The organism is Empedobacter sp. R132-2 (assembly GCF_030324375.1).
Taxonomy (GTDB): domain Bacteria; phylum Bacteroidota; class Bacteroidia; order Flavobacteriales; family Weeksellaceae; genus Empedobacter; species Empedobacter falsenii_B.
In genome coordinates, this window is the sequence record NZ_JACAGG010000016.1 from 1 (window position 1) to 57,671 (window position 57,671).

The window sequence follows — 57,671 nt, forward strand, 5'->3', positions numbered from 1 at the left end:
ATGTATAACAATGAAAGACCACATAGTTCTTTGCAATATCTTTCTCCTAGAAACTTTTTATTGAAATATGGTAAGGTCAAAAATCCTAATGATTTTCCTACATTTCAAATTAATCAAAATAATAATACAATAATATTAAATAAAAACTCTACTTTTAAGTGTTCTTAACAAGGGGAAGATTACATATATATCATAAGAAGGGAGAAATTAATTTTAGGGGTACTATAGGGGTTATTAAAATATAAAGAGATAAAAAAAGAGCTATTTTAAATTAATAGCTCTTTAAAAATACTTTTCCCGTGATAGGTATTTTTAGATTTGTTTAAATCTTGGTTAGTAATTTCAATATTATATCTTTTGAAAAAGAACTTAACAAAAGTTGAATACTTAGTATCTATATTAAAGGATCTATTTTCTGTAAGGTAATAGCATAATTCACAAATTTTAGATTTTGTATTTATCCATTTGAATTTCTTACCATACTTTAGAAGAAAACCATTTGAAATTAAAGCAGATTCAAGCTTTATTAATTTATCATATTGAACCCTGGATAACAAATATATCGTTTCAACATTTTCATTATACTCAGACAAATCTTTAAATACTGAATCTAATTCATCTCCTGTATATGCTAAAACAGGATTCTTAAATACAATTTGATTTCCAATAAATTTATCCTTTTTTAGAAAAAAATCAATCATATCTTCTATTTGACTAATTGATATTTGTAATTCAAGAATAATTTCATTCTGACTATTAATAAAATCTCTTAATTTAAATTCTCCGTTAATCTCATCTTTAGTAATTATAGCATCTAAATCATTATTAAACTCTCTATAATATATTTCGATATAATCTTTGTTTAAATCTATTTGCGATTGATATTTTATCTTTTCTTTTAATGCACTTTCATAAAAGTTTAAACAAGTGTTAGAAATAAATCTAAAATCATCGACTAAAGAATAATGTTTACTTACTTTATTTTTGAATAAATCAAACTTCTCTTCAAATAAATAATGAGAATCAAAGCCATTATCTATAACATTTAGAAGGTCTTCAAATAATACAGTAACACTATTTGTAAATGAATACTCTTCATATACTTTTAATAAAGGAAAATATAAATTTATAATTTCTTGTTTAAAAGAATTCAAATTATCTAAGTATAATCTATTTAATTTTCCTCTTCTATCATTTAATCCTTTTCGAGGAACTTCATTTATTATAAGGTCAATTTTATCTAATATGTTGATTTTTATAAATACCGTCAATATATCTTTATCTTTTTTATCTATATTTTTACATTCGTCTCTTAAATAGTTTTTTACATCATTTAAAACATTATCATAATTGTTAGAATTTAACTCTTCAATTAATGTCACAATTTTCTTAAATAACTCCATTACTTCTCTATTTTATTCCAAGCTTCTGCAAACTCATCTGCGTAATCAAATGCAGTCTTTCCTATGTATTTTAAAAACATTGTTTCTGTTGCATGACCTGTTATAGCTATTAATAAGTTAGTAGATATTTTCCCATAATAATTAGATGCAAAAGAACGTCTTAATGAATGAGAAGAAATAAGCTTATATTTTGGATAAACATCTTTTGTATTTCTATTATTAACCTTTTTAACACCTTTTGTTTCTTCATTTATTTCCGCTAATTCACAAACATCATGAATTGCTTTATTAAATTTAGGTAAGGAAACTTTATAAGGAAAACCCGTTTCAAGTATTTTACTAATTTCATCATGAATGGGTATTTTGATAGCTTTAGAAGTTTTCTCTTGTATAAATTCAAAATATTTCTTTCCGTTATATTCTGTAATATTAGATTCATTCAATCTCAATAAATCTTTTCCCCTTTGTCCTAGCTGACAACCAAGTAGAATCCACTTTTTTGCATTATTCAATCGTTGATTGTCAAATTCTTTGTTTTGTATTTTCTTTAAATCTGTTTCGTTTAAGTAAATAACATACTCATTTTTGGGAGTAACTGTAGAAATTCTTGATAATGATAGTGAAATTTCAATTCCATTTATTTGAGCTTCTTTACAAGCGGCTTTAATAACATTTAAGTTACGCCTTGCATAACCTAAGGTTAAACCTTTTTCTTCTACAAACCATTTCTCGAATTCTCTTGCAAATGCTTCTGAAACATCTTTGATTTTATATTTCTTTCTTGTACTCTTTGAAAATTCCTCTAACAACCCTTTACACGTTTTGTAATCAGCTATCCTACTCTTTGATACTCCTATTCCTCCTTTATTGTTTTTTCTGTATGAAGCATTATCTATTAAATACTGAATATTGTCTACCAAATAATCAGAATGAGTATTACTTCTCACTTTTCTTTTAAAGAAAATATCTATTTTATCTTTTAACCATTCTTTGTCAATCATAATACCAGAGTTATAATCTTCATTAAAATGTTCAAGTATATCTTTTTCTAATTCTACTAACTTTAACTTATCTGATTTTGCTTGAGCATCTTTTCCACTAGGATAGTTTCGTTTTTTACTTTTGGAATCAATCCAGTATGCACGTTTAGATTTATATCCAGTGTTTGCAAATAAATCAATCTCTTTTAAATGAGACAATCTAATAGTTACATCTCCGTAATCTTTTGTACCTCTATATAAGAATTTTATAGTCGCCATATTATTGTGTTTTATATTGTGCAATATTAATACATTTGCACAACTATTGCACAGTAAAACTTAATTTTATTTAATTTTTATTAATTTTAACAAATCAACTATAAATACAACTATATGATTATCAGCATTAATAACATTAAATAAAATTAAATATAATTAATAGGTTCGAGTCTCCCCGCCCGTACAACAGCAAAGACTTTGAAAAATATTTCAAAGTCTTTTTTTATGATTTATTGTTTTCTAATGATTTATAATATTTTTCATAAATTTAGATCATTATTTGGTTATAAGTTGGTTTGGTATGTATTCGAAAAGAAATTTGAAATCTGGTGGAAGAACTATTTCCATTTTTGAATTTATAGTGGTTGTGATTATCATCATTATTTTGATTTACTTCGCAGTTTTCTAAGGAAATTATTCTTCATTTTTTTAAACATTAATTTATAATTATTTAGAAGAAAAATAGAATCAAATCAAAGAATCTGTTAAGCAAAAATTTGGAGATTAGTTTGATGATGATGCTGAAGATAATGCGAAAAATTATCAGCCACAACCTTAATTGATATAGAAAATGGTTAGAATTTAGATTCTAACCATTTTTTTATGCTTCTATATCTTTATAAAATGTTTTTCTACGTTTATGGATAACCGGATCAAAGTTTTTCCATAATTGTTGCACTTTTGTATTCTCCTCTAGCAAAGGATTGGTCTCTAAAGTTTTAATTCCTCTCGCTATAAATCGATCATAAAGCTCTTTAAAAATCAAGGCGTTAACACCTTTATTTTGATAATGAGGATGAATTCCAATCAAATAAAATTCGACATGATCGTTCTTTTTTTGCGCTTGCATCAAATGCCACCAACCAAATGGGAACAATTTTCCTTTCGTTTTCTGAAAAGCTTTTGAAAATGAAGGCATCGTAATCGCAAAAGCAATCATTTTGTTGTTTTTATCTTTTACACATGAAATAAAATCGGGATGAAGAAATTTTAGATATTTCTTTTTGTAATGCTCAACCTGAAATTTTTCTATCGGAACAAAACTTTGCAATTCTGCATACGTCACATTCAACAAATCAAACATTTCGTCTACATAAGGTAACATTTCGTTAATTGTATCAAATTTATACGTATCTATTTCGTAACGTTTTTTGAGCATTTCACACAATTTATCCATTTGCTTTACCTTGCCCAAATTCGCAATATCAATAGAATATTCTAACCACTCGGCTTTTGGTTGATAACCTAATTCTTGCAAATATATTGGATAATATTCGTAATTATATAAACCGATCAAAGTGGCAACTTTATCAAATCCTTCTGTTAATAATCCAGCTTTATCCATATTCGAAAATCCCATCGGACCTTCTATATAACTCAGTTTATTATTTTTAGCAATGTTTTCAACAGTTGTTAATAAAGCTTTTAAAATGTTGATATCATCTTTAAAAACTAACCAACCAAAACGAATTTTAGTCTTTCCAATTTCTTTTACTTCGGTCCAATTAATAATCGAAACAATTCGTCCAACTACTTCTTTTCCTTTGTAAGCTAAAAAATAGTTAGCTTCAACCGTCTCAAAAATTGCATTATTTTTATCAAAACTTGCGAGTTCATCTTTCTTTAAAGAAGGCACCCAATACGGATTATCTTTATACACTTCAAAAGGTAAATCGACAAATTTCTTCATTTCACTTGGCGTATTCACCTCTCTTACTTCGATCATATGCTATTAAATTGCGTCTTACAGATTCTAATTTAGGGAGATTTTTTTAGAGAACAATTTTCTCTTCTACAGATTTTCCGTTTTTATCTTTTCCGTAAAATAAAATATAATCAAGCTTTACGGAGATTCCAGCCGTTCCTTTCTTCTGTTTTAAGAAAACACGATTCAGTGTTATCAACTTGTTATTAACAGTTGTTTGAACAATTGGATTTTTTTGAGAATCAAGCTTAAGCGTTAATTTTTGAGTTGGATAAGAAACCAATGTCAACTGAAAAACATTCTTTTCAATTTTCTTAATATCTAAACCATATGCCAATTTCTTTTGTATAGAAGTCAAGGGCTTTTTTGAACCATCTTCAGCATAAAGAATGCGATAAATATCAACTGGATTGTTAGCATCTAAAATTCCTTTGCTCGAAAAAAGTGCATCGTAAACAAACGTATTTTTATTGTCGTTGTGTTGAATGTAAAATAATCTATTTTCTGATTTTGGAGGAACAGGATAACCTTGTTGTGCATTTACAACAAAAGAAAAAAGGATAGAACAAATAATTAATAGGTTTTTCATTGATTGATATTTTTAAAAATAGAAGATAGGAATTATTTGAATGATTATCTAAATCCAAATAAAAAGTTTCGAAACTTTAACTTGCTCAATATTATTTTGATCAAGAAAATCTTGCGGAAATTTGATTAAATCTGAAATTGGAATAATTTCATCATTCTGAATAAAATTATATTTACCATGACCAGTTTGATATTTAGAACTTTTATTAGAAACTTCGTGATTGATTTCAATCATTTCATCTTCTAAATCAATAGTAATTTCTGATTCTTTTTCTACAACGAACAAAACCTTTTTATTCCTGAAAAAATAAATTTCTCGCTTAGATTCATGTAAGAGATGATTGTAAGTATTGGCAACTGGAATGGTAAAAACAAAGAATAGTATCAAAAAAATCATTCCAATAATTATGTTAGTTAAAATGAAATCTGTCACAAACAATAATTGATAAGCTATAAATAAAAAAGTAAGACAAAGAATTGCAAAAAGAATCATATTAAAAACTGAAATATAGCTTAAAAAACCAATTTTGACGCGAATAACTTCATCATTTTCGTGTTTATATTCTTTTTGAGACTCAATGATAAATAAAATAATTGGTAAAAAGATTATCAACAAAAGTAAGATGATGAAAATCGAATTTTCTGTACTCATTTTTTATTTTTTTATTTTCTCTTTGACGAATTCTACAATAATTGGAACCAAAGAAAACACAATAATTGCCATTACGACAATTTCGAAATTGTTTTTGATAAATGGAATTGTTCCAAGGAAATATCCAGCCAATGTAATCCCGAAAACCCAAATTGTTCCACCGATGAAATTATATTTGATAAATGTGCCATAATGCATTTTAGAAATTCCTGCAACGAAAGGCGCAAGCGTTCTTACAATCGGAACAAAACGTGCAATTACAATGGTTTTAGAACCATATTTTATAAAGAAATCTTCGGTCTTTTGAATGGCAGAATCTTTAATAATTCGTTTACCGAAAATTTTGGCTGTAACTAATTTCGTTCCCAAAGTTTTTCCTATCGTATAATTGACCGTATCGCCTGCAATCGCCGCAACCCAAAGTAAACCTAATACGATATAAATATTAAGTTGATCTGGAAAAGCCGCAGCCAACATTCCTGCCGCAAATAAAAGCGAATCGCCAGGTAAAAAAGGCATGACAACCAAACCTGTTTCGATAAAGATTAAGAGAAACAAAATCAAGTAAAACCAGTTTTGATAATCATTCAAAATGGCTTCTAAATATTTATCGATATGTAGTATGTAATCTAAAATTTCCATGATTTAAAGGTATAAAAAAACTCGACCGAAGTCGAGTTAATTTTTTATAGTTATTCTTGTTCAGCTACCTTTTTTTTGCCGAACTTTTCTTTGATAATTTCCACTAAAATTGGAAGTACAGAAGCGATTGTTATTCCTAAAATTACTTTAGAAAAATTATTTTGAACCCATTCGATATTTCCTAAAAAGTATCCAATAAGTGTTAAACCAACAACCCATAACACAGCTCCAATTACGTTATATGTAATGAAAATAGAATATCCCATTCGTCCGATTCCTGCAACGAAAGGCGCTAAAGTTCTTACAATTGGTACAAAACGTGCAATTACAATAGTTTTAGAACCATATTTTTCGTAGAATTCGTGCGTTTTATTGATATGTTCTTCTTGAATGAAATTTTTACCAAAAATCTTAACCTTAGTTGCTTTGTAACCAACTTTTTTCCCGATGGTATAATTCAACGTATCACCGAGAATGGCGGCCACCAAAAGAATTGCAATCATAATCCACACATTCATATCATTTGTTTCTTGCGCAGCTAACATACCTGCTGCAAACAACAGTGAATCTCCAGGTAAAAATGGCATCACAACCACACCTGTTTCCACGAAAATGATTAAAAATAAAATTGCATAAAGCCACAAACCATACTCATTTGCAAACTCTGCTAAATGCTGGTCGATATGCATAATAAAGTCAAAAAGACTCATAAATACTTCCATAAAAGTTGATTAAATTTCTGAAGCATTAAACGCATTTTTGATATGATTTACGCTCCAAGATTGTTGTTTTTTTAAAAGTGCTAAAATATCAAATCTTACCTCAGAAATAAAATTATTTTTCTGAATAAAATCATCTGCGGCAAGAATTAACAATTTCTTCTTCTTTGTGTTAACAGAACTTTCTGGCTCCACAACATAATTTGAAGTACGACTCTTAACCTCTATAATAACAATCTCATTTTCAAATTGAGCAATAATATCAATTTCGGCTTTTCTGAAAAAATAATTTCGAGCCAATATTTTGTACCCATTTTGGATTAAATAATTAACTGCAAAATCTTCTGCTTCTTTTCCGAAATCGTAACTAATACTCATTCAAAAAAATTATTTTGTCCCGTACAAACGATCTCCAGCATCACCTAAACCTGGAACGATGTATCCATTTTCATTCAATTTTTCATCCAAAGCAGCCAAGAAAATTGGAACTTCTGGATAAACATTTTGTACCGCTTCCACTCCTTCCGGACAACCAACTAAACAAGCCAAACGAACAGATTTTGCTCCTTTTTCTTTTAAAATTTCAATTGCTTTGATTGCAGAACCTCCAGTTGCTAACATTGGATCAACCAAAATCACATCGCGAGAATCTAAATCTGTTGGAAGTTTACACAAATACTCAACAGGTTGTAATGTGTCATGATCGCGGTAAAGCCCAATATGACCAACTTTCGCTGTTGGAATTAACTGATGAATCCCTTTTACCATTCCCAATCCAGCACGTAAAATTGGAACGATAGCCATATCATTTCCTTTTAATTTGTAACCGATTGTTTTGGTAATTGGCGTTTCAACTTCTACTTCTTCAAGCTCGATGTTACGTGTAATTTCGTAACACATTAAACCTGAAATTTCGTCTACTAATTCGCCAAATTCTTTCGTTGTTGTGTTTTTATCACGCATTTGCGTAATTTTTGCTTTTACCAACGGGTGAGTAATGACTGTTAAATTATCTTGTTCCATATTTGTTTGTATAATGATGCAAAGTTACATTATTTGAGGTAACATTTAACTGAACTTTTGCACCCATTTTAAGCGCAACATTGTGACCTGTATGCCCTGCAGGAAATCCGAAAGCTACTGGAATATTTAAGTTTTTTGTAAAACTATGAATGACTTCAAAAGTTTTTGGATCGAATGGATGGTTGTAGTTTTCAGCATTTTCTTCCTCCGTATCCATGTGTGTAAAGTTTCCTAAAATAATTCCTTTTACATGAGTAAGAATTCCGTTGCGTTTAAGATTCATCAACATTCGATCAACAGCATACCAATTCTCGAACCAATCTTCTAAAAATAAAATCTTATCCGAAGGATTTGTAATCGCAGATTCGCTCCCCAAAAGTGAATACACAATCGAAAGATTTCCGCCAATTAATTCTCCTTTTGCTTCGCCTAAATTATTGTAAGTATGTGATTGAATTTCGTAATTAATTTCATGTCCAAACAATGCTTCATAGACACTTTGATAAGATGTTGGATGATATTCGGTATTTGCTAATTTCTTTGCTGTAACACCATGTATTGTTTGAAAACCTAATCGATTAAAATGATTGTGAAAAACAGTGATATCAGAATAACCAATTATCCATTTTGGAGATTTTTTGAAATTGGTTAAATCTAATTCATCAATAATTTTTACTGAACCATATCCACCACGTGCGCACCAAATTGCTTTGATTTCAGAATCATCTAGTACCCATTGAAAATCTTCGGTTCTGATTTTATCTGTTCCAGCATATTTGTAGCCAAAATCATATTCAGCATAAATATTTTTTCCTAATACAGGAATCAATTTCCACGATTTTATTAAGTCTATTGCTTCATCCAATTCGCCTTGTAACATACGTTTAGCTGGCGCAACAATTGCTATTTTATCACCTTCTTTTAGAAAATCGGGTTGAATCATTTTTCTATAAAATTTTAGTAAAGGTAAATACAAAAAAAAGACGAACTACAAGCGTTCGTCTTTTTGTTATGATAATGAAATATTTCTTAGAAATTATAAGTTACACCTGCATTCCAAGTTCTTCCATTCCCCCAGAAGTAACCGTAGTTATCTTTACGAGAAATGTATTGATCATTGAATAAGTTTTTGATGTTACCTCTAAATTTAAGTGATTGACTATTTGTAATTTTAAAGTTGTAAGACATTCCTAAATCTACTGTAGCAAATGGGCTAATACTTGCATTTTTGTAAGCATCTCCTTTAATATTTGCTTTTGCTACATCAGCTACATTTACATTTTCATATAAACGAGCGTAGTAGTTGAAGTCTGTATCAAAAGATAAAGCTTTTGTTACTTTAACTTTAGTACCCATACCAAATGTAAATTGTGCTGCATTACCAACTCTTACACCGTCTAAGTTACCTTTTCCATTTTCTGATCCAGCAACAATTTCTTGCGTATCTGTATCTTGAATTTGATACGTGAAAGCTCCTTGGTATCTCCAATCTCCTGCAGAAGCATAACCTCTAATTGTCCAATCACGCGTTACTTTAGCATCAAAATCAACCTCTAAACCTTTGTGTACTTGAGATAAATTATTTAATAAATAACGAACATTAGAGTGTACTAAACCATTAGCATCTGTAAAATCTCTATCGTTGTAAGTATCTGCTCTATTATCCCATTCAGTATAATATGCATTCACATTAACTCTTAATGTACGAGTTTTGTAACGGTAACCTGCTTCAACACTTTGAATCTCTTCATTTTTAACTGTTGGATCTACAAAAGTAACTGTATTACGTACAAACATATTATTTAAATATGGTTGACGAGAATATTTACCTCCATTAACAAAAACACTATTTTCTTTATTTAAATTGATAGAGAAACCAGCTTTTAAATTATAACCAATTTCTGTGCGCTCACCTGAATAAGCTTTACCGTTTTTGAATTTGATACCTTGTTTTTCTGCAGATTCTGCAGTATAGTTCCAGTTATCATATTTTTCATACTCTTGCCAAGATAAAGCACCTTGAAAGAATGCTGAGAATAATTCGTTTGAGTATTCGGCTTGTCCAAAGAAACCTTGGTAGTTAATTCTCTCTGAATTATCAAATCCAATTCTCTCACTATGTTTAGCTCTATTGAATAAAGAATTCCAAGGGCTTGAGCTGAAAGTTTTATTAACAACATAATCTGAAGAACGTTGTACATTAGATGCAGCACGACCAGAAGCTCCTAATAAATTATTTAATTGTTGATAGTGTTCCCCTTGGTAGAAACGTAAATCTGTACCTACATTAAATACAAAACCTTTTTTTGTATCAAAAGTTAAGTTAGAAACTCCTCCGTACCAAAAGTGATTATTTACTGAAGAAGCTAAAACAGTTCCGTTATTTCCCTTAGAAATTCCATCTTTTAATTCTTGATTCTTCGCTGCTATTACATTCCAATCAATTTCTCCATTAGATTTATAACCTCCATCAGTATATCCAGGACCATTACCTAAAGTACTTGTTCCTCCTCCTGTACCAGTAGATGCATAAATCACTGTAGACAAAGACAAGTTTTCGTTAATTGTAAAATCCCAGTTTAAGTTAGCTACTGGTTTATGATAATAGTTTGTTTTAGCAGATAAAGATTCTCCATTATAGAAACCATAGTTAGAGTTTCCTAAGCGACCCGTAATATCATAACCTGGAGTTGCAATAATACTTTTATTTACACCATTAACTTTAATATTACGATATTGAGTATCCATTGGTTTAGAATAGTTCTGACCATGTTCTTGTGGAGCACCAAAAATCATAAAGTTGAATGTATGACGTGCATTTGGTTTGAAACCTACAGAAACAAAGTAAGATTGACCTTTACCTTCTGTTCCACGTGCAAAACTTCTGTGAGCAGACCAGTTATCAAACATAAATGAAGCACCCCATTTACCTTTCATACCTGTATTATAACCAATAGTTTGTTTTTGGTATGAATCGTTACCTGTTAAGTAACGTACAAAACCTCCTTCTTTTTTCTCAGTAGCTTTTGTTACGATATTTACAGTTCCTCCAACAGAAGAAATAGCTAATTTTGAAGATCCTAAACCACGTTGAGAATCAATAACATTTGCAATATCAGAAACAGACTGCCAGTTTGACCAATATAAACTACCGTTATCCATTCCGTTGATTGGTTGCCCATTCAATAAGAAAGCAGTATTTGATTGATCAAAACCACGCATATACATTTTTGCATCACCAAAACCTGAAGCTTGGTCCGCAACATAAATAGATGGCGAATTTTTTAATAATTCTGGAAATTCTACATTTCCAACTCCTTTATCAAGGATTTCCTCTCTTGTAATAACTGTAGATGCAACTGGTGTTTTACGATTTTCTGTAACATCGATTACTCCTTTACCAATAATTAATGTTTCACTTAAAGATACATTTTCGTCTTGTTCAACCTTTGTAGAATCTGTTGGTTCAACAACTTGAGCGAAAGATAATGATGCCGTTAAGGCAAAAGCTCCTACTAATAAAAGCTTTATTGAGTTTAACCTCATCTTATGAAATAGTTTAAATGTTTACCGCTGCAAAGTTGAGGTGTATATATGTTAAAACAACTACAAACGTTATGTTAATTAAGAATAATTATTACTTAAAAAATCAATTTTAAATAATTATAATATTATTCTTAATATTTTATGAATATGAAAATATAATTAAAATAAAATTACCAAATAATAAAATTTTTAAATCCTTATCAAAAACAGACTAAACAAACAACAATACTTAAAAAAAACAATGTGTATAATAATTCATTAATAAATGAATATTTATTCTTAAAATAAAATTATTTAGATTTATTATAAATTAAATATTAAGGTTTTATTAATTTAAGACAAATAATTCAGTCACAATACTTCATAAAAAAAAGTGGACTTATTACTAAGCCCACTTTAATATGTTAAGAAATTTTAATTCTTATTAGAAGCTATAAGTAACACCTGCATTCCAAGTTCTACCTACTGCATATCCGTATCCATTTCTATCAATTCTACTTACGTATTGATCGTTGAATAAGTTACGAACATTCCCTCTAAATTTGATTTTTTGTTTACCAAATTTGAATTCATATGCAACACCTGTATTAACTTTTGCAAAAGGTGCAATTTTTTCAGCTTGATAAACCTCTCCTTTTAATGCACTTTTAACTACATCTACTGGATTAACTTGTCCATAAGTACGAGCATTGTACATAAAGTCTACATCCCAATATAAGTTTCTTGTAAAGTTAACTTTAGTTCCCAAACCGAAAGTAAATTGAGCAGCTTCTCCGATATAAGTTCCTGTCAAATCAACATTTCCTTTTTCGAAAATTGTATCGTCATCAGTATACATCGATTCAAATGGAGTTTTTCCATCATACTTCCAATCACCGTAAGATGCGAATCCATATAAGCTAAACATTTGAGAAACTTTAGCGTCAAAATCAACTTCAACACCTTTGTGTAATTGTGTGATATCTGTATAAGATGTATAAATAGGACGAGTTGTGTTATCTGGTTGAGTTACAGAACCTGAAATTCCTAAGAAACGATTACCCCATTTTGTAGAGTAAGCATTAATATTAACTCTTAAACCTCTTGTTTCGTATTTGTAACCAACTTCGAAACCTGTAATTTCTTCGTTATCTACATTTGGCTCACGTAAATCAACTTTGTTGTATTCGAATACATTATCTAAGAACGGTTGACGAGAATAACGTCCTGCGTTAGCAAAAACTGTATTCTCCTCGTTAATATTAACAGATAAACCTCCTTTTACATTCCATCCTGTTTTGTTTACTTTTTTAGAAGCTGTTTCTACACCTCCGTAGTTCCAAGTATCAAATTTTTGGTAGAATTGATTAGAGATTGCTCCTTGTCCAAATACTGTGAAAATATCATTAGAGTATTCAACTTGCCCAAACGCTCCTTGATAGTTAATATCTTCAGAATAATCTCTTGCTGTTCTTTGATCTTTTTTAGCCGATTTGAATAATGCAGACCAAGGATTTGTTCCAAAAGTTTCTGTTACAACAACTGTTTGATTGTTTGATTTATTTACTTCAGACCAACCTTTTAATCCAAACAAATTATTCATTTGTTGGAAGTGATTACCATGATAGAAACGGATATCAGCACCTATGTTAAAGTTCCATCCTGTTTTAGTATCAAAGTTTAAGTTTGTTACACCTCCATACCAGAAGTGATTATTAACAGATGTACGGATAGCACCATTCGATACTGTTTTTCCGTTTGCATCTTTACCTCCATTATTTCCAATACCGTCTGGATCTAATAAGTTATTGCTTTGAATTAAATCAAAATCAACTAATCCATTTTTCAATGTACTTGTTGCTTTACCAACTCCAGAAGTACCTCCTCCAGTACCTGTAGAAGCATAAAGCACTGTAGACAAATTCATGTTTTCATTAATTGTCCAGTCCCAGTTTAAGTTTGCTACTGGCTTGTGGTAAAAGTTAGTTCTTAAATTTTCTCCTTTACCGTTGAAGTATCCGTAAGTTGTATTGTATTTATTTCCGTATCCATACTTTTCTGCATCAGCCCATTGCTTAGTGTTTTTTGTAGAATAGTTTTGTCCGTGCTCTTGTGGCGCACCAAAAATCATAAAGTTAATGTTATGACGATCGTTTGGTTTATACCCTACAGAAACAAAGTATGCTTGTGAATTTGCATTTGTTCCTTGAGCCCAAGATCTGTGCATAGTTGTTTGGTTAAACAAGAAAGAAGCTCCCCATTTACCTTTCATACCTGTATTGTAAGAAATAGTAGCACTCATGTAACTATCGTTACCTGTGTTTAATCTTACAAAACCTCCTTGCTTTTTATCTGTAGCTTTTGTTACCATATTTACAGTACCACCAACAGAAGAAATAGCTAATTTAGAAGATCCTAAACCACGTTGAATCTGAACTGCATTTGCAACTTCAGTCATTGCAGACCAGTTAGACCAATACAAGTTACCATCTTCCATACCATTAATTGGTTGTCCGTTCAATAAGTAAGCTGTATTTTGACTACTAAATCCACGTAAAAACATTTGAGAATCTCCAAAACCTCCCGCTTGTCCAGAAACATATACAGATGGAGTTGTAGCGAAGATTTCTGGGAAATCTACATTTCCTACCGCTTTATCTTCGATAGCTGCCTTACTAATTGTAGATACAGCAACTGGTGTTTTACGATCCTCTACGATATCGATAACCCCTTTACCAATGATTAATGTTTCTCCTAAAGATACGTTTTCGTCCTGTTCAACCTTTGTAGAATCTGTTGGTTCAACAACTTGGGCGAAAGATAATGATGCCATTAAGGCAAAAGCTCCTACTAGTAAAAGCTTAGTTGAGTTTAACCTCATCTTTTGAAATAGTTTAAAAGTTTACTTCCGCAAATTTCTATACTTTAAATGAGATTATTGTTAAATTATGGTAAAATTTTACAAAATCAATTAACATCTTAAATATTAATTATTATATTTTATTCAAAATAGTCAATATATTATCAATATTGTAAATTAGATCTAGTATTCATGTAAAGTTTTAAAGATTATTTAACATTTTATCAAAAATTAACATAATGTAAATGTTAATTTTTAACATTATTTTTCTTTATTCACTGATTTTTTTTCAGAAAAAAGAGAAAAAATCAATCAAAAATCCATTATTTAGAATCAGTATTAATAAAATACTATCCAATAACATTTTTATTTATAGAATAATACTAATATAATTTTAATAATCTATACTAATACACAATACTAGTAACGTTAAAACGACATGATTAGTATGATACAACTAAGATAATATTTAAAATGTTAAAAAAACTAAGCTTTCACAGCCTTTAAACTCAAGTCAAAGTTGGGGGCTGAATGAATAATCGCGCCAGAAGAAATAAAATCAACACCAGTTTCGGCAATTGCGCGAACAGATTCTTTTGTAATTCCACCCGAAGCTTCTGTTTTTACTCGTCCATTTATATATTGAACCGCTTCTTTCATCGTTTCGAGATCAAAATTATCCAACATAATAAAATCTACATTTGCCTCCAAAGCTTCTTTTACCTCATCCATATTACGCGTTTCCACTTCTATTTTTAAATGTAAATGATGTTTTGCTAAATAATCTTTGGTTTGCGCAACTGCTTTTGTAATATTTCCACAAAAATCAACATGATTATCTTTTAACATCACCATATCGTATAATCCAAAACGATGATTTTCTGCGCCCCCAATTTTAACAGCCCATTTTTCTAACATACGAAAATTAGGTGTTGTTTTGCGTGTATCCAAAATTTTGGCATTTGTTCCGCTTACCAATTCCATCATTTGGTGTGCATAAGTCGCAATACCAGACATTCGTTGCATACAATTCAACGCTAATCGCTCGCAAGTTAAAATTGATTGTGAAGACCCTTTCACTTTGAAAGCAATATCACCAAATTGTACTTTATCGCCATCATTTATATATTGTTCTATTTTTAAAGATGGATCAAACGTATCGAAAATAATTTTTGCTAATTCAATTCCAGCAATTATTCCGTTATCTTTCACTTTCAATTCCGCTTCTTGAATTGCATCATACGGAACCGACGCTAACGTTGAATGATCGCCATCGCCAACGTCTTCTAAAAAAGCTTGACGAATAAAAAGTTGTAATTTTTCTTGTGTGATATATGGAGGAAAATTCATTATCTATATGTTAAGGATGCAAATTTTGATTCATTAAATTCTTTCTTGGTTTTGTATTCGTAATACTCGGCCCAAGTACCATTTTCTTCACGCACAACAGTAATCAACACTTGTACTGAAGGATCATTTTCGAAGAAATTTTTGATTTGAAGTTTATATTCTTTGTCATCAATTTTACCCTTTGTGATATCAATTGCTCCAGATTTGAAAGCCGCATCAAAAGCAGTTGCATAAGGATCTATAGAAGCCATTTCGAAAAGATTAGAAAACTTTCCTAAATAATATTCTCGACTTCCATTATTACCAAAAGTTGTTAAATTAAATTCTTTATCAATTCTTACTTCAATCGTTTCTTCATCAGTTTTTAAAGTAAACAATACACGATTTTCTGAAGGAAAAATTTCAAAATCATTATTTTTTTCTGCCGATTCGTAACGTAAAGGCATTGTATATTTCATCGCAACCGCTTTTCCATCAACTCCTTTTGCAGGCGTTATTTTCAGATTAACTCGTTCCATTTTATTGTTCAACAAAACTAAACTCGACAATGCTACACTATTAAAAATTGGATTTGAACCATCAGTCGAGACATCATCAAAATTACCATCTTCATTGATTTTAAAACCTAATTTAGATTGAGCAGTTTCAATATGAAGATAATCAGCAATATTAGAAAAGAATGAAATTTGAGTTTGAATATCTTGATTCAAATTTTTTTTCATACAAGCCTGTAGTTCGCTATTCTCTTTGAGATTTTCGCAACCAAAATACACAACAGCCTTCTTAGCTTCTTTACCAAAAGTCAAACTTACGTTTTGTTTTTCTTTCGAATTTTGAGCAAAAGAAAAACTCATTGCAAAACATGCAACGAACAGATATAACTTCTTCATTAATTAAAATCTTTGTTGTAAAAAGTTCCTCGATTTTCTTTTTGATTGATACTTTGCTCAATAATTAAATGTGCGACATCAACCAAATTTCGAAGTTCTAAAATTTTAGGTGAAACAATCGTAAAATAATAAATTTCGTTGACCATTTTCTCAATTTCATTGATACGATTCTGTGCAATTTGCAAACGATTATCACTTCGTACAATTCCGACCAATTCGCTCATCATCGCTTGTAATTGTTTGCGTAAATAAGAAATCAATACTAATTCTTCTTGCACTTTCATCCCTTCTTCGTTCCATTCCGGAAACTCAAAATTATAAATCGAAAATTGATTATCATTTAATAAATCGACCGTTTTTAACGCTGCACGATGACCAAAAACCATCGCTTCTAACAACGAATTCGAAGCTAAACGATTTGCACCATGTAAACCTGTATTGGAACATTCGCCAACCGCAAACAAATTCTCGATAGATGTTTTTCCTTCTAAATCGACATCAATTCCACCGCACAAATAATGCGAAGCCGGAACAACTGGAACCAATTCGGTGAACATATCGTAACCTTCGGATTTACATTTTTCGTAAATATTTGGGAAATGCTCCAAGAATTTTTCTTTGTCTAAATGTCGACAATCAATATAAACATAATCATCTCCACGCAATTTCATTTCGTTGTCAATCGCACGCGCCACAATATCACGCGAAGCCAATTCCTCACGTTCATCATATTTATGCATAAACAATTCACCATCTTTCGTACGTAATTTCGCACCAAAACCACGAACAGCTTCCGAAATCAGAAATAACTGTCCATCAAATTCGCTGTAAAAAGCAGTTGGATGAAACTGAATAAATTGCATTCCTGAAACGGTTGCTTTCGCACGTCGAGCCAACCCAATTCCGTCACCAGTTGCAATAATTGGATTCGTTGTATTTTTATAAACATGACCAACTCCACCCGTTGCTAATAAGGTTACTTTGGCTAAATGTTGCTCAACTTTATCAGTATTCAAATCTAAAATATATGCACCAAAACATGTCGTTTTCTGAGCTATATCACGATTCAAATGATGTTCTGTAATCAAATCTACCACAAAATGATGTGTAAAAACCTGAATATTTGGATATTCTTTGATCGCTTCTAACATTGCGCGCTCAATTTCCCAACCTGTCACATCTTTGTGATGAACAATTCGGTTTTCTGTGTGTCCACCTTCACGGCCAAGGTCATAAATTCCTTCGTTATTTTTATCGAAACGAACACCCCAATTTATAATTTCATTGATGCGTTCTGGCGCTTCCTTTACGACAACCTCAACCGCTTCCAACTTACACAAACCATCTCCAGCACGAAGCGTATCTTCGATATGTTTCTCGAAACTATCTTTCTCGAAATCGCTCACAACAGCGACTCCACCTTGTGCATATTTGGTATTGGTTTCGTCTTTATTTGCTTTGGTTACAATGGTAATTTTTGCATCAGGATTTCGAATCGCAATTTTCAGCGCATAAGAAAGTCCAGCAATTCCAGAACCAATGACTAAAACATCTTGAATAGCCATTATTTGATTTTTTCTGATAAATCTAACATTCTATTAATTGCAGCTAAAGCTTTCACTCGTAACTCTTCTTCGATTTGTATTTCTGGCAATTCATATTTCATGCACAGATATAATTTTTCTAATGTTGATAATTTCATGTAAAAACATTCAGAACAATTACACGATTCATCTTGAACTAATGCAGGAATTAATGTTTTATTCGGCGCAAGTTTTTGCATTTCGTGTAAAATTCCTTCTTCCGTTGCCACAATAAATTCTTGTGCATCATTTTCTACCACATAATCTAACAAACGAGAAGTTGAACCAATAAAATGTGCGAATTTCAATAAATCTTCTTGCGCTTCTGGATGCGCAATTAATTTTGCATTTGGATGATCTGCCATTTGTTGTGCAATTCTTTCCAAAGAAAAAGCTTCATGAACAATACAAGCACCGTCCCACAAAATCATTTTGCGATTACAAACTTGATTTAAGTATCGACCTAAATTACGATCTGGAGCAAAAATAATTTCTTGCTCTTCTGGCAACGAATTAATAATCGCTTCCGCATTAGAAGAAGTAACAATAATATCTGATTCCGCTTTAACACCCGCATCACAATTGATATAACTCACTACAATCGCATTTGGATGTTGCTCACGCAAACCACGTAAACCTTCTGCCGAACAAGAATCTGCTAAAGAACAACCCGCTTTTGTATCGGGTAAAACAACTTTTTTAGAAGGGTTCAAAATCTTTGCAGCTTCTGCCATAAAATGAACACCACAAAAAACAATCATATCAGCTTCAGTTTTTGCAGCAGCACGTGCCAATTGTAACGAATCACCTAAATAATCTGCTAAATCCTGAATTTCTCCTGACTGATAATAATGCGCCAAAATCACCGCATTTTTCTCTTTGCGTAATTTATTGATTTCCGCAATCAAATCAGTTCCTTTTGGAATTTCAACATCCAAATAACCTTTATAATCTAACTTTTCTATCGCTTGTTCTAATGTATTCATTTGTGAGTGATTTTATTTAACACCTAATTGCTTTTTCACTTCTTTTGACAACGCATCTTTGTGCAGTGTAAAAGCAATTGATTTCATTCTGAAAAATGGTTTCGACATATAAATATGTCCATTATTTCCTAAATCTGTTGTTCCCCAAGAATTTTTCACATCATAATATTGATTTCCCAATTGATCTTTCAAAATTCCTGTAATATGCATTAAATGGTCATCTTCTGTCGAATAATCTTCAAAAGCAGCTTGACGCTCATCAGCAGAAACCCATTTTTCAGGTAAAATCTGAACAAAATAATCTGATTCTAAACCTTCTGAAGGCCAAATTGCCATTCCATACTTTTTAGAAAATGTTTTTTCAGAAACATCTGTATCAAAAGCCGCTGTATATCCTTTATATAACGCTTCGTCCAAGACTTTCATGTATTCATCTAATGGTAAATTATAATATGAACCATTTGAAAAATTATCTGGCACTTGCAAAATAAATTGTGAATAATAAGGCGCTTGCTGAAAAGATGTCAAGGTTACATAATCATCAGGATTTATTTTCAAGGCTTTTGCAAATTCTTGTGGTGTATATTCTTTTCCTTCGAACTTGAATTTTGTTGGAGGAACACCTAATTTATCATTCAATTTTTGATCAAATTTTGATTTCCAATCTGCTGTTAAATATTTTTTAGGATTTTTTACAATCGAATCTAATCCAACTTTCAAATCTTTTACCAATATTTCGTGGTTATGCTTCACATCTGTTCCATTCGCAAAACCTGCATAAACTTCGTTTGGAACTAATCCATTTTTACGAACCGAATTTAAAACATCATGCGACAAACCTCCTTGACTAAACTGTGCTTTTCCTTGACGGTAAACATAATTGTATGCTTTTTCTGGATAAGTATATCGTACATTGTACATTTCCGACAAATCGACATCTTTTCCTGTCAATCGTTTTACTTCTGATTCTAAAAAAGAAGTTGTAGAAAATGACCAACAAGTTCCCGTTTTTCCTTGCGAAATAATTGGAAGCGCAGTGTTGTTAACTAATTCTGTAAATTTGAAAGGCGTTTCTTGTGCCGAAACCAACATACTTACAAAAGCAATGCTGGCAACTATATATTTTTTCATTTGTGTTTTGTATAGATTTCAAAAGTAAAGTTATTTTATGAAGTTTTATTATAAAATGTAGAACGAAAACTTCTTTTCTGAATTACATAAAAATTATATTTTTACGTAAATATTTAATTCTTATAAATGAAAGAATATATTAGTAGAAAATATAATAGTTTTTATAATGTGCTTATTATAATTGTTTTAAACATATTAATTCTATTTACTTCAGTAATTATTTTCACTTATTTAGACGAAATAATTGCAAAAAATAAATATGATGTCTTGATTTTTTGTATTTCATTTATACTAATTTTATGTGTTTTTATTCGGATTAATTATCAGATTAATGAAATAGTGTTAGATAATAACATTAACCAACTTACAATTAAAAAGGTATTTTCAAAAAAAACATTTAATCTTAATGAAGTTCAAGAAATTAATCAATTTGTACTTCCATATTTAAATTATATCAAAATAAATAACAAAAAGTTCTTTTTTATATCAAGAGCTATTGATCCTTTTGGTGATAATTTTACATTTAATAGCGAAGAAGATTTAGAAAACATAAGATGCACTATTGATTCAATAAAAAATAACATTAATTAAAAATTTTCATTTATTTTAAATACATAATATTTCACTTTTAGAACAAATTATAAATCAAATTAGTATAAATATTCAATTTTTATACATCTAAAAATTAATTTCCCTTAAAATGCCATAAATGACTCAAAAACCTATTAACTTTGCTCAAACATTACACAGATGCAACCAAGAGAAGATTTTTTATTGAAAGCTTACGAGCTGGGAATTATAAAATTTGGAAATTTTACTTTAAAAAGTGGTATAGAATCTCCTTTCTATGTCGATTTAAGACCTTTAGCTTCGAGTCCACAATTACTAAAAACTTTAGCAAATAACTTATTAGATTTAGTTGAAGATGTAGAATACGACTTGATTTGTGGTGTGCCTTATGCAGCTTTGCCAATGGCGACTACAATGAGTTTAACATCGAATATTCCTTTGATTATCAAACGTAAAGAAAACAAAGGTTACGGTACTAAACGTATGGTAGAAGGTGTTTTTACGGAAGGACAATCTTGTCTTTTGGTCGAAGATGTAATTACTTCTGGACAATCTTTATTAGAAACAATTGATCAAGTTGAGCGCGAAGGTTTACGTGTAAAAGATTTGGTGGTTGTTTTAGATCGTGCGCAAGGTGGATCTGAAAAATTGAAAGAACAAGGTTACAATGTGAAAACGTTATTTACAATTCACGAGGTAATCGATATTTTACATAAATATCACCGTTTAAGTGATGATGAAGCGAAAAAAATCAAAGACTTTTTAGCTCTACCTCCAGAAGCGGTTCCTGCAAAACAACGTATTGCATTGGAAAACAAAAAAATTGTACATCCAGTTGGAAAACGTTTGGTTGAATTAGCATTGAAAAAACAATCTAACTTAATTGCTTCTGCAGATTTAATTACTTCTGAAGAAATTACAGATTTCGCTAAAAAGGTTGGTGATCATATTGTTGCGTTAAAATTACATTCAGATATTATTCAAGATTTTTCGGATAACTTAATTGTTGAGTTGAAAAAAATCGCACGTGAAAAAGAATTCTTATTATTCGAAGATCGCAAGTTTGGAGATATTGGAAATACGCAAGAATTACAATTTAAGAAATCGATTTACAAAATTTCTGATTGGGCAGATTTAGTAACTGTTCATCCAATTGGAGGTTTAGAATCATTAAAAGTTTTCGAAAATACCGGAGTTATCACAATTGTTGAAATGTCTTCGAAAGGAACATTGACTGATGATTATTACTTTACAAAAGCAATTAATGTTTCGGAACAATCTGGAAATGTTTTAGGAGCTGTTGCACAACGCCAAATTCCTGATAACTTGTTATTGTTTACGCCTGGTGTTAATATTTCTTCGACTGGAGATAGCAAAGGACAACAGTATAATACGCCAGAATTAGTTTTCAAAAATTACCACACAGACTTTATGATTGTTGGTCGTGGAATTTACAAAGCTGCTGATGTAAAAACTGCGGCAAAAGAATACCAAACGTTAGGTTGGGTTTCTTACCTACAAAGTTTGAATGACTAAGATTTAGATAAATTTCAAAAATATAAAAGCAAGCTATTTCAGCTTGCTTTTTGTTTTTTATTTGGTAAGAAATCTACTTCAATATAAATTTATGCGAAACACTATTTCCATTATCATCTTGAATTGTTGCGACATAAAATCCTGCTGATAAGTTAGAAAGATTTACACTTCCATTAGAATTTTCAGTATTTATCGTTTTAATCATTCGTCCTGTTGCATCAATAATTTTAATCGAAATTTGAGACTCAAAATTTAATTGATAATTCAATGTTTTGTTTGAAATATAAATTTTAGATGAATTTCTATCAACATCATTTGTCCCTAAAGTTGATGTTTTAGCAGCTTCAACCACATATTCGATTCCTAATTTTGTAAACTTCGTAGCATGCGTAGAGGTTTTCCCAAGAGTTGCATATGTATCATTTACAGAATGAATGTATGGATTGCTATCTTGCATTTTAGCCTCGAAAGGTAAAGTTGCCGCAAAACCATTATCCGACCAACTAAAATGATCTGAACATCCGTATCCACATTGTGAAGTATCATACGTGAATTGATGTAAACCAGTTTTGTTGTATTGGTCCATCAATTGCATCAAAAACGAATTGAGATTTGCATCACAATAAGCATCCGTCATCAAAATAACATCTTTCGTAGAACCTTTGTAATTCGTCATATCAAATTGTACATAACCTATTACATTTTTATTCTCCGAAGCGTATTTCTGCGCAATTTCTTTCGATCCTACTAAACCTATTTCTTCTGCTGCGTAAGCCATAATTTCGGTAGTTCGTTGCGGTTTGAAATTATTTTTTAACAACACACGCAAAACTTCTGTAATTATTGCAATTCCAGATGCATTATCATCTGCTCCTGGTGCAAAAGTTTGATTTGCATTCCAACCAACAGTCGAATCGGCATGACCTCCAATAATCACAAATTCATCTTTCTTTTCAATTCCATTAAAAGTCAAAATCAACGACTTCATTGGCGTATTCACATGATCAACGATTCTTACAAATACGTCAGTTCGTCCTGCATCAGCAATCATTTTCACCCAAACTTCCTTCAATTTAAGAACCGCATTATTTGCTTCTTGTCGTGTATGATAACGCGTTTTGAAATCTTCTAACATCAAAATTGTTTTCTCAATTTCTTTGACATCAACATCATTCAATGCCGTAGTTATAAAAGCTTGTTCTGATATTGTATAATTGAAAGGTGCTTTTTTCTGAGATGGCTTTTCTTGAAGTGATTGTAGTGCATCTTCTTTCGAATTTCTAAAAATATAACCATGTCCATGGGCAAATTTCCCATGTAAACTTTCAGCAATTTCTGGATGAAAATAAATAGCAGAAAAATTATTTTTTGAAGAAATTATTTCAATAGAATCCGCATGATTTTTTTGTAAAAAAGCGGCATTCTCAGTCTCCATTGTCGCAAAAATGAAATTTTCTCTGGATTGCGCAAAAGAATAAAGCCCATTCAATAAAAATGTGGTAAGTAGTAAAAGTTTAGTTTTCATAAAAAATCATATTAGTGTAAAACAAATATATGATTAATAAACTTTTATCAAATTTATTTCAAATAAAAAAATCCATCAAAAGATGGATTTTTTTATTAATATTTTAATTGAAATTTTATATAGGTAATCTTTTTACCTTCTTCCAAAAATTTCGATTCATAATATGTTTGTACAGCTGTTACAATTGCTGGAATATCCGAATGATCTGGGTGATAAACATCGTGTGTAGAACGAATCACTTCGTGCCCTTCGATGTGAATAACACCATGTGTATATCCGTGTAAAAATTCAGAATCCGTTTTTAAGTTTACTGTTCCTTCTGGTTTCAAGATAGTATTATAACGTCTCAAAAATTCAGGATCTGTTAAACGATGTTTTGTTCTTCTGTATTTGATTTGTGGATCTGGGAAAGTAATCCAAATTTCACTCACTTCATTTTCAGCAAAAAGATGATCGATAATTTCGATTTGAGTTCGAAGAAATCCAGCATTTTCAATTCCTTCATCCAAACAAGTCTTAGCACCACGCCAAAATCTTGATCCTTTAATATCTACTCCGATAAAATTACGATCCTTGTCACGACGTGCCATTGCAACTGTATATTCTCCTTTTCCGCATCCAAGTTCTAACACAATTGGATTATCGTTCTTGAAAAATTCTTTGTTCCAATTTCCTTTTAATGCAAACTCGTTAATCGCCTCTTCTCGTGTCGGTTGCACAACATTCTGAAAAGTTTTATTTTCGTTAAATCTTCTGATTTTATCTTTTCCCATTTCGGATATATTTTGCGCGAAATTACGAGATTTTGATTAATCTAAAAAACTGTTCTGAAAACACATAAATATCATCAAATAGTATTTATGTAAAAAGGTTTATTATTTTTGTATTGAAAAACTAAAATTAGAAAAATGGATTTTATCAAACAATTTCATAGTGGCTGGGCTTATCTTGTGATTTTGATGGGCGTTATCTTTGTGATTTCAACATTAATTTATGCGATTTCTAAAAAAGATACAAACGCAACAATTAAAAAAATCGGGTTATTTACAACCATTACTTTTCACGTTCAATTATTACTTGGATTAGTCTACTATATTATGATGTTTTCTGCTTTGGAACCATCAGGAATAATGAAAGATTCTGGCTTGAGATTAACTTTTGTTGAACACCCTATGATGATGATTGCAGGTGTTGTTTTTATGACAATTGCGAATGCAAAATTGAAACGATCTACAACTGTACCAATGAGCGTTGCAGTCTTTGCAATTATTGGTTTAGTTTGTATTTTAAGTAGAATTCCTTACCATGTTTGGTTTGCTTAAAAATTTAGAATAAATTCATAGAAAAGAGTATTAAGTTATTAATACTCTTTTTATATTTTTATGTGATTTATAATTTTTTTATTCTAATTTCGTTATTAACAAGTCGCTAAAGCTTTCTTTTAAATTTTAAGAATCTTTGGCACTCGATTTGAAATAGACTTGTACAAACTAAGAAATAAAATGAAATATATAAAATATCTATTCTCTTTGCTTTTGGTTTTAGTAACTTTTAACCTAAACGCTCAAGATTTTCATACAGCAAATATCAAGGTTGATTACGAACAAGAAACCGGAACTTTAAATATCACTGCACGTTCATTTACCAATCAGTTGGAAAAAGCCGTTGGTGCAGATGTTTCGAACAAATCTAACTTCGAAAACAAGTTGAAAGCGTATGTAAATAGTAAAGTTGATGTCAAAGTAAATGGTAAAGCTTTGGGAACTTCTTATTATGGTTATCAGGTAAATGATAAATCGACACGAGTTTTTTTTAAGTTTGATAAAATTTCTAATATCAACTCGATAGAACTAAAAGTAGCTTTGTTGACAGATATTTTTAATGATCAACAAAACATTGTAACCTTTGATGTCAAAAATAAAAAAGACACAAAAGTATTAACAGGAAATAACGACACCATAAAGATGTCTTTCTAATAAAGCAAAAGCCTTCCGATTTTGGAAGGCTTTTTTATTTCAAATATGCTTAATAATTATCTCTAATAATTCGCAATAACTTTTCATTCTCATTTCGAATCCAAGATAAATCTTTGATTGAATTATTATTCATCAAACTAAAAATTAACGTTCTTCCAGATTTCGTTTTCAAATAACCACTCAACGTTACATTATTGTTCAACGTTCCTGTTTTGGCATAAATATAAGGTTGCGCCGAATCTTTGTATCTATTTTTGATTGTTCCCGTTTTACCACCGATTGGGAAAATAGAAAACAAACGTTGCTCAGGAAATTCGTTATACATTTTCCCTAAAACTTGTGCAAAACTTTGTGGTGTAAACAAATTATAACGCGATAATCCCGAACCGTCAAACCATTCTGGTTGTTGTTTCAAATCATTCAACAAATATCTTTTCGAAAAGGTAATCGTTTCAGAAGCGCTCAGTTTTCCTGGTAAAGTACTCGAAGCTAAAATCAATAAATGTTCTGCCAAAAAATTATCGCTATTTTCCATCATTTCGCGGTAAACATCATCTGATTTCTGACTATAAAACACTTTCGGATTATTAACCATTGGCGTTTTGACCATATCAACAGGTTTTCCCAAAATTTGCGACAACGATTTTTCTATCACCATTTCATTCACAATAAAAGGAACTTTTTCTGTTCGTTTTTTATTGCTGATATAAAATTTATTGTCATAGAAATTCCTCGGCTCTGGCATTTCTCTAATTTCTGTTAATTCTTCAAAATATGTCGGAAATGTTTTGATTGAACTTCCATTTTTCGAAATTGAAACTAAATTTTCATGAATCGGAAACTGACTTCTTTCTGGTGCATAATCTTTTCTAAAATCGTCCCAAGTCCAACCTGGTAAAAAAGATTCTTCGTCGAAATTATTCCAATGAAAAACAATTTTAGAACCATTATTTTTCAGGAAATCTAACGCTCGTGTATTTTTATATTTTGGATGCAAAAAAGTTGGATCTCCAGTTCCTTCGATATGCAATTCGTCACCAATCAACTGATATTTGAATGCAGGAATCGAATCATTTAACATTTTCATCGCTGTATACAACGTAAAAATTTTGGTGTTAGAAGCTGGAATAAAAAATTTGTTTCCGTTATAATTATAAATTTCTTCTTTCGTAATTGGATCATACAAATAAAATCCCGTGAATTGAGTGGAATAGAAATCTGAATTGAGATGTTTCTCAATTAATTCGGTCTGCGCAAAAAGATGCACAGACGAAAAAATTGATAATATGGTAAGTAAATACTTCATTAATCTTTGTTCTCGAAAGGAATTGTTGACGAGTTCGATTCGTTTTTAATAATCATTTCTGTATGTGGATAAGGCATCGAGATATTATTGTCGTCTAACGCATATTTCACCGCGCGATACAATTGCCAATAAGCCGTCCAATAATCACTATTTTTCACATAACAACGCACAGCCAAATTCACAGAACTTGCAGCAAATTCTAGAATCTCAACCGTTTTAGATTGTGTATCATCAACCAATTCATTTTTCTCTAAAACATTCAACAAAACTTCGCGCGCTTTGTCAAAATCATCATCATAAGAAATACCAACATTTACATCTAATCGACGATATTCTTTTACAGAATAATTGGTAATTGGATTGTTAAATAAATTTCCGTTTGGCAAAGTTATGATCTGTCCTTTTGCAGTTGCAATTACTGTATTTAGTAAATTTATCGACTCTACACTTCCTTCATTTCCTTGCGATACTATATAATCCCCAACTTTAAAAGGTTTGAAAAGAATAATTAAAATTCCTGCTGCAAAATTTGACAAAGATCCTTGTAAAGCTAAACCAACTGCTAAACCAACACCTCCTAAAGCTGCAACAAAACCAGAAGCATTAAAACCTAATCGCCCTACAACAAAAGTTAATACAATAGCTTTGAATAATATATTAAGAATTGGAATTAAAAACGTGCGAATTGATAAATCGACATTTCGTGCAACCATTCTTTTTTCGATTAACTTGACAAGTTTACCTGTTACCCAAAAACCAATTATTAAGGTTAATAAAGCAGAAACTAAGCTCCATCCAACTTCAGAACCTTTCGTTAATAACCATTGTGTAAAGTTTTCTAAATCCTTAAATGGTGTTGTTATTACATCTTGCAAACTATCTACTTTGTCTTGCTCTTGCATAATTATTCTTTTTATTAGTAATTCAGTTGATAAAATTAGTTCCAATCTAACATCTTTTCAAAAAAATAGAAAAATTATCATTTTTTTTAACTATTTTTAATAAACATGAATATTGGTACAATATTCGTTAATAATAAATTACAACTAAAAAAGGACTATAATTAAAAATTAAAATCTATGAACATTATTGAATTAGTAAAAGGGTATATTACCCCAGATTTGATCTCGAAAACTTCATCAGAATTAGGTGAAAATGAATCGGGAATTTCTAAAGCAATCAATGCATTTATTCCTATTCTTTTAGGAGGTGTTTTAGAAAAAAAGAATTCAACAACTGGTTTATTTCATACCATCAAATCTTTTGGTGCTTCTCGTGGATTAGCAAATATCTCTACAGAACAAGAAACACCAGACACGATCAAAGAATTAATCAATGTTATTTTTGGTTCAAATGCGCAACCAATCGTTTCTAAAATTGCTGAATATGCAGGGATTTCGACAGGTTCATCTTCAAAATTATTAGACTTAACAGCTTTAACAACCTTTGGATCCATTGGAAAAGAAGCCGAATTTAACAATGTAACAGAAGCTGATTTCTTTTCATCTTTAGGAGGAATTAAAGATAAAATTTTAGGATTAATTCCAACTGGTTTAGGACTTGGAGCTTTAGGTTTAGGAACAATGTTTAATGATGCGCCTAAAATCACTGAAACAATAGATGTTGCAAAAGATCATGTAACTGAAACTATTACAGAAACAAGAAAAGTAGTTGATGTAGAACCGGAAGAAAAACCTTATGTAGCGCCAGTTGATGCTTACGCAGAAACTCATAACAACAATGGTGGCGGAGGTTTTTGGAAATGGTTAATTCCATTGATCCTACTTGCTTTAGCAGCCTTTTTCTTATTAAAAAAATGTAATAAAGACGAAGAAAAAACAGTTGTTACAGAAGAAACTGAAATTGTAGTTGATTCATTGAATACTGATTCTCTAAACGCTGCGCCAAAAGAATTATCTGATATCGATTTAGATGGTGTTGCTTTGAAAGGATACGCAAATGGATTAGAAGATCAAATTATCAAATTTATCAAAGCGCCAGATTTTGCAACAATGACAGAAGATCAATTGAAAGAAAAATGGTTCAACTTTGATAATGTCAACTTCGTTTTTGGTAAAACAGATCAATTAGAGCCAGGTTCTGACGTTCAATTAGATAATGTTGCTGCAATTTTGAAAAAATATCCAACTGCAAAAATTAAACTTGGAGCATACACAGATAAAGTTGGTGATGATGCGAAAAACAAAGTAATCTCTCAAAAAAGAGCAGATTACTTAAAAGCTGAATTAACAAAACGTGGTGTTGGTGCGCAAGTTATTGCTGCCGAAGGTTACGGAGAAGAATTTGCAAAAGTAGCTGAAACAGCTTCTGACTCAGAAAGAGCTTCTGATCGCAAAATGTCATTACGTTTCACAAAATAATCATTTCATAAAATTTCCAAATAAGGGTAAAGGCTACTTTATCCTTATTTTTTTGTTATTTTTTTCGAAACCAACTCGCAACAAGCTAAACAATTAATATCTTTGCACACTATGAAATTTTCAATCGATAAAAAAGACGAATTTTCTAAGGCAAGAGCTGGTGTTGTAGAAACCGATCATGGTAGAATCGAAACACCTATTTTTATGCCTGTTGGTACAGTTGGTACAGTAAAATCTGTTCACCAACGTGAGTTAGAAGAAGATATTAAGGCCCAAATCATTCTTGGAAATACTTATCATTTGTATTTGCGTCCAGGAACTGATATTTTGCACAGAGCGGAAGGATTACATAAATTTATGAATTGGCAAAAACCAATCTTAACAGATTCTGGAGGATTCCAAGTGTATTCTTTAGCAACAAGTCGTAAAAAATCTGAAGAAGGTGTGCGTTTCAAATCGCATATCGATGGTTCTTACCATATGTTTACACCAGAGAAATCAATGGAAATCCAACGTTACATCGGAGCAGATATTTTTATGGCTTTTGATGAATTAACAGGAATTCCTGCAAAATATCATGATGCGAAACGTGCCATGCATGTTACACATCGTTGGTTGGAGCGTTGTAGAACTTGGTTAAACAATAATCCTGAATATTACGATCACAAACAAACGCTGTTCCCAATTGTACAAGGAAACGATTTTAAAGATTTACGTCAAGAATCAGCAAAATATATTGCAGATTTCGGTGCAGAAGGAAATGCAATTGGTGGATTATCTGTTGGTGAACCAGAACCTGTGATGTACGAAATGACGGATATCGTAACAGAAATTCTTCCACAAGACAAACCTCGCTATTTAATGGGAGTTGGAACACCTTGGAATATCATCGAATGTATTGCTTTAGGAGTTGATATGTTCGACTGTGTTATGCCAACTCGTAATGCGCGTAACGCCATGTTGTTCACGTGGAATGGTGTTATGAATATGAAAAATGCAAAATGGAAAGATTGTTTTGAACCATTAGACGAAAACGGGACTAGCTATGTGGATAGTTATTACACAAAAGCCTATGTTCGTCATTTGTTCAATGCCAACGAAGCTTTAGGAAAACAAATTGCATCAGTTCATAACCTTGCCTTTTATTTAGATTTGGTAAGAGTGGCAAGAGAACATATCTTAGCAGGAGATTTCGCTCAATGGAAAGAACAAATTGTTCCACAATTAAAACAACGTCTGTAGTTTGAAAATAATTGATAAATACATCATCCGAAACTTTATCGGAACCTTCATCTTTATGGTTTTGATTTTATCTACTATCGCCGTAATTGTCGATCTTAGTCAAAAATTAGGACGTATTAATGATAGTGGTTCTACTGCATATTCTGCATTAACCGAATTTTACCCTTATTGGTCAATTTGGATTATCAACACCTTTTTACCGATTGCTGTTTTCATCTCCGTGATCTATTTTACATCACGACTGACGATGCAAACCGAAATTGTAGGTGTGCTTTCGGGTGGTATTAGTTTTTATCGATTTACACTTCCATATGTTTGGGTGGCTATATTTTTAGCAATTTCCGCTTTATTAGTAGGAAATGTAGTTTTACCTTGGGCAAATATTAAAAAAAATAAATACCAATATACCCATTTATTGAGTAATAACGACAAGGAAGAATATTACAAACGACAACGTATCGGTTCGCAAATTTCTCCTGATGAGTTTGTTTTTGTGGATAGTTATGACAGAACTGAAAAATTAGGAAGTTCTTTTATGTATCAAAAATTTGATTCGACTGAGTTGAAAAAACAAATCATCGCTTCAAGTTTTAATTGGAATGATAAAGATTCTACTTATGCATTAATGAGTGTTTACACACGCGAAATTAACAAGGATAAAACTGAAAAGTTAAATTACGAAGCCAATACAAATTTGAAGTTACCAGCTTCTCCTGACGAAATTTTACCAGAAGAATATGTTGCCGAAACAATGAATACCTTCGAATTAAATGAATTTATTCAGAAACAAAAAGCAAAAGGTTCTGCCAATGTAAATACATACGAAAATGAATTAAATAACCGTTTGAGCGGTCCATTTTCAACTATTATTTTGACACTTTTGGCTCTATCGCTTTCATCTAAAAAACGTCGTGGAGGAATCGGAATCAATCTTGCAGTTGGTATTTCGTTAGCGTTTGTCTACATTTTCTTCTCGCAAACAACGTCTACGTTTTCCGAAAAAGGATATGTTTCGCCACTTGTCGCCTCGTGGATACCAAACATCGTCTTCGGATTACTAACTTTGTTTTTATATTTCAGACGAGCTCGTTCATAAAATATTTCAAAAATCCAGTTTCGAAAAGAACTGGATTTTTTATTTGATATTAAACCAATTATATTTTTAATTAAAAGAATATTTTTTTTATTCAATTGATAATAAGTAACTTTAAAATATTCTAAATTAATTTCTTAGATTTAAAAAAAGTTGAAGTGTAAAACTAAAATCAATTGATATGAAAAAAAATTTACTCCTTTTATTTTTAATCCTTTCGGTTTCTATTTTTTCACAAGAAACATTAAATACAATGTTTTATAATGTGTTCAAATTTCCGAATTCACTTCCTCAAAATCGTCAATTGATCTTAAGAGATATTTTAGACGAATACAAACCAGATTTATTTATGATTTGTGAATTAGTAACAGAAAATGGCGCTGATTTAATCTTAAATACATCTTTGCAAAATCAACCTGATAAATTTGCTCGCGCACTTTTTGTGGCTGATACAACGAAATTAGATGATCCGTTACAAACAATGGTTTTTTATAATACACGTAAATTGACGTTGGTTAATCAACAAAAAATCCCAACAGTTTATCGCGACATCAATCAATATTCTTTTCAATTAAATATTACTTCAAACGATCCCATTCATTTAGAAGTTTTTGTTGCGCATCTAAAATCAAGTACAGGACCTGCAAATCGTCAAATGCGTTTGGAAATGGTGCAAGAAGTCACAAAATCCTTGAAAAAATTAACGCAACCTAATACATATGTTCTTTTTGCTGGAGATTTTAATTTTTATAATTCATCAGAACCAGCTTATCAAGAAATTATCAATCCGGCAAATGCTATTTTGATGATTGATCCATTAAATGCACTTGGAAATTGGCAAGACAATCCAGCTTTTAGTTATTTACATACACAAAGTACACGCGTTTCTAACATAGGTTTTGGAAGCGGAACTAATGCAGGGGCAAGTGGCGGTTTGGACGATCGCTTTGATTTTATTGTGATGAGTGAAAATTTCAAAAACAGCTCACGTTTTTCTTTTATAAACGATAGTTATAAAGCGTATGGAAATAATGGAGATTGTTTGAATAAAGACGTTAAAGATCCTGATTGTACGGGCATTTACTCTCAAACTCTACGAACTAATTTGTACAATATGAGTGATCATTTACCTGTTGTCATGCAATTTAAAATTCATGAGAATTTGAGCACAAAATCAATTGAATCAAAACCTTTTATCTGGTTAAAATCAGCAAATATTACGAATGATAAAATTATAATTGGTATTGATAAAACACAATTAAATACTCAAAATAATATACTTTTCATTTACAATTCAGTTGGACAAAGTGTACAATCGGTTCGTATTAATAATCAATCAAATATAACGATTGATTGTCAAAGCTTAGCTTCTGGAATTTATTATATAAAAACAAAAGAATCGAACGAAATTTTAAAGTTTATAAAAAAATAATATTTTTATAAACAATAAATCCAATATGTATTAAGGGGGATACAGAATGTAAAGAAATAGATATAATATAAAAAAGCCTAAAAAACGCCCTGTTTATCATAGTTTGGCGTTTTTTTTATGCGATTTTGTGAAATAACGGAATGTTAATTAACTACCATTATCTTACATTTAATTACCGCTTAAACCTCCTTTAAATACCAAATAAAGAATCTTTACTACTGTATCTATGTAAATATAGCTTAAAACTACTATATAAGCGATAAAACAAGAAAATAAGCCTTTGAAATAACACTCGTAAAACCATGATCTATACAAAATAACTCCAACACCTTAAAAATAGCTGGGTATGCAGTTGGATATGCAGTTGGATATGCAATGCGATGATATTCGCATGTATGTTAAACGATGATACTCGCAAAAATTAGAGTGTAAAACATTAAATATTTAAAACTCAAAGAGGATAAAAACAATAGTTTTATTTATGAAGTTAAATTATATGATTGTAAATCAAATAATTGAGACGGATTATATTTTATAAATTATTAAAATACGCTCACACATACTACATCATCGTATTAATGCGTATGCTTGCCTTTATTAATGCTAAAGCAGAAATTTTGTTTATTGGAATATCTTTAGGTTGGTGGTGTTGATTTTGGCTTACTAATTTGACATAATCTTCTCCGAATTCTGATCGTTGAACATATTTTACCGTTATATACTCCTCCCATTCGTTAAGTTGTACACTTAATAAATACATTTCACCAAAGAAAATATTTTGTAGATCAGTTTCTCTGTAAAGTATTATATCTCCACTCTTTAATAAAGGATACATACTATCTCCTGTAACAGAAATTGCTCCATCACATTTAGGTAAATTAGGAATTCTTATTGTGTCCAATACTTTTCTTGGAGCATCAGTATCGAATAATTCTTTTAAACCAGCAGATGCTTCAAAATCATATAATGGTATTTCTTGATTAGAATATTTTTTGTCTTTAGTTTTTCTAAATAACGACAAAGGATCCGAAACAACAGATGATTTACTATTATTTTCGTTTTTAATCATGTCACCTTCGCCAGTTAACAACCAGTTTACATTAATATCAGGATAAACTGCGATTATTTTAGCTATAAAAACATCAGAAACTGTTGATTTTAGTTTGTCAGAGTCTAAAAACCCTCGTTTAATATCAGTTTTTATTAAAAAATCTTTAATTGCAATTCCTTTATAATCAATGTATTGAATAATTCTTTCTTTGGTTGTTGCGAAATTCATCGTTTTTTATTTTGTTGTTACGAAAATCTTCGTTTATATTTGTACGAACATTAGAACAAAGATAGATAAAATATTGACAATGTTATGATATACGAACAATTAAAACCGAAAATTATGACTGGAGACTATATAACACTTGCGAGAATGTTAGGTCTGAATAGTCCAGATAGCGCGAGAATGAGATGCAGACGTGGAGATATTGAAGCATTAGAAGCATTAGAAAAAATTATTGAGAATAGAGATCAACTAATAAAAAATTACCAAAATGACGATAGTGAGCAAAATACAACAAACAGCAATCAATGATTATTTGAAATCATTAGCTGAGAAATTTAATCAAGAAGATTAATAGCTTTTCCCTTATAGCTCAGCGGTTAGAGCGGTCATACTTGTTTGATGCGTCATCGGTTCGAATCCGATTAAGGGAACAAAAAAATAAAAATACGCTATGCCTTATTTATGGACGAATAACAAGGTAGCGGTTGAAAAAGAGGAATTAGTACCTCGATTCTGGAATTCAATTAATTCTTTGATGTCAGAGTTAAACCGCTACAAAGATAAGCCTTACGGTATAAAGCGATTGCAACTCGGAGGAAATGGACGGAAAATGCTCGTTGACTTCGATACGCTGAAAGATGAAATACAAGAGGCTTTGGGTGATCCTCGAAAAGTGGATAACCCTTTAGAAATGTTCTTTGAATGGGATGCTGATGCACCCACTTATTATGCAAAGTTTAAACGTGCTGGTTCTGCACTCAGTTCTGAGGAACAGGATCGATATGTTTTGAATGCTTCAGTAATGAAAGCGGTGATCAAATTGGAACAGGCTCGAATTTCTGAACGTGTGAAATTGAAAGGTTCTACACGTGGGATTTACGACACACTGATTAAAGATATGATTGACTTTCAGCATTATTTAAAGCTGAATTATGAAATAACACATACGCTTCCTACATCGATTCGATTCAAGGATTTGTTCAAAGCCTGTAAAGAGGATTTATACTATCCATTGATAAAAGATCCTGAAGGTAAGAGTACACAAAATGCAAGAAAAGTAAGTGCAAGAATTGAAATGGTTTTGAACGCTTTGTTTAAAAACCAAAAACACAAACCTACACCTACTGAAGTTGCAAGAAATTATGAGGCGTTCATTAACGGTTATGCTGAGATATACGATTCGAATACAGGTGAAATCTTTGATCCAAAAGAATTTGAAAAGTTATCAAGCTCGACAATTGTAAGCTATATCAACAAATGGGAGAATGCAATTGCAACACAAAGGAGTCGTGCTGGAGATCGGCAAAAGTACATTTCCAAATTTGCTCCTGCTGCTGAAATGGATTTACCAGTTTTCTCAGGTTCGCTGATGTCAATTGATGACCGTCAGCCACCATTTTGGTATGAAAAGGGAAAACGAATGTGGTTTTATCTTGGTTTGGATGTCGCTTCGCAAGCATTTACGACAGTTGTTTGGGGCAAATCGAAAGAAGGATTGATCGTTGAGTTTTACCGTGAAATGGTAAGAAATTACGTCGCATGGGGTTTACCTCTTCCCTACGAATTAGAGTGTGAGAGTTCATTGAATAGTAGTTATCGTGATACGTTGCTAAAACCTGGTCATATGTTCCAGAATGTAAGAATCGAAGCAAATAATGCACGAGGAAAATACATTGAAAGAATGTTTGGTAAGGTTAGATACGGTGAAGAAAAGAAAGCAATCGGATGGATTGCACGTCCAACTGCAAAAAAAGAATCAAACCAATTGAGTGCTGAAGAGAAAATAATCGTTCCGTATGATCAATTAGTTGAAGATCGTTTGGCAGAGATTGAAAATTGGAACAATAGTCCACATCCACAAGATAATTCTTTATCAAGATGGGATTATTTTGAACAAAATCAATCTAAAGACCTTAAACCGATTAACTGGCATGGAATACTACCATATATCGGTCATTACACTAAAACGTCGTGTAACGTTGCTAAAATCAATTTACAAGGTCGTAAACGTGCAATTGCCGAAAACGGAAAAATACTAACTGGAGAATCACTTATCGAAAAGATGAGAATGATTGAAGGAAAAGATTTAGAAGTGTACTGGTTGGATGATCAAGAAGGTAATGTAATGAAAGCTTACGCCTATTACAATGACAAATTTGTTTGTGAAATCATGGAAATGCCACGATTTAATCGTGCAAAAGCTGAACAAACAGATGCTTGTAAAGAAGCAATGTCGTTACAAAGTGCATACGCAATGACAGTTGAAATGTACACACGTGAAAAACTGAAAGGTATTGAAGATATCAATATTATCGACAGAACACCAACACGTGTAAATAATAATTTCTCTTTTAATCGCAAACGAAAATTTGAAGTGAAAGAGATTGAAGAACCTGAGATTTTTGAAGATGATCTCGAAGAAGTTGAAACTGAATTAATGTTTAATCAAAGCAATCAGTCCAATATAAAAAGTTGGCGAAGTGCTTTTCAATAAAAAGAATTATGGAATCTAAAATCCCACAACAATTTAAAAATAATGTAATCGAAGCTATAAAAGCTGATCGTGCAAACTATGGTGGTTCTACTGCTGCTTATTCAAAAACTATAGGTTTGAATGAAGGTATTTTGAGTAATATTTTTAACAACAAAGATTTAGAAGGTAAAATAAGTGATTCTAATTACTTAAGAATTGGTCGTCAATTAGGCGTTAATCGTTCTCAGCATAATTGGAAAGTTACTCGTACTTCTGTTTATACTGAAATTGAAGACAACCTAAATTTCTGTAAAGAAAACAGTACTTCAATGATTTTAGTTGATGACTGTGGAATTGGTAAAACTTTTTGTGCGACGCATATCGTAAGTAGAATGAAGAATGCTTTTTACATTGATTGTTCACAAACTAAAACAAAGTTTGCCTTTATCAAAGCATTAGCAAAAACAATCGGTTTAGAAGGTCACGGAAAATTCGCTGAAATTTTGGAAGATATAAAATACTACATCACAGTATTAGATAAACCTCTTATTGTGTTGGATGAAGCTGGTGATTTAGAATATCACGCATTTTTAGAAATAAAATCTATACATAATGCAACAGTTGGCGCTTGCGGTTGGTATATGATGGGAGCGCAAGGTTTACAACGCAAAATAAAACGTGGTATGGAAAACGATAAAATCGGTTATGCTGAAATTTTCTCACGTTTTTCAGATGAGTTTGTAACATTAGTTCCAACAGGAAAAGAAGCTCGTACTGAATTTTATACACAGTTAATTGGAGAGGTTGCTTTTGCGCAAATTAATAATCCAGCTAAAGTGAATAAACTAATAAAACAGTGTATTGACAAGAATGCTACTCTACGAAAATTGAAAACATTAATTGAAATAGTACGAGAATAAATGGCAAGAGGACTATCACCAAAACAACTCTACGAAAAGAAATTTAAAACCTTTGATTTTGATGGTATTTGGAAAGATATACTTGGCGAACCTGAAAGAGGTGGTTATTGGTTGATCTACGGATTAGAAAAGAATGGTAAATCAACTTTAGCACTTTCATTAGCTAAATATCTATCAACCTTAGAAAAAGTCGCTTATATCAGTGCAGAAGAAGGTACAGATAAATCTTTCCAACAACGATGTAAACGAATAGGAATAAATGTAATGGATCACAAATTTATGGCTTATCCATATGATTTATTCGAAGAATACTTGGACCAATTCAAAGGAAGACAATTTCCGAAAGTGGTTTTTATTGACAATTTAACAGCTTATGATGGCGAAATAGATAAAAAAATGATTTTGCAGTTAACCAGAGATTATCCCAAAATCACTTTTATCATCTTGGCACACGAGGAACGTAAAGAACCTGTAGGAGCTGTAGGACGATTAGTAAAGAAATTATCAAAAAGAATATTTCATGTAGTAGGACTTAAAGCGATAGTAACCAACAGAGATGGTTTAGGAGGTGAATATCTCATCGATGACAAAAAAGGTCTACTCTATCACGGAACTAACAACTAAAAAACAACACTATGAATTACGAGGTTATAAAAATTGAAATCTTAAAAGCAATGCAGTTTACACCGATGCAGTGGCGCAACCAAATGCGTTGGTTTTTTGAAATATGGGCAATGAAAATCTCAAATGAGCATTTTGTATTGCTTGAAGAGTTGAGTCGTAACGAGCCGATTTGGAGCTGGTATCAAACACAATTCTGTAAAACTGAAGAGGAGTTTTACAAACAAAATAGACTTTATATCAATAGTCTTGGAATTGAAGCAGCAAATGAATTGTTTGATGTTTTCAGTCTTTTAGCTTATGAAATAGAAGAAATCTACCCAATAACACTAATCAACAATTTAAAAAATGGACAAACAGTATCTAAATAAAAAACAACTTGAAAAGCGGATTGAACGATTAAATAATTGGCTTACTCAAAATCCAAATGATCCAATGGCAGGAATAGCGAAAAATGAAAGTTTCTATTACATCAATCTTTTGTCAGAATTAGAAAAATCATTTTCACCAACCATTCTAAATGAGTGTCCAACTCAAATTCATCAACAAATAGGCGTATTACTATGACAGAGATAAAATTTACCATTGAGCAACTGCTACTAACACTTAATTACGACACTAACAAGAATAAAGTTTTTACGCTGACTGAGCGTTGCGAAATACATCAAGTCATCAATGGGCGTAAAACATTGTCAAAAGAGTTACAACGAACCATTAAAGACTTGTTATTGAAACTTAGAATCAATAATTACAAACGAATCTTTACTTACTACCAAGAAAATAAAATCACAACAGAAAAAGAATTAATCATTTCAAAATAACAATTATGACAACAATAGACATCGAAAAATTATCACCAGCAGATTTAGAAAAATTACAATCTCAAATCAAAGAAAAGGAAAAAGCTGAGAAGGCAAAAAAGCAACAAGACAAAGATTTGCTTAAAAAATTAGAGAATGATGTGGTTCTATCTGAAGTGCCTTTTTTCATCGATAAACGTGATGATGTGGAGGAACGTTTACTTAATCTTTTCAAACACGTAGAGCCAGCCATCGAATTAAGAGCTGAAGTGTATGGAAATAAAAAGCGTGAGCAAGATTCGCACACTTTTACACTTGATGATGGTTCTGCGTCGATAAAAGTTGGTTGGAACGTAAAACCAACATTCAACGGAACAGAAGGCGAAGGAATTGTCAAGATCAGAGAATATATGTCGAGCCTTGCTGGAGAAACTGAAAACGAAAAAATTTTAATGGAGTTCTTGGAAATCGCTCTTAAAACTGATGCGAATGGAAACTATGATCCACGAAAAGTTAGAGAATTGAACAAAATGCGTGATCGTGCTAACAGCGAATTGTTCTCTGAAGGAATGGACATCATCGACAAGGCTTTGATTGATATTAGAACTTCACGTTTTGCACGAGGTTACAAAATGGTTGATTTTGGCGAAGGAAATATTAGACGTGTCAACTTTAATTTTTCAATCGATTAATGATATTAATGTTAGAAGCAATAGCAATCATGGTTGGAACATGGTTGCTATGTATCACAGGTTTGTTTACTTGTTTATATTTTAAAAGAACTAAAAATCACGATTAAAAATGCCATACCAAATCACACAATTATCAGACAAAGGATATTTAGTAAACGGCAAAGCTGTTTATCAATCTGAATCAGGAAAATGGATTCCTGAAGTAAAATTCGAATGGTTTGAGATCTCACTCTTTAAAAACCATTTAAAGGCTATTCAAAAGGACGTTAAAGTTAAATTTAAAAATATTGAATGATGACAGAAATTGAACCACGTCAAATACAGCAAATCCAAACGATTTGTAGTGGAAAATTCTCCAGCCGTGATGAACGGTTGGAGTTCTTTTCCGAGTTTCTTTTTAGAGAGGTAAAATCTACAAAAGACCTTTCAAGAAACGAAGCTGACGACGTAATAACTTACTTAACGACTGGTAGAGTTGCAGATTACACTTCTTATGCGCTCTTTGACAAAAACAATCCTCGACACATGAAAATATTATCCTTAGCTCGTGAGCTTGATTGGATAGATGAGCAAACAGGTTTTGCAAGTTTAGAACGCTTAGGCGGTTGGTTTAGATCAGCAAGATGTCCAGTACAGGATAAGAAATTAAAGGATATGAATTACGAGGATATCTCGAAAGTCATTAAAGCACTTGAAAACATGGTAAAATCAAAATGGAAATAGGATGACAAGATTAGAAGGTAAACGTAAAAAAGTACTTCAACTACTTGTTGAGCTAAACGAATTAGAATATAAAAATTATCTAAATTTTTATAAACGAATTGAAGATAATAACGGTATTATAAGAGGTTATTGGGATGAGGATTTTGTAGATGAAGATACAGGAGAAGTTATATCAATTGAACGTTCAGAAATAGTATGTAAAAAATTTACAGAACCTCAATTGAAAGGATTAGTAAAAAACTTGGAGTATGAATAAAATAAAATTTGAACTAAAAAATGATGAATTGAATGTTATTAATCAAATCATCGAGAACAGAATAAACCAGCAAAGCCTTCCAACGCCTGAAACCAAATTAGTAGAATCCATCATTTATGAATTGGCGGATAAGATGCTCAAAAAATTCATAACAGAGCGAATGAATGTGAAGGCTTTTAAAATCAGTTTAAAATATCATCAAGCGTATGCACTTCATTTTATTTTAAGAGATTTTCAGCAGGTTGAATCCAAAAATCCATATATCAATATGGTTGTTTTAAAAATCGCAAACCAAATACACGAGCAATTATGATTACTAATCAATTTTTAATAGGAATTTTAGCAGGAATAGCAATAGCTTATTTCGTAGAAAAGCTGAGAGGCTTGATAAAAGAATTATTTATTTACCGTGAAATAATGAGAAAAGATGAAGGGGAAAAAATACATCATAACAAGTGATCACTTTACAGGTGAAGTGATTTATGAATACAACCTTAATGGTTGGTTAATTCTCTTTCAACATAACATTTCTAACACGATTGTAGGAATTGTAAAGTTCTTTTATACCAATATACCTTACACATTGGATAAGATGGAAGAATGGAAACAAAAAGCCAAAGACTTTAAAGTCGAAGAGATACCAGCTGATTTGAGTTTTGACCGATTTTGGGAAGAATACGGAAAACATGGAACAAAATCCGTTGCAAAAAAGAAGTACGAAAAGCTAAAACCAATGGAACAATTGGCGGCTTTGTTACATCTACCAAAAGAACGTGATAAAAAGAAAAAAGACGGGACTGCAATGCCGTATGCTGAAACCTACCTAAATCAAAAGCGATGGGAGTAAAATTGGATATAGAGCTTTTCAAAAAGTTACTAAAGGAAAAGCAAAAAGCGGATACCCACGCGATGAATGTTGATGTTGCAATTCAATCTTTGCAAAATATATGTGAGCATGAATGGGAGTCTGATCCGTTAGCATATCAAGAACCGCCAAGTTGTAAAATTTGTGGTTTTATAAAAATTAAAAGCAATCCTTAATGGGTTGCTTTTTTTATTTTTAGTAATATTGTGGAAAATACATATTTATGGATGTCCAAGAGTTTGCAAAAGATACTAAAGACGATATCAAAGAGATTGTTTTAGAGAGATTAAAAAATCCTTTGATTAATTTTTATTTATTTTTTTTAGTTATATATAATTGGGATATAATATTGTATACATCCTTTTCAGGTTCAACTATTGAACTTAAAATAGATTGTATTAGACAAATGTATCATAATTCTGATATTTGGTGGATATTTAATTGGAGGTTTGTAGCAGCATTAATATATTCAATTATTTCATTGTTTTTATTTCAATTACTATCACTTTTAATTGAAATATTTTATAATAAATTAATTTTTAGGCGTTATGTAATATTTTGTAAATTAGAACAAGAGAAAGCTATTGAATACAGAAATGTTATAAATGCTCGTACAGCTAATAAAAAGATTGAAGATTTAGAAAGAGAAAATAAAACTTTAAAAGATTTAATAGAAACTAAAGATTTAGAATATTCAAAATTTGTAGAAGATAACTTAAAAAAAGCTAAAAATGATAAATTAGAAAGAGATATTTTATCAATAATATTACAAGAATTTACATATAATTCTATAAGTGATATAAATTTAGCAGATAAAATATTAAATTTTATTAATTCAAATAATAACTTTACAAAGAAACAATTCTACAATGGAATAAAAGATTTATTAGATTTATATTTTATAAATGACCTAGAATACAATCAGGATAAAGAATTCAATAATTTTAAAAATAAATTAGCTGAAAATACTGAAAGTTTAATTAAATACCTGGAAATCCAAGATTTAATTAAAATTAATAAATCATTATATGATAGTACAGGAAAAATTTATTATAATTAATAGCAAACGCCACTCTAGTTGATTAGCTTTTGTTATTTTATGGAAAACCGTAATTAATATTATATAGAATATTGTAAATTTGGTAAATAAATTAATTGAAATGAGATACATTTTACTTTTATTGATGTTGGTTTCAATCAACATAAATGCTCAAAGCTTTCGTTTAAATTCTTCAGGATTTGTCAATTCAGAAGATAATACAAAAGATTATGTTGTTTTAGACTTTCCAAATCAATCTCAATCTGAATTGTTTTCAAAAGCAATGATTTTTGTGACGAAATATTATAAATCAGCGAAGGACGTTATAAGCAAAGTTGATAATGAAACTATATCTATTAATGCCATTTCATCCCACGATATACCGCGAAATTCAATTCATTATTATCAAAATAGATATATTATTGTTTTATCTTTTAAAGATGGGAAAATAAAAGTTGACGCCCCGAATGTTAGTTTGACACGATATACAGACGGGCAATTAAGAACATTGTATATCTATCGCGAGAAAGGAGATATCCTAGAGTATAATCTTGGAATATTTGGAAAAAATGAAAAGCTTAGATATCCTAAATCGAAAGAAGCTTTAGAATCATTTGCGAACCGTTTTTTAGATGATCTTAAAAAAAATATACTAGGTGATTCATCTACGAATGATGATTGGTAAATAACCACAATAAACCCCAATTTGCAAATCAAGTTGGGGTTTATTAATTTTGTAAACATGCAAGCCAATCAATCTGTAAATACCAAAAAAGGACGTAACGAAAATCTTATTGCCGATCGCAATAAGCTTTTGACTGCGCGCTTTTATTTTTACAGTTCTTTAAATGGTTTAAAGTTCTCTAAATGCTTAGAAAACTTAGAGAAAGAATTCTTTTTATCTCAATCTCGTATTGCTGATTTATTGGCGGCTCACACAGACTATATCTGTCATTTAGAAACTGAGAATTACACGACAACTACGTTAAAAGATTACTTTCCGTTTATGAATTGGAGCTATCATCATGGAAAGATGTCTCAAACTGGATTACAGTTGTTTTTAGACCTTGCCTAAGTGTTTCATTTCGCATCGATTTTCGTTCGAATGGATAAAATTCTTCGTTTCCGAAACCTTGTAATTTCTTGTACACCTTTTGGCGTAATCGCAAAAATTCTAATCCTTGACTTCTAATTTCTTTTGGAGCTAAACTATTTGTTTCTGTAATTGCTTTAGTGACAATCGTTAATTTGATAGTTGCTCTTACTTCTTGTAATAATCGACTGATATTGTTTGTTGTTGGATAATCTATCGACACTAAAATAGCAGGATAGCCAATTGGAGGAACTTCAACCATTAATTGTCCAAAGTCTAAATCACTAAACTTTATCTCTTTGATTTCATCTAATTTTTCTAAAATTAGCTCGTATAATATTTCCTCCATTATTTGAATATTTTTTTAAGTTCTAAAACTGATGCACGACGTAAACGTGCTTTTAAATAAGGCGAATCTTTGTCGCCACCAATGTATTGACGCTTTGGTATATTTTGATGAATCGTACGTTGATGTTCTTTTACCTGTTGCGTTTTTCCGTTTTTCATTTTGCGAGTAAATGCTCTTACATTCTGGTCAACTTTTCCACGAAAACCAAAATTGTGAGCACGTGCATAAGGTGTATCAGCACCTCCAGCTCCGATGTAAACCATATTATTTGTAATTCGAATTACTCGAACACTTCGTTTTAATTGTCCAGTTTTCACCAATAAAGCACGCCCTGTATCATCAGGCTTTCCCCATTTAGTTGGATTTTTTCTCTTATTCCAGACTTGTTGAGATTCTCCACTCCAAGCTTCTTGATCAAAACTATTCAATGAAAAGTTAACTGCTTCTTCTCCTAATATTGGAGGTAGATTTCGGAATGTTTGTGCAAGTCCTTCTTGTATTTTTTTTAGCCTATCTGTTACCATTTAAATAGTGTTTAAAAGGTTTTTAAATCATAATTAAAAATGTTGTATATTTGTACCAACGGGATTTCGATTCTGTGCCCCCTTTGATTTTAGGTTAAAGGCAGTAGGACTTAAGAAATTAAGTCCTACTTTATTTTTAATAGAATTTATCTTTATCAAAAATGTAGATCAACTTTCCTTTATGATCTATAATATAAATTCTTGAAGCTGTAATCTGAAATTCCTTTTTATCAAACAATTCACGCATTTGGGTACTAATCTGTTTTAATGGAATATTATGATTCATTTTAATCACAACATTATTTGATTGCTCCTGGCCATGTTTGATCATTCGACCAAGCTTTGTTTTCTTGAATTTACCTTCATAGCTTTCTAACTCCCAAAAATCAGAACCAACTTTTATATCAGTTACTTTTCCTGCAATTGGTTGCCCTTTAAAATGAAAATCAAAACTCCAATGTTGTGGTAAAATCTCAGGCATTATGTAGGTTTCTTCATTAAAATGTTCATTCAATGTTTTCGCTGCAACTTTTCGATTTTCAAATTCTTGCTTTTGGCGTTCTCTTTCTACTTTACTCTTTGAGAATTTCTCAGCTAAATTGGATACATGAATTCCATTTTCTTCGTAATATTCTAAATCACTTCCTAATTCTTTCGGAGCATTCGCGATATATTTGTTTTCACTTGTAAATACTTCACCAGTTTGCGCAACATTATTTTTAAAAGCTTCAGGAATATCAGGCAAATTGTAATTCTGAGATGGAACGCCATAACGTAACTTTTTAACTGTTGTACGACAATTAAAATGATTCGGCGGGAAATAATATGCTAATACAGGATCATCCACTGAAAATATTAATCCATGTAACGGACTACATATTTCACTTGTATGATCATCCTGTACAACTAAAAATTGAACAAATGGAAAGATGGCTTTATCTCGTTGAATTTCGTACCAAAGTCGGCTCATTTGAGCACCTGCAACAATGGTATTGTATTCTGTTTTAAGATAACGAACCGAATCTCCAATGACTTTTTTTGCTTCATATAAAAAGTCGCTCCAGCTTCTTAATTTACCATTCTCATCTAATAACAAATTGTTAAGACGAACGCAATCATTGTAATTTTTAGCAGCAGAAAATTGCCACATATTTTTGCGCAAAACTTCACGTAAATAAAATTCTGGTGAATCAAAATCAACTTCTCCTAAAATAGAATTTACACCTTGTTCAAAGCGTTCTGCTTGTGTTTTGACAATTGGGCGTGAAACCTTATCTTTTGGTAAATCTTTATCCTTGTAAACTTCCTTTACCGTATCCATCCATTGAGCCGCTAATAAATCAGCCCAATCAGGTTGATTGTCATCAGAATTCAATTGATGAGAATGATTGCAATTTTCATAATCTTTTTCAAGAGCTTTCCAATCCAGCTCCTCGTATAGCGTGAGTTCTATCGAGGAGCTTTGTCGAAAAAATTCTTCAGCTTATTCCAAAAAGATAATTCTTGCGCTTGTACCTTTTTACCTTGAACAGATCTGCTCGTCTTTTTTTGATTCGTTTTTTTTGTTGCTTTTTCTTCTATTGGATCAGTTTCTTCTTCGTCTTCAGGAGTTGGTTCCTCTTCTGTTTCAGGTTTAGCTTTTCTATTTCCTTTTGGTAGTCCAAAATTTTCGAACCAATATTTTTCATCAATACCAGCTTCTGTTCTTTCGTCTACTTCAATTGCAATTTCTAATTGTTCTTTTTTTGATAATGCTTTTTCTTTCTCAGGAAATGAAAACCAACCACCTTTTACAGGATAACCACGTTTTTCAAGAATTGGTAAAAGTTTTTCATTTAAAATCCTTTGAATGTAACGTCTATCAGCTTTGTTGATATCGTTTTCTGTATCGCCGTGTATTTTACCTTGAGAATAACTCGCACCATCTTTTGTTGTCATGGTTTGGCCAATTAATCCAATTAGAATTTGCTCATCACACCATTTTAAAAATCCATCATGTACAACTGCATTTCCTGAAGTTTCACTCCCAATCGTTTTGATGTCTCCATTTTTCGACATGACAATAGAACCCGCAGAACCACGTTTTTGGAAAGCTGATTCCATTTCCTCGCGTCCTTTTTCATCTTCAGGATCGTATAGTCCTGCGAGTTGTGGGATGCCAAATAATTCACAAAATTGCGCATAATCTGCACCTCCATTCCGTTTAAAAATTGCATACGCCATCACTTTCATTGCTAAACCTAAATCATTATCCTTTCCAAGATTCAATAAGAAATCGTTATTCTCATATGAAATACCAACTGTATCAGATTGGTTGATTAAGATTTGCTTTGTTTCTGTATTTAAATGTCGACGGTCAATTAAATTGAACTTATATCCATTTGCAAAATCTAATTCTCCAACAGTTTTCCCTAAAAGAATTGTATTCATTGCTTCTTTTAAAGTTTCCTCAAATTCAGTTGTATCAATGAAATCCATCATTTCTTCAACCTCCTTTCCTTTTGTTTGAAAAACTATATCAGCATTTGTAATGGCACGAACTCGTTTATCCCATGCTTCGAAGAAAACAGGATCAGAATCCATAATCTCTTGAATTAATTCTATCAATGGAGCACGTCGACCTCTGTCTGCTTGTTTCATGGCATTTCGCCATTTCTCAATTCCAACACTACTACGTTGCGGTGGTTTTACAATTAATGTTTGTGATATATTGATTTGTTTACCGCTTTTCTGATTGGCTTTTAATCTATTTTTTCGTGTCATAATTAATAGTAATTAGTTCGTGGTGGGTTAGAATGATATGTGAAACTTGACGCTTTACTATCATCTAATTCTGTTTTTGGTGGTAATGTGGTTGGCATACCTTTGTATACTGCTGTCAACCAATCTACAGCTTGCTGATAACGAAACTTTTTGTCTTCATAATCAATACTTGGATTGGCTAAACCGATTAGTTCCCAAATTGCAATGTCTTTTACAATTTTTAAAAGCAAAGGATTGCGAGCTTTTCCAGTTGTTGCAAAAACAGCTTCAATATCATAATGCTTCATTAATTTTGAGGAAGCATATTCAATTGCCATGTCAATAGAAGCCAAAGCAATTGTTTCGTCGTTTCGTATGATTGCGCCTATTTCTTCTTCATAGGCGTGTGTTTTTAATTCTTCTACAGTTAAATACATAATATATTGTTTTATACACTAAAGATAAATTTCAATGAAATCGTCTGTTATTAATATCTTTTTTGATTATGATGAGCAGTTATAACTATTGGAGGTCCGACATTCTCTTTTGCTTTATGATTAGCACGCCAAACTCCACCTTCTACTGCATCTGGACCATCATCATGAGCCCGTGATTTAATTGAAAGAGCTAAGAATTGATATTCCATTTCTTTCATGTGTGGATTATCTTTTAAAGCTTCATTAAAAATCAATTTATGATTAGAGTTCAATGGTTCTAAACTTGATTCAATACGATAGAATTTTTCAGGCTTTTTACGATCGTCAGCTTTTAAATGAAGTGTAAACCCATGACGCTTATTAGCCTTTTTAATTTCTTCTTTTAACATATCATCAATCCATGGCCACTCAATCCAGAAGTAAACAGGAACTCGATCATTTACCCAATCTAAAATTTCATATTGCCAATCCAACATCTCAGCAGTAGATGTTTGTTTACAGTAGACCTTTAATACGTGATATTCATCTTTCCATCTACCTATTAAAACAGTTGCTTTAAAATCTCCTTTTTGTTTATATGATGGATCGGTGTAAGCTGTTAAATATTTATAGTCCTTTAAAGGACGCATTTTGCCATAATGAAGCTTATCGAAAACTTTTCCTAATATTATAGGATTGTTAAAGTATTCTTTTTGACCTGATGCTTTTGAAATTTTTGATAAAACTCTATCAATATGTTCTTCTGAATTTTTAGACCATGTTGAACGTCCAAATTCATCACGTATATTAACAATTTCAAAATAATCTGATACTTGAATAGCTTTTTTAATACAACAGTTTTCTGCGATAATATTTCCATTCCATATTGTTAATAAAGGATTTGAAATTGAACGAGTACCATAAACAGCTTGCTCGAACCAATCCCATTTTTTATCAATCAAATCAGGATTTCGACATTCTTCGTCCGTATCAAAGTCATCCATAATGATACTGTCAGGACGTAATTCTTCATTACGAGCTCCACGAGGTGCTTGTCCAGCTCCAACAGCAATAAAACGAGAACCTGACTTTGTTGTGAAATCATCACCAGCCCACGAACCATAATTTACTTGATCGCCATAATCATTTCGTAATCGAGGGTTTTTCTCAAAAGCAAGTTTATAAGGTTTCAATAAACGTTCGGCAGCATCTTTTGTAGCAGAAATCATCAATGTAAATCGTTTGCGTCCTGTACAATGCAAATACATCATCACCAAAAACGTTACACCTGTTTTTGATAACTCACGCGACCAAGCATTAGTTAGATAGATTTCAGGGTTCTGAACAGCTCTTTTGATAAATCGCTTATGAAAATCTGTAAACTCTGCTGTACAGTACTTTTCGAAATGGTGTTTCATCCATTCGATTGGATCAGCTTCTAATCGTTTGATTCGTTTTTCTTTTACCTCTTCAGGCTCTGAACTGTCAACGATGTCGGTATTCTGTACGGATTTATAGTATTCGTCCCAAAAGTCAAGAGCTGCTTTATCTTCTCGAGATTTTGTTGTAACAAATGCCATTAGCTTCTTAATTTTTGTTTAATAAATTGATCTACATAATTGGCAAGCAGTTTTGTATCTTCAATATCATTTCGTCGTACAAAGTCTAAGAATTGAGTTAATGAATTAATGATTTCAGGAAGCATTGCTTTAGTTTCTAAATCTTTGATATCTTTTACCAATTGACGACGAACAGAAGCTTCTTTATGATCAGCAAATCGAGAGCCTTCGGGTTTGTTACGAATAAACTCGTTGATTTCGGCTAGTTCATCGTACATCAAAGCCATTTGTTCATCACGCGTTAAAACAATGTTTCGTTTTAACTTCGTCCAATTCCCTTCTTTTTCCCATGCTCGAAGTGTCTTTTCACTCACTCCAGTACGTCGTTTCAATTCTGCAAAATCCGTAACGTTTTCCTTGGTGAATAAAAGCTTCGCAAATTCCTCTTTTTCCTTGCGTTTTTCTGCTGTTAATCTTGCCATTTTCTTCTTATTATGTAGCAAAGTTGGCGTGTAAGCTTCAGCTAATAAATTACTTCACTTATGATACCCTAGAATTTGGGGTATGATACCCTGATTTTTCAGGTATCATAGATTGACTTTTTTTACAGGCGGTTTTTCTAACCAAAATTTGCATCAGAAACGGAATTAGAAAGATGAAAAAATCATATGTATTCAATGATGAATCAAAAAAGAATTCCTACGGTTTTAAAATAAAAACTGATGGGATTGATTTATCAGCAAGATTTAATACGAATCCAATTTGTTTAAACAATCATCAAAACGATACAAAGAATGTATTAGGAAAATGGATTGATGTAGAACAATTACAAGGGTTACTTGTTGGTAAACCTGAATTTGATACAGAGGATTTAGATGGTAAGGAGGTTGTTCGAAAAGTAAACAAAGGAACCATTGTAAGTGTATCTATGGGGATTTTCTTCGAACCTGAAGATATGGTTTATATCGATGGTGAATTATGGTTACTGAAATGTGAACTCTTTGAAGTGTCATTTGTAGCAGTTCCAAGTAACGCAAACTCTGTAACACTTTACAACAAAAAGGATGGTAAACAATATACAGATTCTCAGGTCAAACAATTGACTTTATCAATTAATAATCAACATATCAATATTCAGAATATGAAATTAATAACAACACATTTGCAACTTGCTGATGGAGCAGGTGAAATAGAAGTTTTAAATGCAATTAAAGCATTAGAACTAAAATACTCAACTGAAAACACCCAGTTGAAAACCGAAAAGGCTGAATTAAAAGCGAAATATGATGCAGTCATTGGCAAACAACAAGCTGAATTAAAAGCTTCTTATGAAGCAGAACGAGATCAAGCCGTTAAAGATGGTCGAATTGATGAAGCGGGAAAAGCTCCAATCGATGAAATGGTGCTTAAATCAGGTTACGAAGCTGGTTTGAAATTATTAACAAGTTTGCCTAAACGTACTCCAATTGCTGGTACACTCGAAACTCCTGCTGCGCAACTTGCAGCATTAGAAAAAATGAGTTGGGATGAATTAGACAAAGGCAATCATTTAGGAAAATTGAAAGCTGATAATCCTGACTACTACGCTCAACGTTTCGAACAACAATTCGGAAAAAAACCAAATCAATAATTTTTAAAAATCAAACATGGGATTACAAGTAGAATTTTGGCATGATACCATTCAAGAAAAGTTATTACAGGATAATACTTTCTTACAACATATTGCAGACGTTTCATCTGACAATATTATTAATGGAACAATTGTTCATATTCCACAAGCTGGAGAACCTTCAAAGGTTGTAAAAAATAGAACATTGTTACCTGCTACGGTTTCAGAACGTAAAGATTCAGAGATTTTATATAAAATTGATGAATATACAACTGACCCTGTGCGTATTTCGAATGCGGATACAGTAGAATTAAGTTACGATAAACGTCGTTCAATTTTAGATCAAGATGTTGCTAATTTATCAGAGGAAGTTGCTGAAGGTATGTTAACAAATCTGGTCATTTCTCCAGTTGGAGATAATAATCAATTACCACCAAAAAATATTTTGTTAACTGATGGAAATGAAATTGATGTTACAAGTTCTGATGGTAATTCAACTGTAAAAAGAAAAGCATATTCTTTAAAAGATTTACAACGCATGAAAGCGTTCTTTAAATCTCAAAAAGCTTGGACAGAAGGACAAATGTATTGTTTATTAACTTCTGAAGCTATTGCACAAATGTTTCCTGTTGATTCTCAAGTTGTAGCAACTTACATGGCTGCAACATCAGAAACTGAACGTAGAGCTGGTGTATTATATAAAGTACAAGGCTGGTCTATTTTAGAGCGTTCAAGTGTTTACGTAATGGATTCTACAAGTAAAGAATTTAAAGCATTTGGTGCTGTTGGTGAAGCAACAGATACAGAAGGAAATTTATTCTGGAATAAAAATATGACAGAAAAAGCAATTGGTACTACACAAGCTTTTGAACGTCCAAATGATCCACAATACTATGGAGATATTTATTCTTTCTTAGTAAGAACGGGTGGACGTGCAAGACGTAAAAATTATGAAGGTGTAGCTGTTTTAATGCAAGCACCAGGAGCGTAATGATTTTCTTATTTGCAGGTCATCACAATAAAGATTCAGGAGCAATTGGAAATGGTCTTAAAGAAGCTGACTTAACGAAAGAATTGAGAAACTTAGTTGTTTCTCAGTTCAAAAAGATAGGATTCAAAGATTATCAAATTGATGATGACAATGATACACTCTCACAAGTGTTGAGGAAGATTTCTCCTAAAAGTACTGATATCGTTTTTGATATTCATTTTAACGCATCAGCAAATCCAACTAGTACAGGAACAGAAGTTTTAGTTTCAGACGTTGCTTCTGTAAAATCGAAAAAGTTAGCAGCTGAAATTCTTACTGCTAATGTGGATGTGTTGAATTTGAAATCAAGAGGTTTAAAAACTGAAAGCGAATCAGCACGTGGAAAATTAGCAGTTCTAAACAAAAAAGGTTTAGCTGCTTTGACAGAAGTATGTTTTATCACAAATGCTAAAGATTTAGAGAATTATGAGAAAAACAAAGTACGATTGGCTGAAAAGTATGCTAAAATATTAATTCAATTTAACCAGTAATGAAACCAGAACTACCGCAACCTTTTTCAATTCAAGATATCGAAAAACGCCCTAAAGCGGTAGTTATCTCACTATTAATAGGATTGTTATTAATCACCTGTACAGTTATCGGTTTTCTTTTCGTCCGTAAAGAAGATGATCAGGAACATTGCGAAGCAGAAAAACAGGCATTAATTAAAACCATTCTTGAAGAGCGAAACGACAGAATTCAACTGTACGAAGGGATGATATTTTACAAATCCGAAAACCAATCGCTTCGAGAAGAAATGCAAACAAAAGATTCGATAGTTAGAGATAAAACGGAAGGGTTCGTTAAAAAAATATTGAAATGAAAAATTTGATTACCATATTATTAGTCTTCATCAGTTGTGTTGCAACTGGACTAGCAATTAGAGAATGTCATAAATCGACTGAAAAAGAACAACAATTCAATGATCTTGTGAGTACAGGCGCCAAAGCGACCGTTATAAAAGAATACATCAGAGATTCAATTGAACATGTCGTTTATCAGGATCGAGTCATTCCAGACAATGAAGCTGCAAAGCGTTTAGCACTTTCCAAAAGCTATGCCGACAGTCTTGAAAAAGCGTTAAAAATCTCGCTGAATAAAATAGATCAAGTCACAAAAGTAAACGCTGAGTTGAAAGCAAAAGTTCAATTAAAACCTAATGAAGCTAATAATTTGGTGTATCAAGATAGATGGCTAAAACTTAATTATAATCAAGATAGCAATCAGGTAGCGGTTAATTATGATGTTGGTTTGAACATCGCAAGGTACAGCGACAAATCTTGGTTTTTAGGTAAGAAAACAAATTATATCGATGTCTATTCCGATGATCCAAGAGTTACCATAAAAGGCTTACAAACATTTCGAGTCGAAGAAAAAAAAGAAAGTCCTTTTAGTGTTGGTGTTCAGTTGGGATATGGAATCTATCAGCAAAATAACCAAATCAAAACAACGCCTTATGTTGGTTTAGGGCTCAATCTCAAACTTTTTAATTTTTAGATAATGTCACAAGAAAATATCACTCGCGAGCAGTTAGCTCCAAAAGCATCAGAAATGATGAAAGCACACAATTTACAGGAAGTATATGTGTGTTCGGACAAACAAGGATTTACGGAAAAAGAACGTGCAAACGACCATAGTCGATATTTGTCAGACAAAACAGTTCATCATTTTACTTCAGATTCAGTATTAATTTTTGAAGAAGGAAAAAAAGAATCTGTTAACGAAACTAAAGAAACGAAAACTGACGAAGAGCGTCAACAGTTAGCTGCACGTTACGAAGAGTTGTACGGTAAAAAACCAAATCACTTAACTGGAGTTGAAAAACTAAAAGTTCAAATCCAAGAAAAAGAAACCGAATTAGCTTCTAAATCTGATGAAACAGGTCAAGAAGAAACAGGTTCTTCAGAAGAGTCAAAAGATAATTCTGAACAAAAATCAGAAGAGAATCCAGCTGACCAAAAAGAGGATTAATCAGTGTTTAAACAATATTTAAAACATATTTAAATGGCTACAGTAAAAACATACGGCTTAAAAAAGATTAGTTCAGCAGAAGTTTCAGCAGATGGAACGATGCCAGCGGCATTAGAAGAATTATGTCAAACATATCGTGATTCGTGTGAGTTCACAGAAGATGATCCACAAATTACAGATGAATATTCTGATCAGGAAGATGATCCAATTCAAACATTCGCTATAAAAGGTGCAAAAAGTATCAAGTTATCCACTTTTGATTATTCACCTGAGTTGTTGGTTAAATTGAAAGGGGGAACAGTTGTCAATGGACAATGGGCAGAACCAGCAGTTATGCCTGAGATTTATCAAGCAATCGAATTATTGACTAACACAGATTTACCATTTCATTTCCCGAAATGTCGTGTAATTGCGAAGTTTAATACCAAGTTGGTGAAAAATGGATTGTCATTGTTAGAAATCACATTGCGTCCTCAATCACCTGGTCCAGGAAAGCCAGCAGTTTTAATTGGTAAGAAAACGCCTTAATGGATTTCAAACTTGAAGAAAGAGCTGCGAATATTATATTAAAAAGAGGTGTCAAAGTGCCAGTCACGGCACCTCTTTTTTTACGCTTATTCGGAAAGAAAAAAATAAATCTCGTGGTGAAAGCTCTTTCCATTTACACCTTAAAACGAGTAGCTGTGCATTATTTACAAATGCAAATCAAATCAACTGAAGAAATGACAATTCCTGAAGGGTTTGAAATCATCCAACTTCATGATAAAGCAGTAAGTAAGATAATCGCTGAATCAATTTTAAATAATCGTTGGTTGAAGTTTTTAGTTCCATTTGTAGCTTATTGGCTTCGTGGAGGACTTCAAGCAACAGAATTATTTTCATTGTTTCAATTGGTTATTGTTTATGGCGGGATTCAGGATTTTATCAATACTATCAGATTAACAGAGGCGACACGGATAACGATGCCAATGAATCTGAGTCAGAAGGAGACAACGAGTTAACAAGCGAAAGCTTCCATAGCGTTGCAGGTTTTGTTTGGATGGTAGCAAAAGAAACAGGTTGGTCGAAAAACGAAATCATCTACAATACAAGTTTTGCTGCTTTGCAATTAATGATTGCTGATGCACCAAAAACATCTTACAAAAAGAAAGGAAAAGAAGAATTCGAATCCGATGAGGATTTAGCAAATTGGTTAGGAGCCGAATAGAACAAAAAAAATATGAGTGATTTAGACCCAATAGAATTAGGCATAGCAATTAATTCGGAAGAGTTAATGCAAGACTTTCAAAAGCTGATGGCTTCGTCTGAGCAATTGGATAAGTCACTAGAAAACACAAAACGAAAGTTTAACGAATTTGTACAAGCTCAATTAACTGGAAACGGCACGTTGAGTGAAAATGCTAAATTAACAGAAGCACAATCTAATGCTATAAAAAGACATGCTGAAGCTTTGGTTTGGTTAAAGGAACAAGTTGCAAATACTTTTGATCCAACACAGCTAAAAGTGTATGAATATCAAATTCAGCAAGCTGAAAAAGCAATTAAAACGATTATTGATTCAGCCAATCAACGTGTTGAATTAATGGATCAAGCGCAACTTGAAGCTGCAAATAATAAATTGGTTGAAGCAGGTAAATTGATTGATCAAATATCTGATAAAACATTTACGCCCAATTTCGCAAGTCCTGAAGAATTGGAAGTTTTATCGGAACATATTAATGCAGCCGAAAACGAAATGGATCAGTTGGGCGTTGTGATAGATTTTGTATCAAATAAATTAGCAGACATCGATCCAGCTTCATCTGAGTTTGCAGAATTAGCAAATGATATTAATGCAGCGAATGAAATGTTAGGGCGTGCGCCAGCAATTTATGATGCTACAGGAAATAGTATCGATCAAATGAATGATGCTTTAAAAGAATTTCAAGCACAATTATCTACAGAAACTGATCCTGCTAAAGTTCAAATATTAAATCAAAATATAGAAAACCTTCAAAACTCTATCAAAGCACTTAAAAATGCAGGACGAACAGGTTTTGATGAGTTTGGAAATAAAATAGTTGAGCAAAAAGAAACGACTGTACAATTGCAAACTGAATTAGAAAAATTAATTCAGGATATGGCAAAGTTGCGTTTAGAAAATGAACAAGGTTCTGAAAGTTATCAAGCATTAAAACAACGTGCAATTGAAATACGTTCATCATTAGCTGGAGTTAATCAAGAAATCAATGCGAGTGCTTCAGTATCGGCTAATCTTGATACTTTAGTACGTGCTACTACAGCAATCACAGCTGGATTCTCTATGGCACAAGGAGCGGCTGCTTTATTTGGTTCTGAAAATGAAAATGTACAGCAAACTATTGCAAAAGTAACGTCTGTAATGGCTATTCTGCAAGGTTTACAACAAATTCAAATTGAATTAAAGCGATCTGATTCTGTTGTTACAACAGGACAAATTGCGCTGCAACGATTGTATGCAATTGTTGTAGGAAATTCAACTGGAGCTTTGAAAGCTTTTCGTATTGCATTGGCTGCAACAGGAGTTGGTGCTTTTATTCTATTACTTGGTGCACTTATTTCAAATTGGGACGAAGTCAAAAAAGCTATTGGTTTAACTTCAGACGAATTGGAAAGTAATATTGAAGTGGGTAAAAAAGCCAATGATTTATATGCCAAAAAAATATCACTTCTTCAGTATTTAGTAAAGCAAAATAAAGAGACAACTTTATCAGAACGTCAGAAAAAGCAAGCTGTATCTGATTTCAACAAAGAACTTGGCGATACGTTAGGAAGAGTTAAAGATTATGCTGAACTTGAATCAAAAATTATTGCTCGTGCACCTGAATATGTAAACTATATGCAGATTAAAGCACAGGCTGACGCTGCTTATATTTTAAGTCTTGAAAAGCAAAAAGTTTTGTTAGAGCAAATTACAGCATTATCTACTGGAGACTTAGCTTGGTACGAAAAAATTAACCAAACTATTGAAAAATGGGATGTTTCAACCAATAACTTTTTTGGTGGTAAAAAGAAATTAAAAACAAATATTTCTAATGAAGAGATTCTGAATTTTTTAAACTATCCAACAAAAGAACAGGCTTTGAAAGCTGTAAAAGGAGCTGGTTATGATCAGGTGACGATTAAGTATGTTGCAGATATGTATAAACAGCAAGTTGACGGTAATAAGTTGCTTAATACATCAATGGATTTAATGGGTAAAGCAAGTGATGCTGCGGATAAATTAAAGATTGTTACAGGTAAAGGAGTTTCTGCTGAAATAGAAGCAGCCGAAAAACAATTAGAGATTGCAAAAGCTCGAGGCAAAAATACTGATGC

The 57,671-nt window shown here is 31.7% G+C and carries 63 protein-coding genes and 1 tRNA gene (1 of these 64 running past the window's edge); 35 read left to right on the forward strand and 29 right to left on the reverse strand.

All coding sequences use genetic code 11. From position 1 onward, the window contains the following. Positions 1–266 precede the first annotated feature (266 nt). The 17 genes from HXZ69_RS08745 to HXZ69_RS08825 all read right to left on the reverse strand — a co-directional run bounded on the left by HXZ69_RS08745 (position 267) and on the right by HXZ69_RS08825 (position 20,316). Entirely contained in the window at positions 267–1,403 is a 1,137-nt protein-coding gene (locus tag HXZ69_RS08745) for a hypothetical protein (protein ID WP_286495688.1), read from the reverse strand. Then, on the reverse strand, positions 1,403–2,662 hold the full coding sequence (locus HXZ69_RS08750; RefSeq protein WP_286495689.1) for a phage integrase SAM-like domain-containing protein: 1,260 nt from the start codon (positions 2,660–2,662) through the stop codon (positions 1,403–1,405). The genes HXZ69_RS08745 and HXZ69_RS08750 overlap by 1 nt, the downstream gene beginning before the upstream one ends. 601 nt (positions 2,663–3,263) lie before the next feature. Beyond that, a complete protein-coding gene (locus tag HXZ69_RS08755; protein WP_286495690.1) occupies positions 3,264–4,388 on the reverse strand; it encodes a GNAT family N-acetyltransferase in 1,125 nt (374 codons plus the stop codon). A 46-nt stretch (positions 4,389–4,434) separates the two neighbouring features. Then, positions 4,435–4,956: a DUF4833 domain-containing protein gene (locus HXZ69_RS08760; protein WP_286495691.1), complete on the reverse strand. Its 522-nt coding sequence runs from the start codon at positions 4,954–4,956 to the stop codon at positions 4,435–4,437. Between the two features lie 48 nt (positions 4,957–5,004). Next, on the reverse strand, positions 5,005–5,607 hold the full coding sequence (locus HXZ69_RS08765; protein ID WP_114998695.1) for a hypothetical protein: 603 nt from the start codon (positions 5,605–5,607) through the stop codon (positions 5,005–5,007). A 3-nt stretch (positions 5,608–5,610) separates the two neighbouring features. Further along, positions 5,611–6,249, reverse strand: a complete 639-nt coding sequence (locus HXZ69_RS08770; RefSeq protein ID WP_286495692.1) for a VTT domain-containing protein — start codon at positions 6,247–6,249, stop codon at positions 5,611–5,613. Positions 6,250–6,299: 50 nt separating this feature from the next. Next, positions 6,300–6,971: a DedA family protein gene (locus tag HXZ69_RS08775; RefSeq protein WP_180905395.1), complete on the reverse strand. Its 672-nt coding sequence runs from the start codon at positions 6,969–6,971 to the stop codon at positions 6,300–6,302. Positions 6,972–6,980: 9 nt separating this feature from the next. Further along, positions 6,981–7,346 carry a YraN family protein gene (locus tag HXZ69_RS08780; RefSeq protein ID WP_286495693.1) on the reverse strand — a complete coding sequence of 122 codons (366 nt, stop codon included), beginning with the start codon at positions 7,344–7,346 and terminating at the stop codon, positions 6,981–6,983. 9 nt (positions 7,347–7,355) lie between these two features. After that, the gene (upp, locus tag HXZ69_RS08785) at positions 7,356–7,991 is read right to left on the reverse strand and encodes a uracil phosphoribosyltransferase (RefSeq protein WP_286495694.1); all 636 of its coding nucleotides are present in this window, start codon (positions 7,989–7,991) and stop codon (positions 7,356–7,358) included. Next, on the reverse strand, positions 7,978–8,934 hold the full coding sequence (locus tag HXZ69_RS08790) for a S66 peptidase family protein (RefSeq protein WP_286495695.1): 957 nt from the start codon (positions 8,932–8,934) through the stop codon (positions 7,978–7,980). The genes upp and HXZ69_RS08790 overlap by 14 nt, the downstream gene beginning before the upstream one ends. An 86-nt stretch (positions 8,935–9,020) precedes the next feature. Further along, positions 9,021–11,537 carry a TonB-dependent receptor gene (locus tag HXZ69_RS08795; RefSeq protein WP_286495697.1) on the reverse strand — a complete coding sequence of 839 codons (2,517 nt, stop codon included), beginning with the start codon at positions 11,535–11,537 and terminating at the stop codon, positions 9,021–9,023. 424 nt (positions 11,538–11,961) lie between these two features. Next, on the reverse strand, positions 11,962–14,349 hold the full coding sequence (locus HXZ69_RS08800; RefSeq protein ID WP_286495698.1) for a TonB-dependent receptor: 2,388 nt from the start codon (positions 14,347–14,349) through the stop codon (positions 11,962–11,964). A 513-nt stretch (positions 14,350–14,862) separates the two neighbouring features. After that, complete coding sequence (gene nadC / locus HXZ69_RS08805) at positions 14,863–15,726, reverse strand: carboxylating nicotinate-nucleotide diphosphorylase (protein ID WP_286495699.1); 864 nt, start codon at positions 15,724–15,726, stop codon at positions 14,863–14,865. After that, positions 15,726–16,616 carry a hypothetical protein gene (locus tag HXZ69_RS08810; protein ID WP_286495700.1) on the reverse strand — a complete coding sequence of 297 codons (891 nt, stop codon included), beginning with the start codon at positions 16,614–16,616 and terminating at the stop codon, positions 15,726–15,728. Before HXZ69_RS08810 ends, nadC begins: the two co-directional genes overlap by 1 nt. Beyond that, complete coding sequence (gene nadB / locus HXZ69_RS08815) at positions 16,616–18,181, reverse strand: L-aspartate oxidase (RefSeq protein WP_286495702.1); 1,566 nt, start codon at positions 18,179–18,181, stop codon at positions 16,616–16,618. The genes HXZ69_RS08810 and nadB overlap by 1 nt, the downstream gene beginning before the upstream one ends. Beyond that, positions 18,181–19,185 (reverse strand): quinolinate synthase NadA, encoded by a 1,005-nt coding sequence (nadA, locus tag HXZ69_RS08820; protein ID WP_286495703.1) that lies wholly within the window; start codon positions 19,183–19,185, stop codon positions 18,181–18,183. The genes nadB and nadA overlap by 1 nt, the downstream gene beginning before the upstream one ends. Before the next feature lie 12 nt (positions 19,186–19,197). Beyond that, positions 19,198–20,316 carry a C1 family peptidase gene (locus tag HXZ69_RS08825; RefSeq protein ID WP_286495704.1) on the reverse strand — a complete coding sequence of 373 codons (1,119 nt, stop codon included), beginning with the start codon at positions 20,314–20,316 and terminating at the stop codon, positions 19,198–19,200. Between the two features lie 126 nt (positions 20,317–20,442). On the opposite strand from HXZ69_RS08825, the gene HXZ69_RS08830 reads away from it, so the two are divergent. Continuing rightward, on the forward strand, positions 20,443–20,907 hold the full coding sequence (locus tag HXZ69_RS08830) for a hypothetical protein (RefSeq protein ID WP_286495705.1): 465 nt from the start codon (positions 20,443–20,445) through the stop codon (positions 20,905–20,907). Positions 20,908–21,066: 159 nt separating this feature from the next. Beyond that, positions 21,067–22,422, forward strand: coding sequence for an orotate phosphoribosyltransferase (locus HXZ69_RS08835; RefSeq protein WP_286495706.1), 1,356 nt, complete (start codon positions 21,067–21,069; stop codon positions 22,420–22,422). A gap of 73 nt (positions 22,423–22,495) precedes the next feature. Here HXZ69_RS08835 and HXZ69_RS08840 read toward each other — a convergent pair whose 3' ends face one another. Both HXZ69_RS08840 and trmB read right to left on the reverse strand, forming a co-directional pair. Beyond that, positions 22,496–23,947 (reverse strand): M20/M25/M40 family metallo-hydrolase, encoded by a 1,452-nt coding sequence (locus tag HXZ69_RS08840; RefSeq protein ID WP_286495707.1) that lies wholly within the window; start codon positions 23,945–23,947, stop codon positions 22,496–22,498. A 95-nt stretch (positions 23,948–24,042) separates the two neighbouring features. Then, positions 24,043–24,720, reverse strand: coding sequence for a tRNA (guanosine(46)-N7)-methyltransferase TrmB (trmB, locus tag HXZ69_RS08845; protein WP_286495708.1), 678 nt, complete (start codon positions 24,718–24,720; stop codon positions 24,043–24,045). A 135-nt stretch (positions 24,721–24,855) separates the two neighbouring features. Between trmB and HXZ69_RS08850 the strand changes: the two genes are divergently transcribed. Both HXZ69_RS08850 and HXZ69_RS08855 read left to right on the forward strand, forming a co-directional pair. After that, on the forward strand, positions 24,856–25,269 hold the full coding sequence (locus tag HXZ69_RS08850) for a hypothetical protein (RefSeq protein ID WP_125349592.1): 414 nt from the start codon (positions 24,856–24,858) through the stop codon (positions 25,267–25,269). Positions 25,270–25,449: 180 nt separating this feature from the next. Continuing rightward, positions 25,450–25,923: a DUF6702 family protein gene (locus tag HXZ69_RS08855; protein WP_286495709.1), complete on the forward strand. Its 474-nt coding sequence runs from the start codon at positions 25,450–25,452 to the stop codon at positions 25,921–25,923. Between the two features lie 49 nt (positions 25,924–25,972). Here HXZ69_RS08855 and HXZ69_RS08860 read toward each other — a convergent pair whose 3' ends face one another. Then, positions 25,973–27,229 carry a D-alanyl-D-alanine carboxypeptidase gene (locus HXZ69_RS08860; protein WP_286495710.1) on the reverse strand — a complete coding sequence of 419 codons (1,257 nt, stop codon included), beginning with the start codon at positions 27,227–27,229 and terminating at the stop codon, positions 25,973–25,975. Further along, complete coding sequence (locus HXZ69_RS08865; RefSeq protein ID WP_180905406.1) at positions 27,229–28,131, reverse strand: mechanosensitive ion channel family protein; 903 nt, start codon at positions 28,129–28,131, stop codon at positions 27,229–27,231. Before HXZ69_RS08865 ends, HXZ69_RS08860 begins: the two co-directional genes overlap by 1 nt. 177 nt (positions 28,132–28,308) lie before the next feature. Between HXZ69_RS08865 and HXZ69_RS08870 the strand changes: the two genes are divergently transcribed. The 4 genes from HXZ69_RS08870 (at position 28,309) to HXZ69_RS08885 (ending at position 33,377) form a co-directional block, all read left to right on the forward strand. Continuing rightward, positions 28,309–29,610: an OmpA family protein gene (locus HXZ69_RS08870; protein ID WP_286495711.1), complete on the forward strand. Its 1,302-nt coding sequence runs from the start codon at positions 28,309–28,311 to the stop codon at positions 29,608–29,610. Between the two features lie 111 nt (positions 29,611–29,721). Continuing rightward, a complete protein-coding gene (gene tgt, locus HXZ69_RS08875) occupies positions 29,722–30,852 on the forward strand; it encodes a tRNA guanosine(34) transglycosylase Tgt (protein WP_286495712.1) in 1,131 nt (376 codons plus the stop codon). A 1-nt stretch (position 30,853) separates the two neighbouring features. Beyond that, positions 30,854–31,948 carry an LptF/LptG family permease gene (locus HXZ69_RS08880; protein ID WP_286495713.1) on the forward strand — a complete coding sequence of 365 codons (1,095 nt, stop codon included), beginning with the start codon at positions 30,854–30,856 and terminating at the stop codon, positions 31,946–31,948. A 178-nt stretch (positions 31,949–32,126) separates the two neighbouring features. Next, a complete protein-coding gene (locus HXZ69_RS08885) occupies positions 32,127–33,377 on the forward strand; it encodes a T9SS type A sorting domain-containing protein (RefSeq protein WP_286495714.1) in 1,251 nt (416 codons plus the stop codon). 562 nt (positions 33,378–33,939) lie between these two features. On the opposite strand, the gene HXZ69_RS08890 is transcribed toward HXZ69_RS08885, so the two are convergent. Next, positions 33,940–34,656 (reverse strand): S24 family peptidase, encoded by a 717-nt coding sequence (locus tag HXZ69_RS08890; protein WP_286495715.1) that lies wholly within the window; start codon positions 34,654–34,656, stop codon positions 33,940–33,942. Between the two features lie 144 nt (positions 34,657–34,800). Between HXZ69_RS08890 and HXZ69_RS08895 the strand changes: the two genes are divergently transcribed. The 17 genes from HXZ69_RS08895 (at position 34,801) to HXZ69_RS08975 (ending at position 43,727) form a co-directional block, all read left to right on the forward strand. Then, the gene (locus HXZ69_RS08895) at positions 34,801–34,962 is read left to right on the forward strand and encodes a hypothetical protein (protein WP_286495717.1); all 162 of its coding nucleotides are present in this window, start codon (positions 34,801–34,803) and stop codon (positions 34,960–34,962) included. 50 nt (positions 34,963–35,012) lie between these two features. Continuing rightward, positions 35,013–35,084 (forward strand) — tRNA-OTHER (locus tag HXZ69_RS08900). A gap of 20 nt (positions 35,085–35,104) precedes the next feature. Beyond that, entirely contained in the window at positions 35,105–37,147 is a 2,043-nt protein-coding gene (locus tag HXZ69_RS08905) for a hypothetical protein (RefSeq protein ID WP_286495718.1), read from the forward strand. Between the two features lie 8 nt (positions 37,148–37,155). Then, on the forward strand, positions 37,156–38,046 hold the full coding sequence (locus tag HXZ69_RS08910) for an AAA family ATPase (protein WP_286495719.1): 891 nt from the start codon (positions 37,156–37,158) through the stop codon (positions 38,044–38,046). Then, the gene (locus tag HXZ69_RS08915) at positions 38,047–38,670 is read left to right on the forward strand and encodes an AAA family ATPase (protein ID WP_286495720.1); all 624 of its coding nucleotides are present in this window, start codon (positions 38,047–38,049) and stop codon (positions 38,668–38,670) included. It begins immediately after the preceding gene. Between the two features lie 11 nt (positions 38,671–38,681). Next, on the forward strand, positions 38,682–39,038 hold the full coding sequence (locus HXZ69_RS08920; protein WP_286495721.1) for a hypothetical protein: 357 nt from the start codon (positions 38,682–38,684) through the stop codon (positions 39,036–39,038). After that, entirely contained in the window at positions 39,016–39,234 is a 219-nt protein-coding gene (locus HXZ69_RS08925; RefSeq protein WP_286495723.1) for a dimerization/docking domain-containing protein, read from the forward strand. Before HXZ69_RS08920 ends, HXZ69_RS08925 begins: the two co-directional genes overlap by 23 nt. Beyond that, a complete protein-coding gene (locus HXZ69_RS08930) occupies positions 39,231–39,488 on the forward strand; it encodes a hypothetical protein (protein ID WP_286486078.1) in 258 nt (85 codons plus the stop codon). The genes HXZ69_RS08925 and HXZ69_RS08930 overlap by 4 nt, the downstream gene beginning before the upstream one ends. 5 nt (positions 39,489–39,493) lie before the next feature. Beyond that, positions 39,494–40,159 carry a hypothetical protein gene (locus tag HXZ69_RS08935; protein ID WP_286495724.1) on the forward strand — a complete coding sequence of 222 codons (666 nt, stop codon included), beginning with the start codon at positions 39,494–39,496 and terminating at the stop codon, positions 40,157–40,159. A 109-nt stretch (positions 40,160–40,268) separates the two neighbouring features. Further along, positions 40,269–40,454, forward strand: a complete 186-nt coding sequence (locus HXZ69_RS08940) for a hypothetical protein (protein ID WP_286486080.1) — start codon at positions 40,269–40,271, stop codon at positions 40,452–40,454. Beyond that, a complete protein-coding gene (locus HXZ69_RS08945) occupies positions 40,454–40,882 on the forward strand; it encodes a hypothetical protein (RefSeq protein ID WP_286495725.1) in 429 nt (142 codons plus the stop codon). Before HXZ69_RS08940 ends, HXZ69_RS08945 begins: the two co-directional genes overlap by 1 nt. Before the next feature lies 1 nt (position 40,883). Beyond that, positions 40,884–41,138: a hypothetical protein gene (locus HXZ69_RS08950; protein ID WP_286495726.1), complete on the forward strand. Its 255-nt coding sequence runs from the start codon at positions 40,884–40,886 to the stop codon at positions 41,136–41,138. Then, a complete protein-coding gene (locus HXZ69_RS08955; RefSeq protein ID WP_286495727.1) occupies positions 41,131–41,451 on the forward strand; it encodes a hypothetical protein in 321 nt (106 codons plus the stop codon). Before HXZ69_RS08950 ends, HXZ69_RS08955 begins: the two co-directional genes overlap by 8 nt. A gap of 114 nt (positions 41,452–41,565) precedes the next feature. Then, the gene (locus HXZ69_RS08960) at positions 41,566–41,985 is read left to right on the forward strand and encodes an LvrA C-terminal domain-related protein (RefSeq protein ID WP_286495728.1); all 420 of its coding nucleotides are present in this window, start codon (positions 41,566–41,568) and stop codon (positions 41,983–41,985) included. After that, the gene (locus HXZ69_RS08965; RefSeq protein WP_286495729.1) at positions 41,976–42,179 is read left to right on the forward strand and encodes a hypothetical protein; all 204 of its coding nucleotides are present in this window, start codon (positions 41,976–41,978) and stop codon (positions 42,177–42,179) included. Before HXZ69_RS08960 ends, HXZ69_RS08965 begins: the two co-directional genes overlap by 10 nt. A 47-nt stretch (positions 42,180–42,226) precedes the next feature. After that, positions 42,227–43,063, forward strand: coding sequence for a hypothetical protein (locus tag HXZ69_RS08970; RefSeq protein ID WP_286495730.1), 837 nt, complete (start codon positions 42,227–42,229; stop codon positions 43,061–43,063). Positions 43,064–43,163: 100 nt separating this feature from the next. Then, positions 43,164–43,727 (forward strand): DUF4468 domain-containing protein, encoded by a 564-nt coding sequence (locus HXZ69_RS08975; protein WP_286495731.1) that lies wholly within the window; start codon positions 43,164–43,166, stop codon positions 43,725–43,727. 319 nt (positions 43,728–44,046) lie between these two features. On the opposite strand, the gene HXZ69_RS08980 is transcribed toward HXZ69_RS08975, so the two are convergent. The 7 genes from HXZ69_RS08980 to HXZ69_RS09010 form a co-directional block, all read right to left on the reverse strand. Then, entirely contained in the window at positions 44,047–44,484 is a 438-nt protein-coding gene (locus HXZ69_RS08980; RefSeq protein ID WP_286486094.1) for a hypothetical protein, read from the reverse strand. After that, positions 44,484–45,008, reverse strand: a complete 525-nt coding sequence (locus HXZ69_RS08985) for a phage virion morphogenesis family protein (RefSeq protein WP_286495732.1) — start codon at positions 45,006–45,008, stop codon at positions 44,484–44,486. The genes HXZ69_RS08980 and HXZ69_RS08985 overlap by 1 nt, the downstream gene beginning before the upstream one ends. 136 nt (positions 45,009–45,144) lie before the next feature. Continuing rightward, on the reverse strand, positions 45,145–46,383 hold the full coding sequence (locus tag HXZ69_RS08990; RefSeq protein ID WP_286495733.1) for a minor capsid protein: 1,239 nt from the start codon (positions 46,381–46,383) through the stop codon (positions 45,145–45,147). A 74-nt stretch (positions 46,384–46,457) separates the two neighbouring features. Beyond that, positions 46,458–47,771, reverse strand: a complete 1,314-nt coding sequence (locus tag HXZ69_RS08995; protein WP_286495734.1) for a phage portal protein family protein — start codon at positions 47,769–47,771, stop codon at positions 46,458–46,460. Positions 47,772–47,773: 2 nt separating this feature from the next. Further along, positions 47,774–48,187, reverse strand: coding sequence for a phage protein Gp36 family protein (locus tag HXZ69_RS09000; RefSeq protein WP_286495735.1), 414 nt, complete (start codon positions 48,185–48,187; stop codon positions 47,774–47,776). 50 nt (positions 48,188–48,237) lie between these two features. Beyond that, positions 48,238–49,746 (reverse strand): hypothetical protein, encoded by a 1,509-nt coding sequence (locus HXZ69_RS09005; protein ID WP_286495737.1) that lies wholly within the window; start codon positions 49,744–49,746, stop codon positions 48,238–48,240. Continuing rightward, positions 49,746–50,207 carry a MerR family transcriptional regulator gene (locus HXZ69_RS09010; RefSeq protein ID WP_286495739.1) on the reverse strand — a complete coding sequence of 154 codons (462 nt, stop codon included), beginning with the start codon at positions 50,205–50,207 and terminating at the stop codon, positions 49,746–49,748. Before HXZ69_RS09010 ends, HXZ69_RS09005 begins: the two co-directional genes overlap by 1 nt. 173 nt (positions 50,208–50,380) lie before the next feature. Here HXZ69_RS09010 and HXZ69_RS09015 point away from each other — a divergent pair, with 173 nt between their 5' ends. The 10 genes in view from HXZ69_RS09015 to HXZ69_RS09060 are tightly spaced (at most 38 nt apart) and all read left to right on the forward strand, a layout consistent with a single transcriptional unit that may run on beyond the window. Then, positions 50,381–51,355 (forward strand): HK97 family phage prohead protease, encoded by a 975-nt coding sequence (locus HXZ69_RS09015; protein WP_286495741.1) that lies wholly within the window; start codon positions 50,381–50,383, stop codon positions 51,353–51,355. Between the two features lie 16 nt (positions 51,356–51,371). Further along, positions 51,372–52,325 (forward strand): hypothetical protein, encoded by a 954-nt coding sequence (locus tag HXZ69_RS09020; protein ID WP_286495742.1) that lies wholly within the window; start codon positions 51,372–51,374, stop codon positions 52,323–52,325. Beyond that, on the forward strand, positions 52,325–52,855 hold the full coding sequence (locus tag HXZ69_RS09025; protein ID WP_286495744.1) for an N-acetylmuramoyl-L-alanine amidase: 531 nt from the start codon (positions 52,325–52,327) through the stop codon (positions 52,853–52,855). The genes HXZ69_RS09020 and HXZ69_RS09025 overlap by 1 nt, the downstream gene beginning before the upstream one ends. Further along, a complete protein-coding gene (locus HXZ69_RS09030) occupies positions 52,855–53,187 on the forward strand; it encodes a hypothetical protein (RefSeq protein ID WP_280061315.1) in 333 nt (110 codons plus the stop codon). The genes HXZ69_RS09025 and HXZ69_RS09030 overlap by 1 nt, the downstream gene beginning before the upstream one ends. Further along, positions 53,184–53,861, forward strand: coding sequence for a DUF6808 domain-containing protein (locus tag HXZ69_RS09035; RefSeq protein WP_286495745.1), 678 nt, complete (start codon positions 53,184–53,186; stop codon positions 53,859–53,861). The genes HXZ69_RS09030 and HXZ69_RS09035 overlap by 4 nt, the downstream gene beginning before the upstream one ends. A gap of 3 nt (positions 53,862–53,864) precedes the next feature. Then, the gene (locus tag HXZ69_RS09040; protein ID WP_286495746.1) at positions 53,865–54,335 is read left to right on the forward strand and encodes a hypothetical protein; all 471 of its coding nucleotides are present in this window, start codon (positions 53,865–53,867) and stop codon (positions 54,333–54,335) included. Positions 54,336–54,368: 33 nt separating this feature from the next. Then, positions 54,369–54,863 (forward strand): PB1 domain-containing protein, encoded by a 495-nt coding sequence (locus HXZ69_RS09045; RefSeq protein ID WP_286495748.1) that lies wholly within the window; start codon positions 54,369–54,371, stop codon positions 54,861–54,863. Beyond that, complete coding sequence (locus HXZ69_RS09050) at positions 54,863–55,336, forward strand: hypothetical protein (RefSeq protein WP_286495750.1); 474 nt, start codon at positions 54,863–54,865, stop codon at positions 55,334–55,336. Before HXZ69_RS09045 ends, HXZ69_RS09050 begins: the two co-directional genes overlap by 1 nt. 38 nt (positions 55,337–55,374) lie before the next feature. Then, positions 55,375–55,542 (forward strand): hypothetical protein, encoded by a 168-nt coding sequence (locus HXZ69_RS09055; RefSeq protein WP_286486107.1) that lies wholly within the window; start codon positions 55,375–55,377, stop codon positions 55,540–55,542. Positions 55,543–55,554: 12 nt separating this feature from the next. After that, on the forward strand, positions 55,555–57,671 hold the start of the coding sequence (locus tag HXZ69_RS09060; protein WP_286495752.1) for a hypothetical protein. It continues 2,575 nt past the right edge of the window; 2,117 of the gene's 4,692 nt are visible here — the first part of the coding sequence; it begins with the start codon at positions 55,555–55,557; its stop codon lies beyond the right edge, outside the window.

What these genes read in the sequence shown, in the direction of transcription:
- HXZ69_RS09015 (WP_286495741.1), top strand. Translation starts at nt 50,381, where the DNA reads ATGAAAAAATCATATGTATTCAATGATGAATCAAAAAAGAATTCCTAC.
- HXZ69_RS08995 (WP_286495734.1), bottom strand. Translation starts at nt 47,771, where the DNA reads ATGACACGAAAAAATAGATTAAAAGCCAATCAGAAAAGCGGTAAACAA.
- HXZ69_RS08860 (WP_286495710.1), bottom strand. Translation starts at nt 27,229, where the DNA reads ATGAAGTATTTACTTACCATATTATCAATTTTTTCGTCTGTGCATCTT.
- HXZ69_RS08795 (WP_286495697.1), bottom strand. Translation starts at nt 11,537, where the DNA reads ATGAGGTTAAACTCAATAAAGCTTTTATTAGTAGGAGCTTTTGCCTTA.
- HXZ69_RS09010 (WP_286495739.1), bottom strand. Translation starts at nt 50,207, where the DNA reads ATGGCAAGATTAACAGCAGAAAAACGCAAGGAAAAAGAGGAATTTGCG.
- HXZ69_RS09025 (WP_286495744.1), top strand. Translation starts at nt 52,325, where the DNA reads ATGATTTTCTTATTTGCAGGTCATCACAATAAAGATTCAGGAGCAATT.
- HXZ69_RS09055 (WP_286486107.1), top strand. Translation starts at nt 55,375, where the DNA reads ATGGTAGCAAAAGAAACAGGTTGGTCGAAAAACGAAATCATCTACAAT.
- HXZ69_RS08930 (WP_286486078.1), top strand. Translation starts at nt 39,231, where the DNA reads ATGACAGAGATAAAATTTACCATTGAGCAACTGCTACTAACACTTAAT.
- HXZ69_RS09005 (WP_286495737.1), bottom strand. Translation starts at nt 49,746, where the DNA reads ATGGCATTTGTTACAACAAAATCTCGAGAAGATAAAGCAGCTCTTGAC.
- HXZ69_RS08985 (WP_286495732.1), bottom strand. Translation starts at nt 45,008, where the DNA reads ATGGTAACAGATAGGCTAAAAAAAATACAAGAAGGACTTGCACAAACA.
- HXZ69_RS09020 (WP_286495742.1), top strand. Translation starts at nt 51,372, where the DNA reads ATGGGATTACAAGTAGAATTTTGGCATGATACCATTCAAGAAAAGTTA.
- HXZ69_RS09045 (WP_286495748.1), top strand. Translation starts at nt 54,369, where the DNA reads ATGGCTACAGTAAAAACATACGGCTTAAAAAAGATTAGTTCAGCAGAA.
- HXZ69_RS08955 (WP_286495727.1), top strand. Translation starts at nt 41,131, where the DNA reads ATGAATAAAATAAAATTTGAACTAAAAAATGATGAATTGAATGTTATT.
- upp (WP_286495694.1), bottom strand. Translation starts at nt 7,991, where the DNA reads ATGGAACAAGATAATTTAACAGTCATTACTCACCCGTTGGTAAAAGCA.
- HXZ69_RS08800 (WP_286495698.1), bottom strand. Translation starts at nt 14,349, where the DNA reads ATGGCATCATTATCTTTCGCCCAAGTTGTTGAACCAACAGATTCTACA.
- HXZ69_RS08750 (WP_286495689.1), bottom strand. Translation starts at nt 2,662, where the DNA reads ATGGCGACTATAAAATTCTTATATAGAGGTACAAAAGATTACGGAGAT.
- nadA (WP_286495703.1), bottom strand. Translation starts at nt 19,185, where the DNA reads ATGAATACATTAGAACAAGCGATAGAAAAGTTAGATTATAAAGGTTAT.
- HXZ69_RS08975 (WP_286495731.1), top strand. Translation starts at nt 43,164, where the DNA reads ATGAGATACATTTTACTTTTATTGATGTTGGTTTCAATCAACATAAAT.
- HXZ69_RS08810 (WP_286495700.1), bottom strand. Translation starts at nt 16,616, where the DNA reads ATGAAGAAGTTATATCTGTTCGTTGCATGTTTTGCAATGAGTTTTTCT.
- HXZ69_RS08760 (WP_286495691.1), bottom strand. Translation starts at nt 4,956, where the DNA reads ATGAAAAACCTATTAATTATTTGTTCTATCCTTTTTTCTTTTGTTGTA.
- HXZ69_RS08890 (WP_286495715.1), bottom strand. Translation starts at nt 34,656, where the DNA reads ATGAATTTCGCAACAACCAAAGAAAGAATTATTCAATACATTGATTAT.
- HXZ69_RS08965 (WP_286495729.1), top strand. Translation starts at nt 41,976, where the DNA reads ATGGGAGTAAAATTGGATATAGAGCTTTTCAAAAAGTTACTAAAGGAA.
- HXZ69_RS08790 (WP_286495695.1), bottom strand. Translation starts at nt 8,934, where the DNA reads ATGATTCAACCCGATTTTCTAAAAGAAGGTGATAAAATAGCAATTGTT.
- HXZ69_RS08850 (WP_125349592.1), top strand. Translation starts at nt 24,856, where the DNA reads ATGGATTTTATCAAACAATTTCATAGTGGCTGGGCTTATCTTGTGATT.
- HXZ69_RS08895 (WP_286495717.1), top strand. Translation starts at nt 34,801, where the DNA reads ATGTTAGGTCTGAATAGTCCAGATAGCGCGAGAATGAGATGCAGACGT.
- HXZ69_RS08755 (WP_286495690.1), bottom strand. Translation starts at nt 4,388, where the DNA reads ATGATCGAAGTAAGAGAGGTGAATACGCCAAGTGAAATGAAGAAATTT.
- trmB (WP_286495708.1), bottom strand. Translation starts at nt 24,720, where the DNA reads ATGGGAAAAGATAAAATCAGAAGATTTAACGAAAATAAAACTTTTCAG.
- HXZ69_RS08940 (WP_286486080.1), top strand. Translation starts at nt 40,269, where the DNA reads ATGCCATACCAAATCACACAATTATCAGACAAAGGATATTTAGTAAAC.
- HXZ69_RS09035 (WP_286495745.1), top strand. Translation starts at nt 53,184, where the DNA reads ATGAAAAATTTGATTACCATATTATTAGTCTTCATCAGTTGTGTTGCA.
- HXZ69_RS08920 (WP_286495721.1), top strand. Translation starts at nt 38,682, where the DNA reads ATGAATTACGAGGTTATAAAAATTGAAATCTTAAAAGCAATGCAGTTT.
- HXZ69_RS09050 (WP_286495750.1), top strand. Translation starts at nt 54,863, where the DNA reads ATGGATTTCAAACTTGAAGAAAGAGCTGCGAATATTATATTAAAAAGA.
- HXZ69_RS08825 (WP_286495704.1), bottom strand. Translation starts at nt 20,316, where the DNA reads ATGAAAAAATATATAGTTGCCAGCATTGCTTTTGTAAGTATGTTGGTT.
- HXZ69_RS08950 (WP_286495726.1), top strand. Translation starts at nt 40,884, where the DNA reads ATGACAAGATTAGAAGGTAAACGTAAAAAAGTACTTCAACTACTTGTT.
- HXZ69_RS09000 (WP_286495735.1), bottom strand. Translation starts at nt 48,187, where the DNA reads ATGTATTTAACTGTAGAAGAATTAAAAACACACGCCTATGAAGAAGAA.
- nadC (WP_286495699.1), bottom strand. Translation starts at nt 15,726, where the DNA reads ATGAATTTTCCTCCATATATCACACAAGAAAAATTACAACTTTTTATT.
- HXZ69_RS08905 (WP_286495718.1), top strand. Translation starts at nt 35,105, where the DNA reads ATGCCTTATTTATGGACGAATAACAAGGTAGCGGTTGAAAAAGAGGAA.
- HXZ69_RS08780 (WP_286495693.1), bottom strand. Translation starts at nt 7,346, where the DNA reads ATGAGTATTAGTTACGATTTCGGAAAAGAAGCAGAAGATTTTGCAGTT.
- HXZ69_RS08925 (WP_286495723.1), top strand. Translation starts at nt 39,016, where the DNA reads ATGGACAAACAGTATCTAAATAAAAAACAACTTGAAAAGCGGATTGAA.
- HXZ69_RS08935 (WP_286495724.1), top strand. Translation starts at nt 39,494, where the DNA reads ATGACAACAATAGACATCGAAAAATTATCACCAGCAGATTTAGAAAAA.
- HXZ69_RS08870 (WP_286495711.1), top strand. Translation starts at nt 28,309, where the DNA reads ATGAACATTATTGAATTAGTAAAAGGGTATATTACCCCAGATTTGATC.
- HXZ69_RS08770 (WP_286495692.1), bottom strand. Translation starts at nt 6,249, where the DNA reads ATGGAAATTTTAGATTACATACTACATATCGATAAATATTTAGAAGCC.
- HXZ69_RS08910 (WP_286495719.1), top strand. Translation starts at nt 37,156, where the DNA reads ATGGAATCTAAAATCCCACAACAATTTAAAAATAATGTAATCGAAGCT.
- HXZ69_RS08885 (WP_286495714.1), top strand. Translation starts at nt 32,127, where the DNA reads ATGAAAAAAAATTTACTCCTTTTATTTTTAATCCTTTCGGTTTCTATT.
- HXZ69_RS08765 (WP_114998695.1), bottom strand. Translation starts at nt 5,607, where the DNA reads ATGAGTACAGAAAATTCGATTTTCATCATCTTACTTTTGTTGATAATC.
- HXZ69_RS08775 (WP_180905395.1), bottom strand. Translation starts at nt 6,971, where the DNA reads ATGGAAGTATTTATGAGTCTTTTTGACTTTATTATGCATATCGACCAG.
- HXZ69_RS08915 (WP_286495720.1), top strand. Translation starts at nt 38,047, where the DNA reads ATGGCAAGAGGACTATCACCAAAACAACTCTACGAAAAGAAATTTAAA.
- HXZ69_RS08840 (WP_286495707.1), bottom strand. Translation starts at nt 23,947, where the DNA reads ATGAAAACTAAACTTTTACTACTTACCACATTTTTATTGAATGGGCTT.
- HXZ69_RS08745 (WP_286495688.1), bottom strand. Translation starts at nt 1,403, where the DNA reads ATGGAGTTATTTAAGAAAATTGTGACATTAATTGAAGAGTTAAATTCT.
- HXZ69_RS08835 (WP_286495706.1), top strand. Translation starts at nt 21,067, where the DNA reads ATGCAACCAAGAGAAGATTTTTTATTGAAAGCTTACGAGCTGGGAATT.
- HXZ69_RS08980 (WP_286486094.1), bottom strand. Translation starts at nt 44,484, where the DNA reads ATGGAGGAAATATTATACGAGCTAATTTTAGAAAAATTAGATGAAATC.
- HXZ69_RS09040 (WP_286495746.1), top strand. Translation starts at nt 53,865, where the DNA reads ATGTCACAAGAAAATATCACTCGCGAGCAGTTAGCTCCAAAAGCATCA.
- HXZ69_RS08865 (WP_180905406.1), bottom strand. Translation starts at nt 28,131, where the DNA reads ATGCAAGAGCAAGACAAAGTAGATAGTTTGCAAGATGTAATAACAACA.
- tgt (WP_286495712.1), top strand. Translation starts at nt 29,722, where the DNA reads ATGAAATTTTCAATCGATAAAAAAGACGAATTTTCTAAGGCAAGAGCT.
- HXZ69_RS08970 (WP_286495730.1), top strand. Translation starts at nt 42,227, where the DNA reads ATGGATGTCCAAGAGTTTGCAAAAGATACTAAAGACGATATCAAAGAG.
- HXZ69_RS08945 (WP_286495725.1), top strand. Translation starts at nt 40,454, where the DNA reads ATGACAGAAATTGAACCACGTCAAATACAGCAAATCCAAACGATTTGT.
- HXZ69_RS08960 (WP_286495728.1), top strand. Translation starts at nt 41,566, where the DNA reads ATGAAGGGGAAAAAATACATCATAACAAGTGATCACTTTACAGGTGAA.
- HXZ69_RS09030 (WP_280061315.1), top strand. Translation starts at nt 52,855, where the DNA reads ATGAAACCAGAACTACCGCAACCTTTTTCAATTCAAGATATCGAAAAA.
- nadB (WP_286495702.1), bottom strand. Translation starts at nt 18,181, where the DNA reads ATGGCTATTCAAGATGTTTTAGTCATTGGTTCTGGAATTGCTGGACTT.
- HXZ69_RS08830 (WP_286495705.1), top strand. Translation starts at nt 20,443, where the DNA reads ATGAAAGAATATATTAGTAGAAAATATAATAGTTTTTATAATGTGCTT.
- HXZ69_RS08855 (WP_286495709.1), top strand. Translation starts at nt 25,450, where the DNA reads ATGAAATATATAAAATATCTATTCTCTTTGCTTTTGGTTTTAGTAACT.